Genomic DNA, 57,111 nt, shown 5'->3' with positions numbered 1-57,111 from the left:
TTCCTGACAGATCATCGCCAGCAGGTTGGTGAAGCCTTCCAGCTCATCCAGCCGATAGTGATTGCGCAGGAAACGGACACCGCTTGCCGGACGCTGCCAACGCTGCTCGTCGCACACCGATTCGAGCACGCTGACCGGCACCTTGAGGATGAATTTCTCGCAGTCTTCCGAGTACGTCAGATCAACCGGATCATCCGGGTTGATCAACAGCAACTCGCCAGGCACCAGATGCTGTTCGCGCTTGTGCCCGCGCCACAGGCAATTGCCTTGCAAGAGCACTTGCAGGTGGTAAACGGTCTCCAGCGCCACTGAGGTCACGCGCACGCTGCCGCCATAGCTGATGCGGGCCAGATCGAGATCGGCGAGTTTGCGATGGTTGAGGCTGGCTTGCGGGTGGGTGGTTCTGGACAGGCCGATGAAGTGCTGGCCGACGTGCTGATTGACGTAGTCGGAGACGGCATAAGGGTCAGCGTGACGGAACACGCTGCTGCGATCGCTCAGCAGATGGCTGTCCATGGGGCATTGCTCGTTGTTGTCGTTATTTTGGGATCACGGGGTTTCAGGCATCACGAGCCACAGTACGCCGGAGTGTCGGGGTGGGCAATTGGACGAAGGTTTGGGTGCTCGATAATCGAACGCTTTTTGCGGACTACAGAGTGGTTTGAACAACGCCTACACTTGCCGAAGAAATGCCCTACAGACCAAAAAAACCAAACGAAGAAAATTCCTACTTATGACAGCCTTCAAAAACAAAAAAAGCCCGTTTCAGTCGAAACTGAAACGGGCTTTTCCCACCTCAACGGCCGTTACTTCAGGTCGTCAAAGTGGTCTCGCAGGAACTCGTAAAAGCGAAAGGCTTTAAACAATCTCCATACAAGGCTCAGCGTACGCAGCAAAAGCTTCATACGTTTTGGCCTCCAGGGCTGGGGGCCAAACCTCCAGCAAGCTTACCGGACCATGCGTGCCTTCAGCATGCATGTCAAAGCAGCTAATGAGGCGGCCGGTTGAAAGCCCTCCGAAGTATCATTCCGGCACGGGTGCAAACCGTGTCAGAGGGAATGAAATCGTTGAATTGCCAGCCAAATCTCGTCACTGCTTAGACATGTGAGCGTCGGCATCATAACCCCCAATCGAACTATACATGACCAGGTAATCAATCGGCTTTGTAAAACGTTATTTCTGTCAGCATTGCTCTTTCAACATTGGATAACGTAAGCATCCATCTGAAACAGAATATTAATGTTGCGAGGGGACGCAAAGACTCATACCATGAGCACATGTCAAAGCAGCTAGTGAAGCAACAAACCTCAGCCGCAAACCGAGGTTAAAAAAACCACCCCGCTAAGGTGGTTTTTTTTCGTCTGCCTTTTCACTGCACCCGACGACGAATAACAAATCACAACGCCCGCGCCCACGTCTGACTCACCAGATCCTTGCCAAAGCTGTGAATTGCTTCTTCCTCCACCAACTCAAACCCGGCCTGCTGATAAATCTTGCGTGCAGCGGTCAGGTTGCTGGTCGTCCACAAGGTCATGTTCTTGTAGCCAATCTGCCGGGCAAAGCGCAGGCACTCCTCGACCAGACGGCTGCCAATGCCCAAGCCCCGCGCGCTGGCGTCGACGTAGAGCATGCGCAGTTTGGCGGTTGTTTCATCCTGACGGACGATGAACACGGAGCCGATGACCTTGCCGTCCTTTTCCGCAATCCAGCAGCGCTCGCTCGTCGGGTCGTAATCACGCAGGTACTTGGCGACCACCTCGGCCACCAGCGCCTCGAACTCCGAATTCCAACCGTATTCACGGGAATACAGGGCCGCTTGTTGTTGCATCACCGTGCCCATGTCGCCGGGCTGCGGATCGCGTAATACGTAGGTTGCGTCTTTGTTGCCTTGCAGCAGTGTCTGGATCAACGTCATGGCGCCGATCAGTTGCTTCTGCTGCGGTTCAGGCAATCGCTCGAGCATGGCGACGATCTGTTCGCGGGAGGCCTTTTCCAGCGGGATCAGGATTTCACGGCCCAGGTCAGTAAGGTGTAATTGCGCAGCGCGAGCATCCGTGGGTGACGGCACTTTCTGGATCAGGCCGCGCTTCTCGAAACCGCTGATGATGCGGCTCATATAACCGGCGTCGAGGCCGAGCATCTGGCGCAGATCCGCGCTGGTCAGATCACCGCGCGAGGCCAGCTCATACAAAATGCGTAGCTCGGTCAGCGAGTAGTCGCTTTGCAGCAGATGCTCCTGCAGTACGCCGATCTGATGGGTGTAGAAGCGATTGAAGCCGCGCACGACGTCGGCTTGCTCGAGGAGATGGCTGCTGGACATGGCAAACACTCAGATAATTGCTTAAGGCAACTATATATTTGCCTAAAGCAACCATGTCAACAGAAAGCTATTTGCATTTGGCCAAGACCACCTGACAGGTGTTCGGCGTGCCCCCGGAGCGCCCGGCATAACGGATGCAGTTGTTCATCGATTTCTGCCGGGCCATGTTCAGACTGGAGCCCCACGCCAGACCGCCCTCGCCGACCGACGGCAAGGCTTTGGCGTAACAGGCGTCCCCAACGCCGGAGGGCGGATAGTGTTTGCGGCTTGAGCAGCCTGCCGTCAGCGCCAGGCTGAGGGCGATCAAGGTGAGTAAAACCCCACGCGAGCATCGGTTCATCATCGCATTCCACCTGTCGCCAAAGGGGCCGTGACCTACAGAGTCTAGCCCCCTCACCTGCACAAATCTTCTAAACGTCGACGAGCATTGCGCGGTATTTTATAGGGCCGCACCTTTCAATGGCGAACTCTGGAGCCTTCGTGGATAAACGCAACTGGATCGAGCTGTCCCAGGATGTCGACACCGGGATTGAATCGATTCGCGCTCACTTTGAGGGCCATGCCTACGATCCGCACTGGCATGACAGCTTCCTCGTCGGCGTTACCGAGCAAGGTGTGCAGCAGTTCAATTGCCGCCGCGTGCGCCATCGCAGTACGCCGGGCAACGTGTTCCTGCTGGAGCCGGGGGAAATCCACGATGGGCAAGCGCCGACCGAGGAAGGTTTTACCTATTCGATGCTCTACCTCGATCCGCATTGGCTTGAGCGTGAAATGCACGCGCTGTTCGAAGACGCACCGTCCGACAGCCAGCCCGGTTTTGCCGACACGCTGAGCCAGGATCCGCGTCTGGCCACAGCGATCAGTCAAGCCTTCCATGCGCTGCATGACGGTGATCTGCGCATCGTCCGGCAGACCGCCGTCGATGGCTTGCTGAGCTCGCTCACGCGCCATCTCGACTGGCGCAAGCGCCAGGCTTTCGATCCGCGCCTGCCGTTGGTGGCGCAACTGGCGCGGGATTATCTGCACGCGCACACCTATGAAGATATCGGTCTCGATGATCTCGCGCGGGTCTGCGGAGTGGACCGTTTTCGTCTCAGCCGCGCCTTCAAGTCGGCTTTTGGCCTGGCGCCGCACGCTTATCTGATCCAGTTGCGCCTGGCCAAGGCGCGCCAGTTGCTGGCCCGGGGTGAAACGCCGGCGCAGGTCGCCAGCGTGCTCGGTTTTGCTGATCAGAGTCACCTTGGGCGCTGGTTCCGCCGGGCCTACCAACTCACTCCCGCCGACTACCGCAAGCGCTGCTCAAACCTTCCAGACTGACGCACGTCAACTGGCGATCATGGATGCCTGTTTTCATTTTCAGGGAATCCGGATCATGGCGTCATTACTGCCCTTTCTGCTGTTTGCGTTCGTTGCCTCGATCACGCCGGGGCCGACCAATATTCTGGTGTTGAGCCACAGTTCGCGCCAAGGCCTGCTCGCCACGTTGCCGATCATTTTTGGCGCCTGCGCGGCGGCGGCACTGATTGTATTGGTGGTCGGCCTCGGTGCCGGCGAAACCTTGCTGCGCTACCCGCGCGTGCAGCAAGCCATGGCCTGGGGCGGTGTGCTCTGGTTGAGCTGGCTGGCGTGGCAGATCTTCCGCAGCACGCCGCCATCGCTGGACCCGACGGGTACGCAGGAAGAAGGTTTCAGCGTGCTGGGCGCCGCCATGCTGCAACTGGTCAACCCCAAGGTGTGGATGATGGCCGTGGCGGTGGTCAGCTTGTTTGTCGGCGGTGGTGACAAGACCCTGCGACTGCTGGTTTTGTCGTTTGCATTTCTGCTGGTGTCGTTGCCGTGCATGACGTTCTGGGCATTGCTGGGAGTGGGCAGTGCGCGATTGATGGGCTCGCCAAAGGCGTTCAAGCGGATGAACGCGGCACTGGCGTTGTTGTTGCTGCTCTCGGCATGGCTAACTGTCCTGGCTTAACGCCCTCGTAGGAGCTGCCCAAGGCTGCGATCTTTTGATTTTGTTTTTTAAGATCAAGATCAAAAGATCGCAGCCTTCGGCAGCTCCTACATAGCGCTTCAATACCATTTCATCAGAGTGAGGTCGCCTGCCGGTACTCGCGCGGAGTAAACCCGGTCGAGGCCTTGAACTGCCGAGTGAAGGCGCTGTGATCGGTGTAGCCGCATTGCAACGCCACATCGGTAATCGGCAGGTCGGTGTGCAGCAAGCGGTGCGCATGTTCGAGGCGCACTTTCTGGATCATCTGCCGTGGCGTCAGGTGGAACACCCGTTTGCAGTAACGCTCCAGTTGCGCCACGGAAATACCGGCGATACGGGTTAACTCACCCAACGTGACGCGGCGATTGAAATTCGCGCGGATGTGCTCATCGACTGCCGCCAGCCGCTCGAATGCCGGATGCGTTTCACTGGCCGATTGCAGGTCCACGGAAATCCCCGCCAGGCCAATGATTACGCCGTCACGGTTGTACAGCGGCTGCTTATGCGTCAGGCACCAGCCCGGTTCGCGACTGCCATACAGGTGCAGCTCCAGTTGATCCTCCAGTACAAAGCCCTCCTCCAGCACCTTGCGGTCCTGCTCGGTGTAGCCCGGCCCGAGTTGCGCCGGGAACACCTGCGCGCTGGTCTTGCCCAGTAACGGACGCAAATCCTTCAAGCCACAGCGCTGCACCAGCGCGCGATTCGCGAGCACGTAACGGGCCTGCACATCCTTGATGAAAATCGCCGCGTTGGGGATCACATCGAGCATCGGCAACAACAGCGCCGCACCGGCCAACAACTCCTCCAGCGTCTGCGGACGATGCCCATCAATGCCTTGAGCCAGGATCGAGAACGCCTGCTGCATCAAACAACACCCTCGTAACGTGGATGGACGAAGCGCCCGCCATGCGGCCTTCGTGTGCAGATTGCAGCATCGCTCAAGACCTGTCGAGGGCCACGTTTCGCCAGTGCGATTGTGCTGATTTCGTCATCGAAGCCGCCGCAAAACATCAATCGCCACACCATCGATGAGTTCAAAGTCTGGCCGTCCCAGTGACACAACTGCCTATCCAATAACTCACAAGAAGGCGATGCCATGTCAGGCCAAGGCAAGTTCAAAAAACAGCTTTCACTGATCGACCTCACATTTATCGGGCTGGGGGCGATCTTCGGTTCCGGCTGGTTGTTCGCGGCCAGTCATGTGTCCGCCATCGCCGGGCCGGCGGGGATTTTTTCCTGGCTGCTGGGCGGCTTTGCGGTGTTGTTGCTGGGCATCGTTTACTGCGAGCTGGGTGCGGCATTACCGCGTGCCGGCGGCGTTGTGCGTTACCCGGTTTACTCCCACGGGCCGCTGCTGGGCTACCTGATGGGCTTCATTACCCTGATTGCGTTTTCCAGCCTGGTGGCGATCGAAGTGGTTGCCTCGCGCCAATACGCGGCGGCATGGTTTCCCGAGCTGACCAAGGCTGGTTCTGGCGATCCGACGATTCTCGGCTGGCTGGTGCAGTTCGGCCTTCTGTGCGTATTTTTCCTGCTCAACTACCGCAGCGTGAAAACCTTCGCCAAGGCCAACAATCTGGTCAGCGTGTTCAAGTTCATCGTGCCGCTGCTGGTGATTGGCGTGCTGTTCACCTTCTTCAAACCGGCGAATTTCCAAGTACAAGGTTTCGCCCCTTTCGGCTTGTCCGGTATCGAAATGGCGGTGTCGGCGGGCGGTGTGATTTTCGCTTACCTAGGGCTGACGCCGATCATCTCGGTGGCCAGTGAAGTGAAGAATCCACAGCGCACCATTCCCATCGCACTGATCCTCTCGGTGCTGCTGTCGACGCTGATTTATGTACTGCTGCAAATGGCCTTTCTCGGCAGCATTCCGACCGAAATGCTCGCCAATGGCTGGGCCGGTATCAGCAAGGAATTTTCCCTGCCGTACCGCGACATCGCGCTGGCGCTGGGCGTGGGCTGGCTGGCGTATCTGGTGGTCGCCGACGCAGTGATCTCGCCGAGCGGCTGCGGCAACATCTACATGAATGCCACCCCGCGAGTGATTTACGGTTGGGCGCAGACCGGGACTTTCTTCAAAGTCTTCACCCACATCGATGAAAAGTCCGGGATTCCGCGTCCGGCGCTGTGGCTGACCTTCGCCCTGTCGGTGTTCTGGACCCTGCCGTTTCCGTCGTGGGAAGCGCTGATCAATGTGGTTTCCGCTGCGCTGGTGCTGAGCTACGCCGTAGCCCCTGTGTCCGTGGCCGCGCTGCGCCGCAATGCGCCGGACATGCCGCGCCCGTTCCGGGTCAAGTGCATGGGTCTGCTCGGGCCGGTGTCGTTCATCATCGCCGCGCTGATCGTCTACTGGTCGGGCTGGAACACCGTGTCGTGGCTGCTCGGCCTGCAAATCCTGATGTTCGTTGTGTATCTGCTGTGCGGTCGTTTTGTGCCGACCGCTCACCTGAATCTGGCCAGCCAAGTGCGTTCCTCGGCGTGGTTGATCGCCTTCTACGCGGTGACCATCGTGCTGTCGAAACTCGGCACGTTTGGCGGCCTCGGCATCCTCGCCCACCCGTTCGACACCATTGTCGTCGCTGCTTGCGCCACCGGCATTTATTACTGGGGCGCCGCGACCGGTGTGCCGGCGCATCTGCTGCGTCTGGAAGAGGACGATGAGGAAAGCGAAGTCACCGCCCCCGCCTCGACGGTGGCTGCGCGCCCTGCTGGCGCCTACTGAAATCACCTAAAGGAATCTATCCATGAAAGAACTACACGTCATTGATTCCCACACCGGCGGTGAACCCACGCGTCTGGTGATGACAGGCTTCCCCGATCTGCCCGGCAACAGCATGGTGGAAAAACGCGATGCGCTGCGCACTGAGCATGATCAATGGCGCCGCGCCTGCCTGCTGGAGCCCCGTGGCAATGATGTATTGGTCGGCGCGTTGTATTGCGCGCCGGTCTCGCCGGACGCCACGTGCGGGGTGATTTTCTTCAACAACGCCGGTTATCTGGGCATGTGCGGCCACGGAACGATTGGCCTGATCAACTCGTTGCAGTACCTGGGGAAAATCGAACCGGGCATCCACAAGATCGAAACGCCCGTCGGCCCGGTCAGCGCTACGTTGCATGACGACGGAACCGTCACCTTGGGCAACGTCCCCGCGTATCGACATCGCAAACAGGTGCCGGTGGATGTGCCGGGTTACGGCCGCGTATTCGGCGATATCGCTTACGGCGGCAACTGGTTTTTCCTTGTCTCCGAGCACGGCCAGACGCTGACCATGGACAACGTCGAACACCTCACCGCTTACACCTGGGCAATGCTCAAGGCCCTTGAAGACCAGGGCATCTATGGCGAAGACGGTGCCGTCATCGATCACGTCGAACTGTTCGCCGATGACGATCAGGCCGACAGCCGCAACTTCGTCATGTGTCCCGGCAAAGCCTACGACCGCTCGCCGTGCGGCACTGGCACCAGCGCCAAACTCGCCTGTCTGGCCGCCGACGACAAGCTGCAACCCGGTGCAACCTGGGTTCAGGCGAGCATCACCGGCAGCCAGTTCGAAGGCCGCTTCGAATGGGACGGCGAGCGAATCCGCCCGTTCATCACCGGCCGCGCTTACATGACCGCCGACAGCACCTTGCTGATCGACGAAGCAGACCCGTTCGCGTGGGGCATCTGAGCCTCCGCGCAGACTTTTCACCGCAATTTGAATGATGTGCCAAGGAGTTAAAACAATGAGCGACAACATCTTCACCGGTTGCATGCCGGCCCTGATGACCCCGTGCACCGCCCAACGCAAACCGGACTTCGATGCCTTGGTGGCCAAAGGACGCGAGCTGATCGATATCGGCATGAGCGCCGTAGTTTATTGCGGTTCGATGGGCGACTGGCCGTTGCTCACCGAGGCTGAACGGCAGGAAGGCGTGGCGCGTCTGGTCGCTGCCGGGATTCCAACCATCGTCGGCACCGGCGCAGTGAACTCACGAGAAGCGGTTTCCCATGCAGCGCACGCGGCAAGAGTCGGCGCGCAGGGTTTGATGGTGATTCCGCGCGTACTGTCCCGTGGTGCTTCGGCGACTGCGCAAAAAGCCCACTTCGCCGCGATTCTGCAAGCCGCACCGAACCTGCCAGCAGTGATCTACAACAGCCCTTACTACGGCTTCGCCACCCGCGCCGACCTGTTCTTCGAACTGCGTCGCGAGTACCCGAACCTGATCGGCTTCAAGGAATTCGGCGGTGGTGCCGACCTGCGTTACGCCGCCGAAAACATCACTTCCAAAGATGAAGACGTGACGCTGATGGTCGGCGTCGATACACAAGTGGTGCACGGTTTCGTCAACTGCAACGCCACCGGCGCGATCACCGGTATCGGCAACGCACTGCCCCGCGAAGTGCTGCAATTGGTGGCGCTGAGCAAGAAGGCCGCACAAGGAGATGCCAAGGCCCGTCGTCAGGCGCGGGAGCTGGAATCGGCACTGGCGGTGTTGTCGTCGTTCGATGAAGGCTGCGATCTGGTGCTGTATTACAAACACCTGATGGTGCTCAACGGCGACAAGGAATACACCCTGCACTTCAACGAAACGGATGCATTGAGCGACTCGCAACGGCGTTATGCCGAGAAGCAGTACTCGCTGTTCCGTCACTGGTACGAGAACTGGTCGGCGGAACAGAACTTCGCCTGATCAACGCCTCCTCACCTGCCGCGATGCGTTGTGCTACGCGGCAGGCATTTCCCTTTTTATCAGGAAGACACCATGACTCTGACGGGCCACATGCTGATCGGGCAGCACTCGGTTGCGGGTAATCGCGAGGCTATTCGCGGGATCAATCCGGCCACGAATGAAGCGCTGGAACCGGCGTATGCCGGAGGATCGACGGAGCATGTCGAACAGGCCTGTGCGCTGGCCTGGGCAGCGTTCGATGTTTATCGCGAAACTACCCTGAATGTCCGCGCCGAATTTATTGAAAGCATTGCCAAGGAAATCGAAGCCCTCGGCGATGAACTGATTGACCGTGCCCATGCCGAAAGCGGTCTGCCGCGTGCACGGTTACTGGGCGAACGCGGGCGTACGTGCCAACAATTAAGAATGTTAGCCCGCACCGTCCGCGGCGGTGAATGGCTGGATGTACGCGTCGACAGCGCGCAGCCGCAACGCCAACCGCTGCCGCGTGCCGATCTGCGTCAACGGCAGATTGCACTGGGGCCGGTCGCGGTATTTGGTGCGAGCAATTTTCCGCTGGCGTTTTCAGTCGCGGGCGGTGACACCGCATCGGCACTCGCCGCCGGTTGTCCGGTGATCGTCAAGGCGCACAGTGCCCATCCCGGCACCAGCGAACTGGTCGGCCGCGCGGTAGCTCGGGCGGTAAAAGCCTGTGGTTTGCCGGACGGCGTGTTCTCCTTGCTGTACGGCTCTGGCCGTGAAGTGGGCATTGCGCTGGTCACGAATCCACGGATCAAAGCGGTGGGCTTCACCGGTTCGCGCAACGGCGGTCTGGCGTTGATTCAAGCGGCGCAAGCCAGGCCCGAACCGATTCCGGTGTATGCGGAAATGAGTTCGATCAATCCGGTGCTGCTGTTCCCAGCGGCGCTGGACAATCGCACGCAGGCGTTGGCTGAAGGGTTTGTGGCGTCGCTGACGTTGGGCGCGGGCCAGTTCTGCACCAACCCGGGCTTGGTGATTGCCTTGAAAGGACCGGCGCTGGACAAGTTTGTCGCCGCCACCGCCGTAGTCATTCAACGCAGTCCGGCGCAGACGATGCTGACACCGGGCATCTTCAGTGCTTACGAGTCTGCCGTGAATGTACTGGCCGAGAATGCCAGCGCGAACATCGCCGGTGTTGGTCAGATCGGCAACGGCCCGAATCAATGTCAGGCCCATGTATTCGTGACCGAGGCCGCTGACTTTCTCGCCGATCACCGCCTGCAAGCCGAAGCATTCGGGGCGGCGGCGCTGATCGTGCAATGCAGCAGTGAGGCTGAAATCCGCGAGGTCACCGAACATCTGGAAGGCCAGTTGACCGCCACGTTGCATCTGGATGACCAAGACCTGCAACAGGCGCGTGCATTGCTGCCGACGCTCGAGCGCAGGGCCGGTCGCTTGCTAGTCAATGGCTGGCCCACCGGGGTCGAGGTGTGTGACGCAATGGTTCACGGCGGGCCGTTCCCGGCCACGTCAGACTCGCGCACGACATCCGTCGGCACAGCGGCGATCCTGCGCTTCCTGCGCCCGGTCTGCTATCAGGACTTCCCGGACAACTTGCTGCCTGACGCATTGAAACATGACAATCCGCTGCAATTACGCCGTCTGCTCGATGGGCAAAGGGAAGCGCAGCACCATGACCAATAACGTCTCTCACGACATCGCTGTAGTCGGCGCCGGCATCATCGGTGTCGCCTGCGCACTGCGTCTGGCGCGCCAAGGGTTACGCGTGGTGGTCATCGATCAGCAGCCACCCGGCCACGGCGCCTCGTTCGGTAACGCCGGGCATTTGGCGACCGAGCAGGTGTTTCCGATTGCCGACGCGTCCATCCTCAAGCGCCTGCCGGCCATGCTAATGGATCCGATGGGACCACTGAGGCTGGACTGGAAATACCTGCCGCGCGCCCTGCCATGGTTCACCCGCCTGCTGCTGAACCTGCGCCCGGCGCCTTTTCAGAACACCGTGGCAGGCTTGCGTGCCCTGAATGAAAGCAGTCTGCAGGCTTGGCAGCGCTTGCTCGCCGACATCCAGCGGCCAGACTTGCTGAAGATCGATGGCTCGTTGCTGGTGTTCGAACGCCCCGAATCGCGTCAGGCAATCCAGACATTACAGGCCCGAATGCATCAGCAGCAGGTGCCGGTCGATTACTGGCAGGCCGCTGCCATACGCGACACGGCGCCGCAACTCAGCGAACAGATTCAGGGCGGCCTGTTCTTCCCGCGCACCGGGCATTTCATCGATCCGTATCGCGTGGTGTGTGAACTGGTCGAAGCGGCCAAGGCCAGTGGCGTGAGTTTTGTCCAGCAAGAGGTTCAGGGCGGCTATGTGCAGGAGCACGGTGTTTCGCTGATCACTGGATCGGGTGGTTTGACTGCCAGCCGGGTGCTGATCGCCTGCGGTGCGCACTCAGCGAGCCTCACCGCCGCCCTCACCGGCAAAAAAGTACCGCTGGACACCGAGCGCGGATACCACCTGATGCTGCCGCAGGAACACGATCGACTGCCCTTCCCCGTCACCTCGCTGGAACGCAAGTTCATCATGACGCCGATGTCCGAAGGCTTGCGCCTGGCCGGCACGGTCGAGTTCGCTGGGCTGGAAAAGCCAGCGAGCATGGAACGCGCGTGGCAGTTGCATCGGTTGAGTCAGGGTCTGTTTCGCAAGGATCTGAGTGCTGACGCAGCGACGCCGTGGATGGGTTTTCGCCCATCGTTGCCGGATTCGTTGCCGGTGATTGATCAGGTGTGTGAGGGCAAGGTGTTGCTTGCTTTTGGGCATCAGCATCTGGGGCTGACGCAGGCGGCGGTGACGGCGGAGATGGTGGTGCGGATGACGGACGCAGATGCAATCCGGGCAACGCCTTTGCCAAGTGGCGCGCCCTATCAACTGGCACGTTTCTGACGGCCACAGAACAGCAAGATCGACCGTGAGCGTGCTTAGCGGCGCTGCCACCGTTTTATCTGCACATCACGAGCGCCTGATAGGAATAGGCAAGGCTGCAAGACAAACCGGCATAGGTTACCGCTTGGGTGGTGGTTACCATGACGTCACACCAGAGTCATTGGAGACCGTCATGAAACCAAGCAAAACCCTGTTCATCACCGGCGTCAGCAGCGGTTTCGGCCATGCGCTGGCCAAAGAAGCCATTGCCAACGGCCACCGCGTGATCGGTACTGTGCGTAATGAAACCGACCTGAAAAACTTCCAGGCACTGTCCCCGGAGAACGCTTACGGCGTGCTGCTAGACGTCACTGACTTTGAGCGGATCGACAGCGTCATTGCGCAAGTCGAAGCCACGCATGGCCCGGTCGATGTGCTGGTCAACAATGCCGGTTACGGTCACGAAGGCATTTTTGAAGAATCGCCGCTGGAGGACATGCGCCGACAGTTCGACGTCAATGTGTTCGGCGCGGTCGCCATGACCAAGGCCTTCCTGCCCTACTTCCGCCAGCGTCGCGCCGGCCACATCCTCAACATCACCTCCATGGGCGGCACCATCACGATGCCCGGCATCGCCTATTACTGCGGCAGCAAATTTGCGCTTGAAGGGATCTCCGATACCCTGAGCAAAGAGCTGCGTCCCTTCAATGTCTTCGTCACGGCGGTGGCGCCTGGCTCGTTTCGCACCGACTGGGCCGGCCGTTCGATGCAACGCACCGCGCGCAGCATTGCCGACTACGACGCCAGTTTCGACCCGATCCGCCAGGCCCGGGAAGCAAAAAGCGGCAAACAGCTCGGCGACCCGCAAAAAGCTGCGCAAGCGATGCTGCAGATCATCGATTGTCCCGAGCCTCCCGCCCATTTGTTACTTGGCAGTGATGCGTTGGGGCTGGTGCGTGACCGACTGCAACGGGCGCTCGACGAGATTGATCAATGGCAAGCGCTGAGTTGCTCCACCGATCACTGAGAGAGAAAACAATGACGCCGGCCGATGGCAGCACCGCGCGCATGGTGCAACTGATGGAAGTCCTCGCGCCGGTCGAGGGCTACAACCTCAGCGCGCTCGATGACGTGCGCTTCCTGCGCTCGAACCGCCCACTGACCCGCACTCCGGTGTTGTACGACCCCGGCATTGTCATCCTCTGCCAGGGTCGCAAGCGCGGTTATCTGGGTGAGGACACCTACGTCTATGACGCGCAGCATTATCTGGTGGTGTCCGTGCCCATCCCCTTCACCATGGAGACCGACGCCACGGCAGCCGAGCCGATGCTCGCGATTTACATGAAACTGGACTTTCAGTTGGCCAGCGAGTTGATGTTGCAAGTCGATGAGGTGCATGGCGTCAGCGATGCTGAGCCCAAAGGCATGTACGCCTCGCCGATGGACGATGCGCTGCGCACCACGACCTTGCGTTTTCTCGAGGCAATGAGCGTCGCCGGTGAAGCGCAAATTCTCGGGCCGGCGCTGGTGCGTGAGATCTATTACCGCATTCTCACGGGCGAGCAAGGTGGATCAATGCGTGCCGCGCTGCATCGTCGCGGGCATTTCGGCAAGGTGAGCCGGGCGATCCGCAAGATTCACAGCTGTTATCAGCAGCGCCTCGACGTCGAGCAGCTGGCCCACGAAGCGAGCATGAGCGTGCCGAGTTTTCACCTGCACTTTCGCAACGTGACCGATACCTCGCCGATGCAATACCTGAAGTCGACACGCCTGCATCAGGCGCGGCTGCTGATGCTGCGCCAGGCCATGAGTGCATCGGCGGCCGCGTTTGACGTCGGTTATGAAAGCGCCTCGCAATTCAGTCGCGAGTTCAAACGGTTTTTCGGCCGGACGCCGCAGGCGGAGATTGAATGGATGAAGGCGACGTACTCATTGCCGCCGCCGACAACGCCTTCCGAATTCGTATCGTCTCACTAGTCCGGTCATTTCGCGGGATGAAGCGCCGCGCCGTGGTGCATTGCCAGATGCCCGGTCTTGTCACTTTTGACTTCGTACTGCGGCTCGTCCTTGGAAGCAGGCCGATGGCGGCCCATGAACTCGACATCCCGGGTGTGCACCTTGACCACCTTGCCGCGAATCTCGCCGGCTTCGCTGTTCCAGTGAACCGCGTCGCCGACCTTGAATGACGTGCACATGGCCTGTCCCCCACACTTATTCAATCCGGTCATTGCGACTCAGGATGCTCGCTCGACACCGAGTTGTTGGCCGCCACATCCGTCATGTCTTCATCGACCGGCGACTCTTCATCGGCGGGCAACGGAACCTCGGGCGGGTTGCGTTTCGGATCATGCCCCGTCTCATTGTCCGTCGTCCGTGTCACGTCTTGCTGTGACCGGTTGCCCGGTGCATTTTCATCGATGTCCATGCTTGCTTCTCCGTTCTTGTACGCGGGATATCCGCGCTTAAACGTGAGAGACAACGGCACAGCGCAAGTGCCGGGCAGTGGACGAACGGTGCTCCAACGAAAAAAGCCTGCCGTTCAGGGCAGGCTTTCGCTTGGCGACTAAAAATAATCGTGCCGGGCCGGCCGCGCTCTAATCGTAAAACGCCTCAACCAACACCCGGCTGCCGACAAAGAAACTGTCCGCCACCAAGCGCAACGGCTGCACATCCAGGTCACTGGCCTTGTCGCCGATCAACTGTTGAAAATGTCTGTACACCGCTGCGTACTCACCCTCCTCCGACACCGCCTGGCGCACACCGTCAATGCTCAATAGCGCACCACCGTTATCCAGGCGCAACACGCCTTCAGCGCAACGCACCTCGATACTCCACAGCTCATCATGGCCATGGTCGAAGTCGAACTCCGCACGCACATCGAGTTGATGCGCATCAGCCATTTTGATCGACGCAGCAATTGGCGACTGGCAGTTGCTCGGTACGCGCAGCTCAGCGGATTCGACAAACAGCGGCAGCGCCAGCAGATGGGTGACGATCGACAAGGCATTGATGCCCGGATCGAATACGCCGAGGCCGCCGGGTTGCCAGATCCAGGTCTGCCCGGGGTGCCATTTGCGCACGTCTTCTTTCCAGTCGATCTGCACGCTTTGCAAAGTGCGCGAGGCGAGCCAGTCGCGAGCGGCTTCGATACCGGGCGCGTAGCGTGAATGCCAGGCAAACAACGCGCTGACGCCCTGCTGTGCGGCCTGATCGACCAAGGCCAGCGCTTCGCCCAACGTGGCACACGGGGGCTTCTCAACCAACACGTGTTTGCCGGCGGCCAGCGCTTGCTGCACCAGCGCAAAACGACCTTGCGGTGGCGTGCAGAAGGCAATCGCGTCAACCGGCGGGCCGTTTTCCAGCAGCTCGCTCAGCGAACGGAAATTTTCGACACCGGGGCAAGGCTGGCCCTGGGTGGCGACGGAGACCAACTGGAAAGCGGGATTGGCGAGGATTGCCGGCACATGTTGATCCTGGGCGATCTTGCCGTAGCCCACCAGACCGAGACGGATTGGTTGCATCAATGACTCCTGTTTTGATTTTGTTGTCGTCAGTGAACCGGGAGATTACCTGCAAACGCCACGAGCGTCTGTCCGCGCAATGTCACAACAACGCACAGGATCAGGCAAGGATTGCACAGGAATGCACTAGTGCCCGCAGCGCCGGAAAAGAAACAATGCCTTACGACAAACCGATCGAGGATGTTCCCATGCTTGTACAAGCCTACGGCGCCCACGCGGGCGACAAACCCCTTGAGCCGATGCAGATCAACCGCCGCGCGCCGGCCGCCCATGATGTGCAGATCGACATTGCGTTCTGTGGCATCTGCCATTCCGATCTGCACCAGGTGCGCGCCGAATGGGCCGGCACGCAATTCCCTTGCGTACCGGGGCATGAAATTGTCGGTCGCGTGTCGGCCGTTGGCGCCCATGTTTCGGACTACAAAATCGGTGATCTGGTCGGCGTCGGTTGCATCGTCGACAGCTGCAAACATTGCGATGACTGCGAAAGCGGGCTGGAAAACTACTGCGACGGCATGATCGGCACCTACAACTTCCCGACTCCGGATGCACCGGGCTGGACGCTGGGCGGCTATTCGCAAAACATCGTCGTGCATGAACGCTACGTGCTGCGCATCCGCCATCCCGAAGCGCAACTGGCCGCCGTCGCGCCGCTGCTGTGTGCCGGCATCACCACCTACTCGCCGCTACGTCACTGGAACGCCGGTCCAGGGAAGAAAGTCGGCGTGGTCGGCATCGGTGGCCTTGGCCACATGGGCATCAAACTGGCCCACGCCTTGGGCGCCCACGTGGTGGCGTTCACCACCTCTGAATCCAAACGCGAAGCGGCCAAAGCGCTGGGCGCCGATGAAGTGGTGGTGTCGCGCAACGCCGAAGAAATGGCCGCCCACGCCAAGAGTTTCGACCTGATCCTCAACACCGTCGCGGCGCCGCACGATCTCGATGCATTCCTCGTGCTGCTCAAGCGCGATGGTGCCTTGACCCTGGTCGGTGCGCCGGCCACCTCGCATCCTTCGCCGAACGTGTTCAACCTGATCATGAAGCGCCGCACGATTGCCGGCTCGATGATCGGCGGCATCCCTGAGACTCAGGAGATGCTGGATTTCTGCGCCGAGCACGGCATCGTTTCCGACATCGAACTGATCCGCGCCGACCAGATCAACGACGCCTACGAGCGCATGCTCAAGGGTGACGTGAAGTATCGTTTCGTGATCGACAACGCGACGTTGACTGGCTAAGTCTCAGCGCCCATTGGCCGTTCAGCGCGGTCAATGGGCCATTGAATTCCGTCGCCGGGATTTGACAGGCCCGGCGATGCTCGCCAGAGTCGCACCCCTTTGCCTGCCATCAAGGGGTTGCCGTTGAACGAACAGACATTGTCCATACGCCTCGAGCGGGTGGCTGCCCACGTGCCGGCCGGTGCACGACTGGCGGATATCGGTTCGGACCACGGTTATCTGCCGGTGGCGCTAATGCGCCGTGGTCTGATCAGCGCGGCCGTAGCTGGCGAGGTTGCGGCGACGCCGTTCCACGCGGCTGAACGCACCGTGCGCGAGAATGATCTGCAGCAGTGCATCAGCGTGCGCCGGGCCGATGGCCTGGCTGCCATCGAGGCTGACGACGGCATCACCGCCATCACGATCTGCGGCATGGGCGGCGAGACGATCCGCGACATCCTCGACAGCGGCAAAGCCCGTTTGAGCGGCAAAGAACGCCTGATCCTGCAACCCAATGGCGGCGAACAACCGCTGCGCCAATGGCTGATGGATAACGGCTACCGCATCCTCAGCGAAGAGCTGCTGCGGGAAAACCGCTTCGATTACGAAATCATCGTCGCCGAACGTGCTGAACCGGTGAGCTATACCGACCAGGAGCTGTACTTCGGCCCCTTGCAGATGCAGACCCGCAGCCCCGAGTTTCTGCGCAAATGGCAGCACAAACTTCACCATAAGCAGAAGACGCTCAGCCAGCTCGCCCATGCGCAACAAAGCCTGCCAGAGCAAAAGCTGCAAGACCTCAAACAACAGACACGCTGGATTACCGAGCTGCTGGCCTGAGCGCCAGCGTTTCTCACTGAGACAGCGCGTGCACAGGATGACTGCTCGCGCGCCCTCATTTGATACACCGCATCACAAATGATGTACCTCAAACCCCATTTATCAACTCCCACCCTCCTCTTAAAGTTCTCTCCAACAGCCGCCCATCACTCCGACGGGCCAGCGACTGGAGAGTCCTCAAATGCCTTTTATCAGCGTACGTATCACCCGTGACGGCGTGACCCGGGAACAGAAAGCCCAGGTCATCAAGGAAATCACCGAAACGATGCAGCGGGTTCTGCACAAGGACCCAAAGCTCACCCACATCGTGATCGAGGAAGTCGACACCGATAACTGGGGTTACGCCGGCATCACCACCACCGAATATCGCCAACAGTTGGCGGACTCGCAGTCATGAGCCGGGCAGTGAAAATCGATTTCGTCTCGGATGTCGTTTGCCCCTGGTGCGCATTGGGCGCGACCGCTCTGGAGCAAGCGATCAAGAATCTGGCGGGCGAAGTCGACGTGGAACTGACCTACAAACCGTTCGAACTGAACCCCGACATGCCCGCCGAAGGTGAGCACGCCATCGAGCACATGATGCGCAAATACGGGCGCAGCGCTGAGCAAGTGGCGGATCGCAACGCGATGATCATCGAACGCGGCGAGCAGATCGGTTTTCACTTCGACCTGGAAAAGCGCAGCCACTTCCACAACACCTTCGACGCCCATCGATTGCTGTTCTGGGCCGCCACACAAGGACGTCAGCGTGAGTTGAAGCAAGCCTTGCTCAAGGCCTACTTCACTGACGGCATGAACCCGAATGACCACGCCACGCTGGTCACTCTGGCGGGTGAAGTCGGACTCGATGACCAGCGTGCGCAGGAAGTTCTCGCGCACGCAGAGTTCAGCCAACAGGTGCGCGAACTCGAAAGGTTTTACCAGCAGCGCGGCATCGATTCGGTTCCGGCCATGGTCCTTGATGACAAACAGTTCATCCCCGGTTCCCAGTCCGTCGCTTATTACGAGCAAGCGTTACGTCAAGCCGCGCAGATTGCGCCTCACGCCTGACACCCGAACTTCGTTTTTTCAAACCATTCAGATTGCATGAGGAAACATCATGAACACGTCCAAAAAAGTTGTAGTGATCACCGGCGCCTCGCAAGGCATTGGCGCAGGCCTGGTCAAGGGTTTCCGTGAACGCGGCTATCAGGTTGTCGCGACCTCGCGCTCGATCAAACCGTCCACTGACCCGGATATTCTCGCCGTCGCCGGCGACATCGCTGACCCGCAGACCGCCGAACGGGTGATTCGCGAAGCCGTTGCTCGTTTCGGGCGCATCGACACGCTGGTCAACAACGCCGGGATTTTCGTCGCCAAACCCTTCACCGAATACAGCAAAGAAGACTACGCACAGGTCGTGGCGACCAACATGAGCGGCTTCTTCCACATCTCGCAATTGGCGATTGCCGAAATGGAGAAAAACGCCAGCGGCCATATCGTCAGCGTCACCACCAGTCTGGTCGATCATGCGATTGATGGCGTGCCGTCGGTGCTCGCTTCGCTGACCAAGGGTGGCATCAACGCGGCAACCAAGTCGCTGGCCATCGAGTACGCCAAACGCGGTATTCGGGTCAACGCGGTGTCGCCGGGCATCATCAAAACGCCGATGCACGGCGAAGAGACGCACGCCGCCCTTGGCAGCCTGCACCCGGTGGGTCATATGGGCGAGATCGATGACATCGTGCAAGCGATCCTCTACCTGGACGGCGCGAACTTCGTGACCGGCGAAATCCTCCATGTCGATGGTGGTCAAAGCGCTGGCCATTGATACCTCACCACAGCACTGCCGGTGTGTACCGGCGGTGCCGCTTCATGAGATAAGCCTGAGAATGAACCGTCAGTTGATCCTCGGTGTACTCACATGAAGCGCCACTTTGAAGACTTGCAGTTAGGCAGCATCGAACTCTTTTGCCTCGCCGCTGAAGCCGGCAGTTTCACCGCCGCCGCGCAGCTCGCGGGTGTCACGCCGGCCGCGGTGAGCCGGTCGATTCTTCGCCTCGAAAAAAGATTGGGTTCACGCTTGTTTGCCCGAACCACCCGCAGCATTCGCTTGACCGAGGCCGGTAGAAACTTTTTCGTCCAGTGCAGCCAGGCCCTGACCCAACTGGTCGAGGCGCAACAAGAAGTCATGGGCGCACAGTCGTCACCGTCCGGTCAGTTGCGCATCAGCCTGCCCACCACTTACGGGCATCACCGTATCCTGCCGCTGCTCCCCAAATTCCGCGCGCTCTATCCCGACGTCACCGTCGACATCCACTTGGGCAACCGCAATATCGACTTCGTCGGCGAAGGCTACGACCTGGCGATCCGCGTCCGCGCCCAACCGGATTCGACCATGGTCGCGCGGCTGCTGGAGGATGCAAAACTGGTGGTGGTCGCCTCCCCCGAGTACCTGAAAAAGGCTGGAACACCGCAGACACTTGAGGATCTGGTGCAACACGAATGCATTCAGTTCGAACTGCCCAGCAGCGGGCGGCGGATTTCCTGGCTGTTCCAGGAAAACGGCCACGATCGTGAAGTGTTTTCCGACGGCGGTTACTCCTGCTCCGATGACGTGCTCGGCGGTGTCACCCTGGCCAAATACGGTGCCGGGATCTTCCAGACCTACAAGTTCATTGTCGAAAAAGAGCTGGCCGATGGCAGCTTGGTCGAGGTTCTCCAGCCGTACGCCGGGCGCTCGCGACCTTACACCTTGCTCTACCCGCACGGCCGCTATGTGCCGCAACGGGTCAGGGCGTTTGTCGATTTTCTGTTGCAGTTTCGTGATGAGTGGGCGCAGGTGTAACGCTGAACAAGTAGTAAATCGGTTGAAAGGCGTTTCGCAGCCAACCCGAAATGTTCGTGCTGAAAGCCGGGGCCTGCTGGAAAACTTACAGAGCCGGCGCCATGCTATGCTTTGAGAGAGAAAACGAGGGGTTCAAATGACTAGTCCAGTCAAGGGCGACGTTGCGAGCGAAGTTCGCAAACTCGCCCAAAAGCATAAGGTTACCGCTGAGCGTGACAGCATGAGCTGCATGGCTGTGACCATTACTCGTCTGGCAGGCGATGCTGTCGAGCTGGATGGGATTGAGCAATTGCTCGTCAATCTCAAACGTAAAGGTGTTCTCAACAAAGCAGAAATCATGGCCCTTCAAGGACGCTACCTCCAAGAGAAAAGGCGTTGCAAGAGGCAGCTTAGCGCATGACTTTTGACCCCTTCGGCGATTTCGAGACTGAAGGCTATCTTCAAAACTCGCTCAAACTGAAAGACCCTCTTGAAGTCAAAGAGTCCGAGCATCTCTCCTTCGAAGCCAGTATCGAAGATGCCCTTGCCTATCTCGCCAAGCAAAAACCCATCGGCTACAAAGCGGTCCTCAAGACCCACGAAATCCTGTTCTCCGGTTTTTATCCGTGGGCAGGAAAAGACAGAAATGAACTGGTCCCCCACCTCGCAGTATTCAAAGGGTCGAAAGATGATCCGCATCACACGATATTCGAACGTCCTGACCTGATCAAAAGATCCGTGGAATACGCCTTTGAACTCGCAGCAAACAAAAAACGTTTTCGTCAGCGCCCCGGCGAAGTAATGGGCCAGTTGGCGTCCGCCCACCCGTTTCTGGATGGCAATGGCCGCACAATCCTGCTCATCTACATGGAGTTGTGCTATCGGACCCGGTTCGCCATTGACTGGTCAAAAACCAACAAAGACGACTACCTGCGAGCACTCGCCGACGAAATTCGAGAGCCTTTCGCAGGCCATCTGGATGGTTATCTGGTCCCCTTCGTCATCGATATTTCCAGCCGCGATGAATGGCCGGCAATGATTGGCGGAATAAAGGGTCTGGATGGACTGGACAAGGAAGGGATCATCTATAAGAGCCTGGATGATCCCGAGGTTCAGCGACTTTATAAAGCGTATCGAGCAACGCCTCTTGAGTGATCCGCGCTCCCCGTGGATTCGCTGTTGAATTCCGGGGTCTGACTTCGCGATGAACAAAAAGCCTGCTTTTCAGGGCAGGCTTTTCGTCCGCAGCACGCAGGCTTACTTCTGCTGAGCGGTCAGCGCCGAGTAGCTGTTCATCAGATTGCGGTAGTTGGGGATTCGCTGCGACAGCAAGTTACCCAGCCCTTCAATGTCGTTGCGCCAGTCGCCGTGCAGCTCACACGCCACCGAGAACCAGTTCATCATCTGTGCACCAGCCTGAGTCATACGGCTCCACGCAGCCTGTTGCACGGTGGTGTTGAAGGTACCGGACGCATCAGTCACCACAAAAACATCAAACCCTTCCGCCAGCGCCGACAAGGTCGGGAACGCTACGCAGACATCCGTGACCACACCGGCAATGATGATCTGCTTGCGACCGGTGGCCTTGATTGCCTTCACAAAATCTTCGTTGTCCCAGGCGTTGATCTGACCAGGACGAGCGATGTACGGCGCATCCGGGAACATCTCTTTCAGTTCCGGTACCAGCGGGCCGTTCGGGCCTTGTTCGAAACTGGTGGTGAGGATGGTCGGCAGTTCGAAGAACTTGGCCAGATCGGCCAGAGCGAGCACGTTGTTCTTGAACTCGTTTGGCGAGAAGTCCTGGACCAGGGAAATCAGGCCGGTCTGGTGATCAACCAGCAGCACGATGGCGTCGTCTTTGTTGAGGCGGTTGTAGGTTGGAGTGGTCATGGTCTGCTTCCCTTTTGAGTTTTTGAATTTGTTGTTGCGTTCAAGTTGGGTACAGATTACTGACGCACAGGGACGGGATAAATCGGCTGAAAAGCGTTTCACCGTCCACTCAGACAAGACAATTGTCGGCTTAGCGTGGAGGCTTAAACCGAAGCGGGGAATTCAGAGGTTCACCTACCCGCTTGATCAACCCGCGCCGTGCTGTCGCGCTTGGTCAATGTGAATGGCAATACCACATGCCGTTGCGGCAACGGCTGTTTCTCGATCAGCGCAATCAGCATTTCCACGGCTTTCTCGCCGAACATTTCGGCGGGCTGGGCAATGGTCGTCAGCGGTGGATCGCAGTACGCGGCCATTGGAATATCGTCAAATCCGGCGAGAGAAATATCCTCCGGCACGCGCAGCCCCTGCTCTTTGATTCGCTTGAGCGCGCCGATGGCCATTTCGTCATTTTCACAAAACAGCGCGCTCGGTCGGCTGTCGAGCGCGAGCAGTTTGCCGGCACCCGAGTAGCCCGCATCCAGGGTGAAGTCGCCGTGACAGATGAGCGTGTCGTCCAGCGCGAGACCTGCATCGCGCAGGGCCGCTTCATACCCCGCAAGACGATCACGCGTGAGCGGGCTGCCTTTGGGTCCTTTGATCAGTCCGATGCGCTGATGCCCCATCGCGATCAGGTACTCGGTCATGGCTTTGGCCGCCGCAACGTTATCCAGACTGATCGTTGGATGCCGTCCATGCCGGATGACTTCGCAGGCATTGACGATCGGGGCCAGTGCTGGCTCGGCGGCAGATTCTTCGAAGGGATCATAGGCGCGCAACTGAATGACGCCATCGGCTTGATGGGCGTGTACCAGATCAGCGAACTGGCGCTCAAGTGATGCCTGGCCCTGGGTGTCGCACAACAGCAACCGGTAACCGGCGGCCTGCGCGGCTTTTTGTGCGCCGCTGATCACTCTGGCGAAAAAGGTGTTGGCAATGGTCGGGACCAGAATCACCAGGTTTCCCGTTCTACGCGAGCGAAACTGCACCGCCATCAAATTCGGTCGATAGCCGGTTTGCTGGACGGCGGCCATGACCCGCTCGCGGGTATCGGGCAGCACCCGCTCGGGGGACTTCAATGTTCTCGACACCGTTGCCACCGAGACACCCGCCAGCCGTGCCACTTCGCGGATATTGGACAAGACTGCCTCGCTCTTTCAATCAAATCGGCCGTCGAGCTTACCGCACAGCGTCACGCGCCGAAACGTTGGCATTCGTCAGACACGGTTTGACACCCGCTGATTTCAGGCCTAGATTTCGCCGACGATGTAACCGGTTACATCATCAATGTTCCGCATGAATCCACTGAGACAATTGCCATGATTGCTGCAGGTCGAAAAATAAGAATGGGCTTCGTCGGCGGCGGTGAAGGTGCCTTCATTGCCCAGGCACACCGGCAAGCCGCCGGCCTCGATGGACGCTTCGAACTGGTCTGCGGTGCGTTCAGCCGCGACGCCCACAACAATCAACGCAGTGGTGCGGCGCTCGGGCTGCCTGCGCAACGCTGCTATGACGCCTGGCAAGACATGCTGGCCGCCGAACACGCACTGCCGGCCGATCAGCGCATGGAACTGCTGGTGATCGTCACGCCCAATCACCTGCACGCCCCTATCGCCAGCGCAGCACTGAGTGCGGGTTTCCATGTGTTCAGTGAAAAGCCTGCTGCGCTCAATCTGGCGCAAGTGCAGGACCTGGCCCGCGTGGTCAACAACAGCCAGCGGATCTACGCCCTGGCACATACCTACCTGGGTTATGCGATGGTCTGGCAGGCACGCGAGATGGTCGCCAGCGGTGAAATCGGGCGGCTGCGCAAAGTCCTCGTCGAATACCCGCAAGGCTGGCTCAGCAGCGATGTGGCTGGCGAAGGCAACAAACAGGCGGGCTGGCGCGACAATCCTGAACAGTCCGGTATTGGTGGCTGCATCGGTGACATCGGCACGCACGCGTTTTCCCTCGCGGAGTTTGTCGCCGGTCAACCCATCCAGTTCATCAGCGCGATGCTCGGGTCACATTTGAGCAGTCGCCAACTGGATGACGACGCCTCGATGCTGTTCAAAATGGCCGACGGCGCCAGCGGCGTATTGATCGCCAGCCAAGTGTGCGCCGGCGAAGAGAACCCGCTGAAGATTCGTCTGTATGGCGACGAGGGCGGGCTGGAATGGCGTCAGGAAGAGCCCGCCAGTCTGATCCATCGACCCTTGAATGAGCCGATGCGCGTGCTGCGCTCGGGCCTTGGTCAACCTTGGCTGTGCGCAAACGCCACGCGGCGCATGCGCTTGCCCGCCGGACACCCGGAAGGCTACCTCGAGGCCATGGCCAATCTCTACGGTGACCTCGCGCAGGCCATTTTCGACGGTGCGGGCGGTCCTGACGCGCCGGGCGTTCCCGGCATAGCTACCGGGCTGCGCGGCATGGCCTTCATCGAGACCGCCATCGCCAATCATTGTGGCGAAGCCAAATGGACTGCAATACCTGACCTTGCCAATGGAGCAACCGCCAATGAACGCTAATCAACAACGCCCGAGCGGGATGCGCGGCCCAGGCATTTTTCTCGCCCAATTCATCGCCGACGAAGCACCTTTCGATACCTTGGCCAACATCGCGCAATGGGCCGCTTCTCAAGGCTACAAAGCCATTCAGTTGCCAACCCTCGGCACGCGCTTCATCGACCTTGAACGCGCCGCCGACAGTCAGGATTACTGCGACGAACTCATCGCCGTATGCGCCAAGGCCGGCGTGGTGATCAGCGAGCTGTCGACACACCTGCAAGGCCAGTTGGTCGCGGTGCATCCGGCGTTCGACGCACTTTTCGACGACTTTGCCCCGGCAGCGCTGCGTGGCAATCCGCAAGCACGCACCGAATGGGCGATCAACCAGTTGAAACTGGCGGCGCGCGCCAGTCAGCGCTTGGGGTTGACCGCCCACGCGACCTTTTCCGGCGCCCTGCTCTGGCCGTACGTCTACCCGTGGCCGCAACGCCCTGCCGGCCTGGTGGAACAGGGCTTTGCCGAATTGGCGAAACGCTGGTTGCCGATCCTCGAATGCTTCGATGAGGCCGGTGTCGACCTCTGCTACGAGATCCACCCCGGCGAAGACCTGCACGATGGCGCCTCTTTCGAACAATTCCTTGAAGCGGTGAATCATCATCCGCGCGCGGCGATTCTGTATGACCCGAGCCATCTGTTGCTGCAGCAAATGGACTACCTGGGCTTCATCGATCGCTACCACGCGCGCATCCGCATGTTCCACGTCAAGGACGCGGAGTTTCACGCCAACGCGCGATCCGGGGTCTACGGCGGCTATCAGGGCTGGGCTGATCGCCCGGGCCGGTTTCGTTCACTGGGCGATGGCCAGATCGACTTCAAGGCGATCTTCAGCAAACTGACTCAATACGACTTCAACGGCTGGGCCGTGCTGGAGTGGGAATGCTGCCTGAAAGACGCGGCACAAGGCGCTGCCGAAGGGGCGGCCTTCATCGAGCGACACATGATCACCCGAACCCGCAAGGCATTCGACGATTTCGCCAGTGTGAGTGCTGACGAGCAATCCAACCGGCGTCTGCTGGGCCTTGGCGAACCCTGATTACCACGCTGTTACCGACATAAAAATAATACGGTGATTGAAATGAACGTAATGAATGCGCGACTCAGCGTCATGATGTTTCTGCAGTTTTTTATCTGGGGCGGCTGGTTCGTCACCCTCGGCACCTTTCTCACCACGACACTGGCAGCAAGCGGCGGCCAGGTGGGAATGGCGTTCTCCACGCAGTCGTGGGGCGCGATCATTGCGCCGTTTGTCGTTGGTCTGATTGCTGATCGTTTTTTCAATGCCGAACGCATCTTGGCGGTGTTGCACCTACTGGGTGCGGTGCTGCTCTTTCAGCTTTATCGGGCAACTGATTTCAGCGCGTTTTATGCCTATGTGCTGGCCTACATGCTGGTCTACATGCCAACCCTGGCCTTGGTCAACGCCGTAGCCTTCCGACAGATCAAAGACCCGGCCCGGGAGTTTTCCCGCATCCGCGTGTGGGGCACCGTTGGCTGGATCGTCGCCGGCATCGTGATCAGTTTCGGCTTTGCCTGGGACGCTCAACAGGCGATTGCTGCGGGCGGTTTACGCAACACGTTCCTGATGTCTGCCGTGGCCTCGCTGGTGTTGGGGCTCTACAGCTTCAGCCTGCCAAACACTGCGCCGCTGAAGTCGACGGGCGATTCGCCAGGCATCAAACAGATGCTGGGGGCTGACGCGTTGGGCCTGCTCAAGGATCGCAGCTATCTGGTGTTCTTTCTTGCATCCATCCTGATCTGCATTCCTCTGGCGTTCTATTACCAGAATGCCAATCCGTTTCTGGCTGAAATCGGTGTCACCAACCCCACCGCGAAGATGGCCCTCGGTCAGGTCTCCGAAGTGCTGTTCATGCTTCTTTTACCGCTGTTCATCCAGCGTTTCGGCATCAAGATTGCCTTGCTGGTCGGGATGCTGGCCTGGGCCTTGCGCTATGTGTTGTTCGCCTACGGCAACAATGGCGACCAAGCGTTCATGCTGCTGATCGGTATTGCGCTGCATGGCGTGTGTTATGACTTTTTCTTCGTCTGTGGGCAGATCTACACCGATGCCAAAGCGCCCGAGCGCTTCCGCAGCTCTGCTCAGGGCCTGATCACCTTGGCCACTTACGGTGTGGGCATGCTGATCGGATTCTGGGTGGCGGGTCAGATCACTGACCACTTCACCGCGCAAAACGGCCACGACTGGAGAAGTATATGGCTGTTCCCGGCAGGATTTTCGGTGGTGGTTCTGCTGTGTTTCGCACTGGCGTTCAAAGGCCGAGGCGGCGAAAAGGAGGGGATGCCGTCGACCGTCTAGAAACGCCGTTCTGATAGGCGCAGCGGCAGAAAACAGAAAAAGCCTGCTTTTCAGGGCAGGCTTTTCGTTTACATCGCGCCGGCTTACTTCTGCTGAGCGGTCAGCGCCGAGTAGCTGTTCATCAGATTGCGGTAGTTGGGGATTCGCTGCGACAGCAGATTGCCCAGCCCTTCAATGTCGTTGCGCCAGTCGCGGTGCAGCTCACACGCCACCGAGAACCAGTTCATCATCTGTGCGCCAGCCTGAGTCATGCGGCTCCATGCAGCCTGCTGCACAGTGGTGTTGAAGGTGCCGGAGGCGTCAGTCACCACAAACACATCAAACCCTTCCGCCAGCGCCGACAAGGTCGGGAACGCTACGCACACATCCGTGACCACACCGGCAATGATGATCTGCTTGCGCCCGGTGGCTTTGATCGCCTTGACGAAGTCTTCGTTGTCCCACGCGTTGATCTGACCAGGACGAGCGATGTACGGCGCGTCCGGGAACATCTCTTTCAATTCCGGCACCAGTGGGCCGTTCGGGCCTTGTTCGAAACTGGTGGTGAGGATGGTCGGCAGTTCGAAGAACTTGGCCAGATCGGCCAGAGCGAGCACGTTGTTCTTGAACTCGTTTGGCGAGAAGTCCTGGACCAGGGAAATCAGGCCGGTCTGGTGATCAACCAGCAGCACGATGGCGTCGTCTTTGTTCAAGCGGTTGTAGGTTGGAGTAGTCATGGCGTGCGTCCCTTTTGAGTTTTTGAAGTTGTTGTTGCGTTCAAGTTGGGTACAGATTACTGACGCACAGGGACGGGATAAATCGGCTGAAAAGCGTTTCACCGTCAACTCAAAAGGGACAATACCGATCAACCAGCCACTTCTGCACTGTCGGCAGACATCAGCAACGACGCGGTCATCTCAGCGTGGCATACCGCAAGTATTTCATCGGCCAGCGCTGAATCAGCCGGACAGGCCCGAGACAAGATAATCGCACCAACCGCCCGCGCCAGCATGTCGATCATTTTCACTCTTCCCGCATCAGGCGCCGCATCAGGCCCTGTCGGGTACTTGTCGCCAAGCGTCTGCAGCGTGCGCTCGATGCCGTCGGCAAACGCCGTTTTCACTTCGTCAGACTGACGCGCTGCGTCGCCGCACAAGGCGGCCATGGTGCAACCGCTGCCCCGCCCGTCCCGATGTTCTTTCGACACATAGGCATCGATGAAACCCTGAACATCGAGAGTTTCGGCACCAACCAACGAGCGCGCAAGGCTGTTGGCCGAGGCTTCGGACATCAGGTCGGCCTTCGAGCCAAAGTGTTTGTAGAAACCGCCGTGGGTGAATCCGGCCGCCGCCATCAGGTCGGCGACGCCGACACCGTCAAAACCTCGCTCACGAAACAACACCGAAGCGGTCTCGACGATGTGCTCGCGGTTTGCCTGGGCCTGGGCTTTGGTGACTCTCACGTGCAATACCTCCGCTGAAAAATCATGCGCAGATGATACATAGATGTCGGCCATAATCAAAACCGTTGACAGTTTAGATTTCGATCATCATCCTAATTACAGGCATTATCGCTGCTCATCCACAGGCACGGATCCAACCCCATGACCGATCAAAATCTGTTCACGCCGTACACGCTTGGCTCCCTGACGCTGGCGAATCGAATTGTTCTCGCGCCGCTGACCCGTAATCGAGCGGGCGAAGGCTTTGTGCCCAGTGAATTCGCCGCCACCTATTACAGCCAGCGCGCCTCGGCTGGCCTGCTGATTTCTGAAGCGACGCAGATCTCCCGACAAGGCCAGGGCTATCAGGACACCCCGGGGATTTACACACAGGCGCAGATCGATGGCTGGCGCAAGGTGACCGCTGCGGTGCACGAAAAAGGCGCGAAGATCTTTCTGCAACTGTGGCATGTCGGCCGTGTTTCACATGTTGATCTTCAAGAAAACGGCGCCGCACCTGTAGCGCCCTCGGCGATACGCCCAGCGACCAAAGTGTTCGTCAACAACTGCTTTGAAGACGTTTCCGCGCCGCGAGCACTGGACATCAGCGAACTCCCGGGGATCGTCAACGATTTCCGCCAGGCAGCGGTCAACGCGATCGCCGCTGGGTTTGATGGTGTGGAAATCCACGGTGCCAACGGCTATTTGCTCGATCAATTCATCAAGGATGGCGCCAACGTGCGCACCGATGCCTACGGCGGCTCGATTGAAAATCGTGCGCGCTTGTTGCTGGAGGTGACGGCCGCGGTCGTCGCCGAGATTGGCGCAGATCGCACCGGTATTCGCCTCTCGCCGGTGTCGCCGGCCAACGGGGTGTCGAGCAGCGACCCGCAAGGGCAGTTCGATTACATCGTCGAGCAACTCGATGCGCTGGGCATCGTTTATCTGCACGTGGTCGAAGGCGCAACCGGCGGGCCGCGCGATGTCGCGCCGTTCGATTTCGGCGCTCTGCGCCAGCGTTTCAAAAACACCTACATCGCCAACAACGGCTACGACCTCGACCTCGCGAACGCGCGGATTGCCGAAGACCACGCCGACCTGATCGCCTTCGGTCGCCCGTTCATTGGCAATCCCGATCTGGTCGAGCGCCTGGCGGCCGGTGCGCCGTTGGCCGGTTTCAACCCCGCCACCCTGTATGGCGGTGGTGCAGAAGGCTACATCGACTATCCGACCTTGGCTGAATGGAGCGCTTCTGCCCAGTAAGCCGAGCTCCAGCGCATTTACTGCCTCTCCTTAATCGTTTTTTTGAAAAGAGATGACCCTATGAACGCCCACCCTACTGTTCTGATCACTGGCGCCTCGACCGGCATCGGCGCGGTTTACGCCGAACGTTTCGCCCAACGCGGGCATGCTCTGGTGCTGGTCGCCCGCGATCTTCAGCGCCTGGAAACACTCGCCGCGAAGTTGCGCAGCGAACACAGCGTTGCCATTGATGTGCTGCAGGCCGACCTGACCCAACTCAGCGATCTGCACACCGTCGAAACGCGCCTGCGCGACGATGCGCGCATTGGCATCCTCGTCAATAACGCGGGCGCCGCGCAGTCCGGCAACTTCATCGAGCAGAGCACCGATAAAGTGGCCAATCTGGTCGCCCTCAACACCACGGCACTGGTGCGGCTCGCCAGTGCCATCGCACCCCGTCTGGCGAAGGCCGGTGACGGCGCGATTATCAACATCGGCTCGGTGGTCGGTCTGGCCCCGGAGTTCGGCATGTCGGTGTACGGCGCGACCAAGGCGTTTGTGCTGTTCCTGTCTCAGGGGTTGAGTCTGGAACTATCGCCACTGGGCGTCTACGTACAAGCCGTGCTGCCGGCCGCGACGCGTACCGAGATCTGGGATCGCGCGGGCATCGACATCAACACCTTGAGCGAGATCATGGAGGTCACCGATCTGGTCGATGCGGCGCTGGTCGGTTTCGATCGGCGCGAGCCGGTGACCATTCCGCCGCTGCATGAAGGTGAGCGCTGGGATGCCTTGCAAACCGCGCGGCAGGGCCTGCTGGCACAGATTCGCCAGTCGGCAGTCGCCCAGCGCTATCTGGCGTGATTGCAGTGGAACATATGCCTTTCGTCACAGCCGCCAACCAATCGATTTTGGTTGGCGGCACGGCGTTCGCCTATCGCGACCTCGGTCCCAAATCGGCGGTACCGCTGTTTCTGCTCAATCATTGGGGCGCGGTACTCGACGACTTCGACCCGCGAATCGTCGATGGTCTGGCGCAAACCCGGCGCGTGATCGCCATTGACTATCGCGGTGTCGGCGGCTCCGGAGGCACCGCGCCCCTGACCGTCGCGCAGATGGCCGACGACGTCATCAGCCTGATCGCTGCGCTGGAATTCACCAGCGTCGATCTGCTGGGTTTTTCCCTTGGCGGATTCGTTGCTCAGGACATCGCGCTCAAAAATCCTGCCTTGGTGCGGCGCCTGATTCTGACCGGCACCGGACCTGCTGGCGGAGTCGGTATCGCCAAGGTCGGCGCGGTTTCCTGGCCACTGATGTTCAAGGGTTTGTTGACCCTGCGCGATCCCAAGTTCCACCTGTTTTTCACCACAACCACCAGCGGACGGCGGGCCGCGACAGACTTCCTGCAACGTTTGAAAGAACGCCGCAAAGATCGCGACAAGCGCCCGACACCCAGCGCTTTTCTACGGCAGTTGAGAGCCATCAAAGCATGGGGAGAACAGATGCCGCAGAACCTTGGCAGCTTGCAAATTCCGACGCTGGTGGTCAACGGTGACAACGACATCATGGTGCCCACGGTCAACTCGATTGACCTGGCGAACCGTATTCCCTACGCGCAATTGATCATTTATGAAGACGCCGGACACGGCGCGATTTTCCAGAACTACGCTGACTTTGTCAGCAAGGCGCAGGCGTTTCTCGACAGCTGAACCCATCTGCTCAGGCAACCCTGCCCTCCCCCAGAACCGTGAGAGCCGTCCCCACCATGAAAGCTTATTTTATCGATCGCTACGGCAAGCAGAACGGGCGTATTGGCGATGTCTGCGAGCCTGTACCCGGCGCCCACGACGTGCTGATTGAAGTCCATGCGGCCAGCGTCAACGTGCTCGATTCAAAGATTCGCAGCGGCGAATTCAAACTGATTCTGCCGTACTCATTCCCCTTGGTGCTGGGCAACGATTGTGCCGGTGTGGTGATTGAGGTTGGCGCAGCGGTCAAGGGTTTCAAGCCCGGCGACGCGGTGTATGCGCGCGTGCCCGATCAACGAATCGGCACGTTCGCCGAGCGAATCGCCGTCGAGCAAAACGCCGTGGCGTTGAAGCCTGCCAACCTCAATATGGAGCAAGCCGCCGGCATTCCCTTGGTTGCCCTGACAGCCTGGCAAGCGCTGGTCGACATCGCCCGTTTGCAAAAGGGGCAGAAGGTCTTGATTCACGCCGGTTCCGGCGGTGTCGGAACCATCGCCATTCAACTGGCCAAACACCTCGGCGCTGTTGTCGCGACCACCACCAGCACCGCGAATGTCGAATGGGTTAAAGCGCTGGGCGCAGACGTGGTGATTGATTACAAACAGCAGCACTTCGAGCAGGAACTGCGCGACTACGACGTGGTGCTGAACAGCCTCGGCACCGACGTGCTGGAAAACTCGCTCAAGGTACTCAAACCGGGTGGTCAGCTGATTTCCATATCAGGCCCGCCAACTGCCGAGTTCGCCAAGGCGCAGGGCCTGACCTGGCCGCTGCGGCAAGTCATGCGTTTGTTGAGCCTGAGCATTCGGCGCAAGGCGCGCAAGCGGGATGTCCGTTACAGCTTCCTATTCATGCGGGCGAGCGGTACACAACTGCAGGAAATCACCACGCTGATTGAAGCCGGCGAAATAAGGCCCGTGCTTGACCGCACCTTCGCCTTCGAGTCAGCGGGCCAAGCCCTGTCTTACGTCGAACAGGGCCGTGCGAAAGGCAAGGTAATCGTGCAGATCAAATAGTTGCCTGCCTGTAATCATCTGGCGAAAGACCCATGGATAACGTTGCCTGCGACACCGAAAAGCCCCCCGCCGACGAACTGCAAGACACGGAGAACAAACACCCACCTGAACCCGCGAACCACGAGACGCCCGACCCCAAGCAGCACAACGCGATACTGGGTGTTGCTCCGATCGTATGGCGGCCCTTGATGCTTGAGCCCTAAGTGTTCAACGGCGATTGCGGCGTATCCGGATTGAGTTGCCGGCGGCGAAACTGTCCCGGTGGCTGGCCGTGAATCTGCCGAAAGCGTCGGGAGAAATACGCCTCGTCAGCGAAGCCGCACAACCGCGCCACCTCGCCCACCGAGCGCGTGCTGTTGAGCAGGAAATTGCGCGCCGCGTGCATCCTGCGTTCGAGCACCAGTTCGGTGAAGGTCTTGCCGATCTCCTTGCGCAACCAGTGCGTCAGATAGGTCGGGGACAGGTACGTCGCCGCAGCCACCTTGATCAGATTGAGATCGGGATCGGCAATGTTCTTGCGCAAGTATTCGAACATGCGGCCCAGCGCATCCCGGCGGCTGACCTCGGCCGCATTCTCCTCGGCCAGACGCTTGAGTGGTTCGGCGTAAAGGAAACACACGCTGCCAATCAGTTGCAGCAACAAGCCCTTGAGCATCTCGCGCGTACCAAACTGACGGTTCTCGTCCAGCGTGCGCATCTGCTCGATCAAGGCACAGACCTTGGCGAAATCCTCATCCCCGAGAATGAAATCCAGATGCTCCTGAAAACGGAATGGCGATAACTCCGGCGCCAGCAGAATCGACACCTCCTCCAGGTCCATCGGGTCGCACTGCAAATGCGGCAACAGAAAGGTCTGGGAAAAATTGATCACCATGAAATTGCTGTCCGCTGGATGCGGGATTACGTGCACCCGGTGCGGCAGGATGAATGCCAGGGTATTGCGCGGAAACGGACGCTCGACGTTACCGATGTGCTGCACGGTGTCGCCACCGAGGTTGATCTGAATCTGGAAATACTCGTGCCGATGGGGACTGGTCTCGGCGCGCCGGCCCTTTTTGTCGCGAATGTAGAAGTCGGTCAATTCGCTGCGCTGCTGCATGACATAGGTGGGAATACGGCTGAGTGACGACATCTGCGCAGAATCCTCGACAGGTATTGGCAGTGAGCTGACGACCCTCATCTTGCAGACATGTACGCAATACACGCAAGCAGTCATACGACGACCTGCCTTTCCAAGGAATTTTTATCCTCGATATGGCGTTTAGCCTGTCCAAAACCGCCGGGAATGTATCAAGATTTTTTATTGTTAATAATCAACGCATTAACAGCCTTATCTAAAAATAAACTTAGGAAATAATCGGATTTATTTTTTGGACAGGTTTAGCAACGCCGCTTCCATAGAAAAAAAACGTTCTAACCCCTCGGTTGCTTTACCAACGTTGTACGACCACTGTGAGCCGACGCAGCCCAACCTCTTCCAAAAACAATCACAGGTGTGCACGTCATGATTCTGCTATTCCCCCTCGCCACCCCTCCCGACATTGTCTCGATCACGCCGACTGGAAGACGTTTCTGAACGTCTGACGCCGGCTGTTCGCACCGTTCGTTTCAGTATCGATTGGCATGCCCCGACCATCGCGGGCAAACGCCTTCGGCTGCACGAAAACATCTCGACTCTTCTAACAATAACGAGGTCTCTTCATGTCGAATTCACATGCTTCCCAAGCCACCGTGCCGCCGGTGATAGACGGTGCCCGGGACGCCGTCGTGCCGCAGCGTCTGCCCTCGCGGCGGCGCTGGTTCATGCTCTCGTTGCTGCTGATTGCGACGATCATCAACTACATCGACCGGGTCAATATCTCGATTGCCGCGCCGTTCATGGCCAAGGATCTTGGCTTGGACAAGATCGAGATGGGCCTGATTTTCTCGGCATTTGCCTGGACTTACGCCTTGGCCCTGGTGCCGGCCGGGTTCATCGCCGACCGCTTCGGTTCGCGCTTCACTTACGGCGTGTCGCTGATCAGTTGGTCGACGGTGACTGTGTGCCAGGGCTTTGCCACAGGATTTGCTTCTTTGTTCGGTTTGCGTCTGGCGGTCGGTGCCATGGAAGCACCGGCGTTTCCGGCCAACAGTCGCGCGGTGACGGTGTGGTTCCCGGCGCGGGAGCGCGGTCTGGCCAGCAGCATCTACGTCTGCGGGCAATACCTGGGGACGGCGCTGTTTACCGGTGCCCTGCTCTGGCTCGCGACCAGCTTCGACTGGCGTCACGTGTTCTACAGCACCGGCGTACTCGGCATCGTGTTCGGGGTGTTGTGGCTGTACCTGTATCGTGACCCGCTAAACTGCAAGAAAGTCAGCAAAGAAGAACTGAAGTACATCGAAGCCGGCGGCGGTCTGGTCAAAAGCAGTCAGGAACGCACCCGCTTCAACTGGCGGCAAATTGCTGAACTGTTCAGCTACCGCCAGATCTGGGCAATTTGCATCGGCAAATTCGCCAGCACCTCGGCGCTGTACTTCTTCCTGACCTGGTTCCCCACCTACCTGATCGAAGAACGCCAGCTGACCATGATCAAGGCCGGGATCTTCGCTGTTCTGCCGTTTGTAGGCGCAACGGTCGGCATCCTCCTCGCCGGCATCGTGTCGGATTTGTTGATCCGCCGTGGCTACTCGATGTCGTTCGCTCGCAAGTTGCCGCTGGTGATCGGCTCGATGCTGGGCATGTCCATCGTGCTGGTGAATTTCACCGACTCGAACACGATCTGCATCGCCGTGCTCACCATTGCGTTCTTCGCCCAAGGCATCGCCTCGTCTTCGTGGGCGGCCGTGTCGGAAGTGGCACCCAAGGAGCTGATCGGCTTGACCGGCGGGATCACCAGCCTGGCCGCCAACATCGGCGGCATCGTCACGCCGATCGTGATTGGCGCGATCGTGCATGCCACCGGTTCATTCGCCTGGGCCTTCTGGTTCATTGGCGGCGTGGCGCTGATCGGCACCCTCTCCTACTCGCTGTTGCTCGGACGCTTGTACCGCATCGAGTTGAAGGTGCGCTAAAGCCAACAGCACCGTTTTCTCCAACTGGAGGCGGCTTTCGTCCAACTTCACCAACGACTGCCGCCGTACGCTGAAGCTACCAACAGGACTCTTAACAGGATGAACATGACTGAATACGTCTTCACGCCGGATCTGCCCGTGACCTTGCCCGTTGTCGGCAGTGAACAACGTTTTCCCGTTGGCCGGGTATTTTGTGTCGGCCGCAATTACCCGTGGCCAGATGCCGTCGGCCAGTCGCGCCAGCCACCGGTGTTTTTCATGAAACCAGCCAGCAATGTCGTCGACGCCGTTGGTGAGGTGGCATTCCCTTCGCTGACCGACGATTTCGCCCACGAAATCGAACTGGTGGTGGCCATCGGTGAAGGCGGCGCGAATATTCCGGAGAACGAGGCGCTGGCTTATGTCTGGGGCTACGCCGCCGGCCTCGACCTGACCCGCCGAGATGTTCAGCGTGCCGCCAAGAGCAATGGTTTGCCGTGGGAAGGTGCCAAGGTGTTCGACGGCGCCGCGCCGATGACCGCCATCGTGCCAGTGACCCGCGCGGGCCATCCCGAAGGCGAATTATGGTTGAACGTCAACGGCGAGGAGCGTCAGCGCGACAGCCTCGACAGCCAGATCTGGTCGGTGGCTGAAGTGATCAGCCGGATCTCCCGGTCAGTGGCGCTCAGGGCCGGCGACCTGATCATGACCGGCAGCCCGGCCGGCGTCGACGGCCTGCAACCGGGCGATGTGATCAACGCCGGAATCGACGGGATCGGCCAACTGGAAATGCGTGTCGGCCCAAGAGATTGAACGCCCTGCACGCCTCAGTGATTTGAAGACAGGAGAACAACAAGATGTCCATCACTCAAGCTTTGAAAGTCGCGCTGGTCACCGGCGCCGGTAGCGGAATCGGCCGCTCTGTGGCGCTTGGCCTGTTGGCCGACGGCTACACCCTGGTGCTTGCCGGTCGCCGGCCGGAACCGTTACAGGCGCTGGTCGAACTGGCGGCAAGCGAGGGGCACGAAGCCCTCGCGGTGCCCACCGATGTGCGCGACCCGGTCAGTGTCGATGCGCTGTTCGCAACCATTGCCGAGGTCTACGGACGACTGGATGTGGTCTTCAACAATGCCGGGGTCAACGCCCCCGCCGTGCCCTTGGATGAACTGACGTTCGAACAGTGGCGCAACGTGATCGACACCAACCTCAACGGGGTTTTCCTCTGTGCTCGTGGTGCCTTCGGACTGATGCGTCGTCAACAGCCTCAGGGCGGACGCATCATCAATAACGGGTCGATTTCGGCGCACACCCCGCGCCCGTTCAGCAGCGTCTACACCGCCAGCAAACATGCAGTGCTGGGCCTGACCAAATCGCTGGCGCTGGACGGTCGCGAATTCAACATCGCCTGCAGCCAGATCGACATCGGCAACGCCCTGACCGAGATGTCGGTACGCATGACCAAAGGTGTACGTCAGGCCAACGGCAGCATCGCCGTGGAGCCAATGGTCGACGTCAAGCATGTCGCCGATGCGGTGCGCTACATCGCCGGCCTGCCGCTGTCGGCCAACGTTCTGAACATGACCGTCATGGCCACCGCCATGCCGTTTGCCGGTCGCGGTTGAACCGGCCTTTTTATTCGGTAAGAGAGGTTTACATGAAGCCAGAAGTCTTGCAGCTCAGCCCGATCCTGATTCCTGAAATCAACACGCGTCTCGATGAACTGTTTACGGTCCGCCGCTATTTCCAGCAGGCGGACAAACAGGCGTATTTACAGGAACACGGTGCGAATATTCGCGGGGTGATCACCGGTGGCCATACCGGCATCACCCAAGCCGTCATGGCGCAACTGCCGAAACTTGAAGTGGTGGCGGTCAACGGCGTAGGTACCGATGCGGTTGACCTGGCTTACGCTCGGGATCGCGGCATCCGCGTGACGGCGACCATTGGCGCGTTGACCGAAGACGTCGCCGACCTTGCCATCGGTTTGCTGATTTCCGTGTGTCGCGGGCTGTGTACCAGTGATCGCTATGTACGCTCGGGTCAATGGCCGCACAGCACCACACCGCTGGCGCCTCTGCCGCTGGCACGTCAGGTGTCCGGCATGCGTATCGGCATTGTCGGCATGGGCCGGGTTGGCCGCGCGGTGGCCAGCCGAGCGGCGGCCTTCGGCTGCCCGATCAGTTACACCGACCTGCAACCGATGAGCGACGTCAGCCACACCTTTGTCGCCGACCTCAAACAACTGGCTCGCGACAGCGATGCGCTGATTCTCGCCGCCGCTGCCGACAAGGCCGAGGCCATCATCGATGCCTCGGTGCTCCAGGCCTTGGGCAAGGACGGTTATCTGATCAATGTGGCACGGGGCAAACTGGTCAACGAGGCTGATTTGCTGGCGGCACTGAATGCCGGCGAAATCGCCGGTGCCGGGCTGGATGTGTTTGTCGATGAACCGAATGTGCCAGAAGCCTTGTTCGGCAACGAACAGGTGGTGCTGCAACCGCACCGCGCCAGCGCGACATTACAGACGCGCACGCGGATGGGTGAGATGGTGGTGGCGAGTTTGCTCGACAGCTTTGCAGGGAAAACGCCGCAAGGTTGTGTCACTGGCTAAGTGGCGCGTGCCGAAACAGCTGCCCTCACCCTAGCCCTCTCCCCCAGGAGAGGGAACCGATTGGGGGATATTGGCGATGGACGCCGACGTGCAATAGCGGCTGTGAATCCATGACCGCCAAGCATTGCGGATTGACCCGTCATCGACGCAATCCGTCAGGTCGATGCGTAGGCTCCCTCTCCCGCAGGGAAAGGGGCCGATTGGGGGATGTTGGCGATGAGCACCGACGTGCAATAGCGCCTGTGAATCCATCACCGTCAGGCATTACCGATGAATCCATAATCGACGCGATCTGTCAGGTCGATGCATAACGCAAGACACCTCGGTCGGCCCCCTCTCCCTCAGGGAGAGGGCTGGGGTGAGGGGCCGCCGTTGCAGCGTCGAACGCGGCTTACAAGGTGTAGGAAATCCCCACCTGCACCGTTCTCGGCGCTCCCGGATAGGCGTAGACATTACCGAACGCGCCCTCTTCATAATCCCGATCAAACAGATTCTTCACGTCAAGATTGAGCCGCACCTTCTCGTTGACCTTATAGAAGCCGAGCAAATCGACGACGGTGTAGCTGTCCATCGAGAACGCAGTATTGGCGGTTTGCCCAGCACGCTCGTCGACGTATTTGAGTCCGGTGCCCAGGCCCAAACCTTTAAGCGCTCCGTCCTGAAACTCGTAAACGTTGAGCAGGCTGAAGCTGTTTTGCGGAATGTTCATCAACCGTGTGCCGGAGCGGATCACATTGTCCTTGGTCACTTCGGCATCCACGTAGGCGTAGCCGCCGATGACGCGCCATTCTGGTGTCAGGTTGCCGGCGACGTTCAGATCGAAACCACGGCTGCGCACTTCCCCGGCCGCCACACTGAAGGTCGAATCCACCGGGTCGGTGGTCAGCACGTTGCGCTTTTCGATCTGATAGATCGCCGCATCGACGCTCAACTGATGATCCAGCGCCTCCCACTTGATGCCCATTTCATAAGACTTGCCTTTCTCTGGGGCGAAGCCTCCGCCCACGCGGCTCGCGCCGGTATTGGGCTTGAACGAGCGCGCGGTGTCGGCATAGACCGCCAGGGTGTCGGTCAGGTCGTAGGTCACGCCGAGGCGCGGGGTCACCGCGTTGTCGCTGGCCTGCCAGTTTTTGCCGCCCGGCACGTAGGTTTCATAGTCGTGCTCGAATCGTTCGAACCGCGCCCCGGCCAGGACCTTCAGACGCTCGGTCAACGCCACCTGGTCCTGCACGAACGCGGCATAGGTCTTGAGATTTTCCTTGTCGTGGGTCGGGGTGCGGGTCAATACCGGACGCGGCTGGCCGTAAACCGGATCGAAGATGTCGATCGGGTAGGCGCCGACCGCGCCGCTGGAGCGCTGAATGATCGACTTGTAGTCGTAATCTTCATACTCGATACCGGTCAGCAAGGTGTGCTGCAAGCCACCGGTGCTGAAATGACCGGTCAGATTGAGTTGAGTGTCCTTGTCGGTCCACTCCAGTTTGCGGTAGTTGAAGTTGCGCCCCAGGGTTCGACCGTCATCGGCAATGCCGTTGGCTTCGATCGCATTGCCCTCAAGCGAGCCGTCGAGCCACTGGAAGCCACCGCCCAGCGTCCAGTCATCATTGAGCAGATGTTCGAAGCGCAGTTGCGCCATGTTGTTGTCGTTGTGCAACTTGCCGGCGTCTTTCTCGCCGAAGAACGTGTCCCGCGAGGCCGTGCCGATCTGTTTGGCGTAACGCGTCACGCCGCGATCCAGCGGATGATTGTTGCGCATGAAATCACCCTCGAAAATCACTCGAGTGGTATCGCTGGCCTGCCAGGTCAGCACTGGCGTGATGCCGTAGCGCTCGGTCTCGACGTGATCGCGAAAGGTGTCGCCGCCCTCGCCCACCACGTTCAATCGATAGGCCAGACGCCCTTCTTCATCCAGCGGGCCGGAGGCGTCCAGCGTGCCGCGTTTCATGCCTTGATCATTCAACTGACTGCCCAACGTGACCGTGCGCTCGGCCAATGGCTGCTTGGACACAACGTTGAAGGTGCCGCCCGGATCACCACGGCCATAGAGCATCGTCGCCGGCCCGCGCAGCACTTCCAGACGCTCGATGGTGTTGGCGTCGGGCATGTTCGGGTAGCCGCGATTGATCGGGAAACCGTTGCGGTAGAACTCGCCAGTGGTGAAGCCGCGCACGGTGAATGTGGTCAGGCCCTGCCCGCCGAAATTGTTCGCGCGGCCGACGCCGCCGGCGTAATCCAGTGCGTCTTGCAGACGGGTGGCGCCGAGGTCTTCGACCGCATCCTTGGTCACTACGCTGATCGATTGCGGGGTTTCATGGATCGAACTGTCGGTGCGCGTGGCGCTGGCCGAGCGCGTCGCGCGGTAACCCTGCACCGGGCCGTCGGCTCGTTCGTAATCCGCTGTACCGACCACGTCGGTTGCGTCCAGCTCTAGCGCTGAGGATGTTGAATCGGCCTGTTCGGCCCACGAGGAAGAAGACAACGCCTGCAGCACGCAAATGGAAAGCAGAGTACGACGCATGAAATGAAAACCTTGTGAATAGGCCAGAACGAAGGGTGAAACCGCCAGAACAGCGGCGCGGATGGTATACCAGAGATCGTGTAATTGAAACTTATTCTTATTTGTCATGTTGGTCAGGATTCGTGAGCCGGACTCATGACTCCATCCTGGCAAGGCGCATTATCAGATGCGTTTCAATGGCCTAGGCTCGTAGGCGATATGGCCTGCAACGCTGGTGCTGAGGCGCCCGGCGTTGTCCGCCAGCCCGCCTGAAGAGGAACTCAGCGATGAAATTCGACACACCGGCCGGCACTAATCCGATCGATCAATTGAACGTCATCGGCCAGCCCGCCGACCGCATCGATGGCAAGTTGAAAACCACCGGGACCGCGCCCTACGCGTATGAACAACATGCCGCAGTGCCCAATCCTGCCTATGGGTATATCGTCGGCGCCGGGATCGGCAAGGGACGAATTGCCTCGATCGACTCGACGCAGGCGAGCAACAGTTCCGGGGTGATCGCGATCGTCACCTACGAGAATGCCGGGCCTTTGGCCAAGGGCGAGTTCTATGTCGCGCGCGCCTTGGCCGGCCCGCAGGTGGACCACTATCACCAGGCTGTCGCGATCGTCGTCGCGCAGACATTTGAAGAGGCCCGCAGCGCCGCCCACCTGCTGGAAATCACCTATGTCGCCGAACCCGGCGCGTTCGATCTGGCGGCCGCCAAGGATTCGGCAACCCCGCCCCCACCCGCCGGCTTCGGCCCCCCGCCGCAGACGCAGACCGGAGATTTCGAAGGTGCCTTCAGCGCCGCACCGATCCAGATCGACCAGCACTACAGCACGCCGGATCATGCGCACGCGATGATGGAACCCCACGCCACCATCGCCCAGTGGAACGGCAATTCGCTGACGTTGTGGACGTCGATCCAGCAGATCAACTGGGGCGTGCGCGATCTGGCCAAGACACTCGGCATACGCAAAGAAGATATTCGTTTGATATCGCCCTACATCGGCGGCGGTTTCGGCGGCAAAGGCACGATCCTGTGTGACGCGGTGCTGGCGGCGCTGGCGGCACGCCACGCCGGGCGTCCGGTGAAAGTCGCGCTGCCACGTCCGCTGATGTTCAACAATTTGACCCATCGCCCCGCGACGCTTCAACGCATTCGCATCGGTGCCAGCCGCGAAGGTTTGATCACTGCCATCGGCCATGAGAGTTGGTCAGGCAACCTGCCCGGGGGCCGGGCCGAAGCCGCGACGGCCTCGACACGTTTGCTCTACGCTGGCGCCAACCGCATGACCCGCTTGAATCTTGCCGTGCTGGACCTGGCTGAAGGCTCGGCCATGCGCGCGCCGGGGGAAGCACCGGGGATGATGGCGCTGGAAATTGCCATGGATGAACTGGCGGAAAAACTCGGCATCGACCCACTGCAGTTGCGCCTGCTCAACGACACCCAGGTCGACCCCGAACAGCCATCGCGCCCGTTCTCGACACGGCAACTCGTCGAGTGCTTACAAACCGGCGCCGAGCAATTCGGCTGGCACCAGCGCAACGCAAGCGCCGGGCAACGTCTGGAGAATGGCTGGCTGATCGGCATCGGTCTGGCGTCCGCCATACGTGGCGCGCCAACCACCGCATCGGCGGCCCGTGTGCGTCTTGATCGGCACGGCACAATCATTGTCGAAACCGACATGACTGATATCGGCACCGGCAGCTACACGATCATTGCGCAAACCGCCGCCGAGATGATGGGTGTGGAACTGGACCGGGTCGAAGTGCGCCTTGGCGACTCGCGCTTTCCGGAGTCGTCGGGATCGGGCGGGCAATGGGGTGCAGCGTCGTCTACCGCCGGGTTCTATGCCGCTTGCGTCAAGTTGCGCGAAGCCGCTGCCCGCGCCGTCGGACTTGATCCGCAAACGGCCGAATTTGCCCACGGCGAGGTGCACGATGGCACGCGGCATTTTCCTTTGGCTCACGCGGCGGCCGCAGGCGATCTCGTTGGCGAAGACCGCATGGAATTCGGCGATCTGGCCCAGCGCTTTGCCCAGCAGACCTTTGGCGCACATTTCGCCGAAGTCGCGGTCAACGCGGCGACCGGCGAGATTCGCCTACGTCGCCAATTGGCGGTCTGCGCAGCAGGGCGGATTCTCAATCCGAAGACCGCGCGCAGCCAGATCATCGGCGGCATGACCATGGGCGCCGGGGCCGCACTGATGGAAGAACTGCAGGTCGACAAGCGCCTTGGTTTTTTCGTCAACCATGACCTCGCCGGTTACGAAGTGCCGGTGCACGCCGATATTCCCCATCAGCAGGTGATTTTCCTCGATGAGGTCGACCCCTACGCCACGCCGCTCAAGGCCAAAGGTGTCGGCGAGTTGGGCATCAGTGGCGCCGCAGCGGCCATCGCCAATGCGATTTACAACGCCACCGGCGTGCGCGTGCGTGATTACCCGATCACGCTGGACAAACTTATCGCGCACTTGCCGGAGCAGATTTGACGCCCTGTTCAGTCAGCCCGGCGCGCGCTGGCTGAACACTTCCTTGAACACCGGCACGGCGGAAAACGCATTCGGCCATCCGGCATAGAACGCCAGTTGGGTAATCATTTCCGCCGCTTCGGTCTGGCTCAAACCGTTGTCCATCGCCCGACCCAGGTGATAGCCGACCTGGCCGGTCTGCCCGTTGGCCACCAACGAACTGACCGTGATCAGGCTGCGATCGCGAGGCGCCAGACCTGGCCGCAACCACAGATCGCGGAACAGCGCTTTGGTGGTGAACTCGACCAGCCCCGGCGCCACTGATCCCACCGCCGCATTCACGCGCTCCACGCGGTCAGCTTCGCGAGCCTGGTCCAGCGGCAGCAACGACGGCGCAACCGGTGCCAGTTGCTCAGCATCGATGTTGCGCGCGGAGAACACCTCGCCGGCGATAGGCAGAGCCGCTGACGCATTGCCCCAACCGGAATAAAACGCCAGGTGATTGAGCGTTTCGGACAGCTCAAGCGGCGTGACACCGTTGTCCAGTGCAAGGTTGAATTGCGCGGCCATCTCGGCGGTTTGCCCGCGTGCAATCAACACCGCAACCGTCACCAGACTGCGGTCACGCGGTGACAATCCCGGGCGTTCCCATACTTCGCCAAACAACATGGCATCGGTGTTATGAGCCAGTGCCGGGGACACGGCAGCCGCGGCGTCGGAGGTCATTGCAGGTGAACGTTTCATTGAGGTCGAACCTTTTTCAGTTGAAGCACAGGCTGTCAGCAACAGTGCGATGGCCGTCAACAGAAGTCGGCTGGAGTGGGTCACGCTACGAACCGGGAGTGCTGCCATCGTTAAGCTCCTGCTGACGGGATAATCAGCCGCTACGGTAAACCGACGAGGATCTTGCGACTATCTGCGCTCAGTTTCATGAAGTCATGAACACCGTTCATCAATCTGCCTCCTCCATAGAAAGCGAATGGTGCCAAAAACTGGCACTGCCCCGTTATAGAGTCGGTGTCATGTCCACTCTCGGAAGGCGAACCCAACATGTCAGCAGGTTATAAACGTATTCAGTATTCGCGCTACGGCGGCCCGGACGTGATGCGCGTCGAAGCATTCCAGTTGCCAGCACCCGGCAAGGATGAAGTGCTCGTGCAGGTCAGATTTGCAGCGATCAACCCCATTGACTGGAAGTTGCGTCAGGGCCGGATGAAGCTGATCACCGGCAGAACATTTCCGCGCGCGATGGGTATGGATTTCTCTGGCGTGGTTCTTGCGGTTGGGGCGAGTGTCAGACGCTTCCAGGTCGGCGACGCGGTTTTCGGGCTATCCCGCTTCAAAGAAAGTGGCGCATTGGGCGAAGCCGTCGTGACCAAGGAGGACTTTCTGGCGAGCAAACCGGATACTCTTTCCTTCGCCGATGCGGCGTGCCTTGGTACACCGGGCATTACCGCGTGGAACGGGCTGATCGACAAGGCCAGACTGCAAGCCGGTCAGCAGGTTTTCATCAATGGTTGCGCGGGGGCAGTCGGCGAAGCGGCGGTGCAGATCGCCCTGATGTCGGGGGCCACGGTATCGGGCAGTTGCAGCGCGTCGGACGTTGCCCGGGCACAGGCGCTGGGGGTATCGACCGTCTACGACTACCGGTTAACGGACCTGAAGAGGCTGCCGGCGCGCTTCGATGTGGTGTATGACACGGCCGCGACGATGACGGTCTCGACCGGTATCGGATTGCTGCGTCCGGGCGGCTGTTTGCTTGATCTCAATCCGGGTCCGGGTAAATTCCTGCGTGGCCTGATTGATCGGCGACTGAAACTGGTCATTGGCACACCGCGACACGAAATCCTCGAAACACTGGCCAGTGCCGCCAGTGAGGCACGCTTGAAGATTCGGCTAGGAGAAGTGGTGCCGCTGGACGGCGCCATACAACTGATCCGCGAGCTCGAACAGGGCCGCAAACTCGGCGGCAAAGGTGTCGTCGCCATGGAGCGTTAATGGCCAGAAGTCATCGTCTGTTTGAGCTGATGCAAGCGCTGCGGCGTCATCGTCGTACGGTGTCCGGCAAGGCCTTGGCGGCTGAATTGGGCGTGTCGTTGCGCACGATTCGCCGCGACATCGTCACGCTGCAAGGCATGGGGGCCGAGATCGACGGCGAGCCGGGCCTTGGGTATGTGCTCAAGCCCGGTTTTGTCCTGCCGCCGTTATCGTTCAGCGCCGAGGAAATACAGGCCTTGGTCATCGGCGCGCAATGGGTCAGCCGGCAGACCGACAGCCAACTCGCGGGCGCCGTCAACAATGCCCTGGCGAAAATCAGTGCCGTGCTGCCCGCACAGATGCGGCCGATCTTCGAAGACGAAACCTTTTACGTGGCCAAACCGCAAAAGCCCGACACAACCATCGACCTCAGCGAGATTCGTCGGGCGCTGCGCGAGCAGAACAAGCTGCGCATCGCGCTAGCGCTCGAACATGCGGAAGCCGCCGAACACATCATCTGGCCGATCATGTTGGGCTTTATCGAAGGCAAGCGCTGCATCGCGGCGTGGTGCGAAGGCGACAGCCGGTTTCGCGTGATCGATATGGCTGACCTTGCGACGGTGCAGGTGCTCGTCGAACACTACGCGCCTGACCGCCGGCGCTTGATCAAACAATGGCGTGCCGAGGATGTGCGGCCCTGCAACAGTCAGGGCGAGGCGTGTTGAGTCATGTAACCTGGCCCACAACGGCCCCACCGCTCACACCGCCAGCAGTTGTCGGGTCATCGCCATCGAGGTCTGCAGCGACTGCCCGGTACGCTGCAATTTGTTCAGCAAACTGGCGCCCAACCACAGCTGATAAAGGGTTTCCGCCAGATGCCGGGCGTCGCCTGCGGGCAGGCTGTTTTCGGCCTGGCCCTGTTCGATGCACAGAGTGATGCGCGCCACCACTTGCTCGGCGCCATCGCGCAAGGTCAGGCGCATCGACTCCGACAGGTCGGCGACTTCGGCGCTGAGTTTGACTACCAGACACTCATCGCCGTGCCCTTCGAGGGTGCAGCGGTTCTGCCAGCCCTGCCAGTAATCCATCAGCCGCTCATAGGCGCTCAGCCCCGGCAGCGTCAGGCGCCGTTCCATGTCGGCGAGGTAGCCGACGAAGTAATCCGCGAGCAACGCCTGACCGTACAACTCTTTGGATTTGAAGTAGTGATAGAACGAACCCTTGGGCACACCGGCGGTTTGCAGGATTTCGTTGAGGCCGACACTGGTGAAGCCCTTCTCGGCCATCATCCGGTGGCCGGTGTCGAGCAAGTGTTGGCGGGTGTCGTCGTAGGTCGCTTTCATCGGGCGCACATTACCAGGCAATAGACCAGTCGTATATTTCGAGGAACGGAAGTTTGCCATACCTGTCGATGAAAAACCGCAGGATAAAAAATTACTAGACGACTGGTCTAATTGGAATCTATGCTGCGCCCCGACAAACGTTTTCTGACCGGTGTGGCCGATGTGCGAATCCTTCGCTCAATCGAAGACACCTGATCGACTCAAGGTGCTCTATGAAAATCCTGATGGTTTTGACTTCCCACGATCAACTCGGCAACACCGGCAAGAAAACCGGCTTCTGGCTGGAAGAGTTCGCCGCGCCCTACTACGCCTTCAAGGATGCTGGCGTCGACGTCACCCTGGTCTCGCCGGCCGGTGGCCAGCCGCCGCTGGACCCGAAAAGCGATGAGCCCGATGCGCAGACCGCCGAGACCGATCGCTTCCGCAAAGACTCTGCCGCACAACAGGCACTGGCCAATACCGGTCGCTTGGCCGACGTCAGCGCAGATGATTTCGATGCCGTGTTTTACCCGGGCGGCCACGGCCCACTGTGGGACCTGGCCGAAGACAAGCAGTCGATCGCGTTGATCGAAGCGTTTGACCGCGCCAACAAACCCCACGGTTTTGTCTGCCATGCGCCGGGTGTGTTGCGTCACGCCCTCACCGCTGACGGCAAACCGCTGGTCCAGCATCGCCAGGTCACCGGTTTCACCAACTCCGAAGAAGAGGCCGTCGGCCTGACGGACGTCGTGCCGTTCCTGATCGAGGACGAGTTCCAGCGCCTCGGCGGCCATTATTCGAAAGTCGCTGACTGGCAGGTTCATGTGGTCGCCGATGGGCAATTGGTGACTGGCCAGAATCCTGCCAGCTCTGCCGCTGTCGCGAAAAAACTGCTGGAGATGCTGGGCTAAACCCTCGCGTCCAACCTCCTAACGCCGGGTGCGTATTGCCCGGCGTTATTTTTTCACCTGATAAATAGTCGACTGGTCTAATAAACCCAAAGACAAGGTAATCCATGAATAGCAGCCCGTTCTTCACCCCGGCCAAACTCGGCCATCACACCCTGAAAAACCGCATCGTCCTGCCGCCACTCACCCGCCAGCGCAGCACCCAACCGGGCAACGTCGCCAATGAACTGATGGCAGAGTATTACCAACAGCGCGCCGGCGCCGGTTTGCTGGTCACCGAAGGCACGCAGATCGAACCCCGAGGTCAGGGTTACGCGTGGACGCCGGGCATTCATACGCCTGAACAAATCGCCGGTTGGCGCAAAGTCACCAACGCCGTACATGCCGTGGACGGGGTGATTTTCGCGCAGTTGTGGCACGTCGGCCGTGTCTCCCACACCGCGCTGCAACCCGACGGCGCAGCGCCGGTTTCGGCCTCCGCCGTGGCTACAGATCGGGTCAGCGTGTTTATCGAAACCGCCCCCGGCGCCGGTGAACTGGTGCCACCGTCGGCACCTCGCGCGCTGAGCACCGATGAAGTTCAGGAACTGGTGCAGCTGTACATCCAGGCCGCACGCAACGCGATGGACGCCGGTTTCGACGGCATCGAATTGCACTGCGCCAATGGTTATCTGGTGAACCAGTTCATCTCTGCCCACAGCAATTTGCGCGATGATCAGTACGGCGGTTCGCTGCACAATCGTCTGCGCTTTCTCAAGGAAGTGGTCGCCGGCGTCGCCGAGTGCATCGGCAAGGAAAAAGTCGGCGTGCGCTTCGCCCCACTGTTTACCACCACTGATGAAGCGCGGACCTATTTGGGCATGGTCGAGGAAGATCCGCACACCACTTACATCGAAGCGATCAAAGTGCTGCAGGACGTGGGCATCGCCTATCTGTCGATCGCCGAAGCCGACTGGGACAACGCCCCGGCGATGCCACTCACATTTCGTCAGGCGGTACGCGACACCTTCAGCGGCGCGATCATTTATGCCGGGCGTTACACCGCAGAATCCGGCGCGCAACTGCTCGATTCCGGGCTGGCAGACTTGGTCGCATTTGGCCGCCCGTTCATGGCCAACCCCGATCTGCCTGTGCGGATTGCCAATGACTGGCCGTTGAATGCGTTGAACCCCGTGACGGTGTATGGCGGTACCGCCGAGGGCTATACCGACTACCCCGTTTATCCCGGCTAAGCCTTTCCACGCGGCGTCAAGCGCTCCCACAACAGCGGGAGCGTTTATCCGAGTCGGAGTGCAAGCTCTTGTGGGAGCGAGCCTGCTCGCGAAAGCGGCGGGTCAGTCACTCACACTGTTGAATGTGACGACGCCTTCGCGAGCAGGCTCGCTCCCTCAGGAGAGATCTGAATATCACGCAATTCACCGCACAAAAACCTATACAATGACTACAATCTGTACAACTATCTGGACTTAACGTTTAAACGTCCATCAGGCAGCCTGCTGCTCACTACGCTGAATCCGTGAAATGAACAAAACCCACCGGCTGTGCCTCGTTCTGGGTGACCAGTTATCGTTTGATCTGGCTTCATTGGCAGGTCTGGATCGCGAACAGGATCGTGTGCTGCTGGTCGAGGTCATGGAAGAAGCCAGCCATGTTGCTCATCACCCACAGAAGATCGCCCTGATCTTCAGCGCCATGCGTCACTTCGCTCAAGCACTGAAAGACCAAGGCTTCCGCGTGCATTACGTGACCCTCGACGACCCGCACAACAGCGGCTCGGTGCCCGGCGAATTAAAGCGCTGGCAGGCGCTGCTGCAAGCCAAGGAGGTGCACCTGACCGAATGCGGCGACTGGCGTCTGGAGCAATCACTGAAGGATTGTGGCTTGCCGATCCACTGGCATGCCGATAACCGCTTCCTGTGCAGCCGCGACGAATTCCGCGCGTGGGCCGCTGGCAAAAAGCAGTTGCGCATGGAGTTCTTCTACCGCGAGATGCGCCGCAAAAGTCGTCTGCTGCTCAACGGCGATGGCACGCCGGTCGGCGGCGCGTGGAACTTTGATGCCGACAATCGCAAAGCCCTGCCCAAAACCGTCAAGGCGCCCTACCCGGCGGGTTTTACCGACGATGCAATCACCCTCGATGTCCTCGCACTGGTCAAGGATCGCTTCGCCAGTCACTACGGCAGCCTCGATGATTTCAACTATCCGGTGACGCATGCCGATGCCCAGGCATTGTGGGCGTACTTTCTCGATTACGGCCTGGCCGGCTTCGGCGATTATCAGGACGCCATGGCCAGCAACGAACCGTTTCTGTTCCATGCCCGCATCAGCGCTGCACTGAACATTGGCTTGCTCGATCTGCGCCAACTCTGCGCCGATGTGGAGTCGGCGTATTGGTCCGGCAGCATCGCGCTGAATGCCGCCGAAGGCTTCATCCGCCAACTGATCGGCTGGCGCGAATATGTGCGGGGCGTTTATTGGCTGCACATGCCGGAATACGCCGAGGGCAATGCCTTCGGTAACACGCGGCGCCTGCCAGAGTTTTACTGGACCGGCGACACAAAGATGAACTGCATGCGCCAAGCCATCGGCCAAAGCCTCAAACACGCCTACGCCCATCACATTCAGCGCCTGATGGTCACCGGCAATTTCGCCCTGCTCGCCGGCATCGCGCCGAGCCAGATCTGTGAATGGTATCTGGCGATTTACATGGACGCTTTCGATTGGGTCGAGCTGCCCAACACCCTCGGCATGGTCATGCACGCCGACGGCGGTTACCTCGGTTCCAAGCCTTATTGCGCCAGCGGCCAGTACATCAACCGGATGTCCGACTACTGTCGCGACTGTGCGTACTCGGTGCGCGAAACCACGGCCGACAACGCCTGCCCGTTCAATGCCTTGTACTGGCATTTCCTGATGCGCCACGGCGACCTTCTGCGCAGCAATCAGCGCATGGGCATGATGTACAAAAACCTTGATCGCATGCCGTTGGAAAAACAGCAGGCTTTGTGGCAACGCGGGCAGAGTCTGCTCGACAGACTGGATCGCGGCGAATCGCTATGAAAACGCGTGTGCCTTTGGCCCGTGTGCAACTTAAACATGGGGCCCCGGGTCAATGGCTGACAAAGCTTGTGAGGCCGACGGTTTGAGACACGCCAATTGAACGCAAGCCAACCATCAACGCATGAAGGGTGAACATCCTGAAACAGCTTACTCGCGAGGAGCTTGAGTCTGAGGTCACGCGCCTGCGTCTGGCCGTCAAGGCGACCTGCGACGCCGTCTGGGACTGGGATCTGAAAACCAATCAGGTCATCTGGAACGACTCGCTGCAACAGGCGTATGGCTACGCGTCAGCAGCCATCGAGCCGACGTGTGACTGGCGGTTTGCGCAGATTCACACGCAGGATCGAGCGCGCGTGACAACCTCGATTCGCTCGGCCATTGACGGCTCTGGCACGACCTGGAGCGCGGAGTACCGCTTCCTCTGCCACGATGGTTCATACGCCGAAGTGCTGGATCGCGGACATTTGATCCGCAATGCCGATGGCAAAGCCGAACGCATGATCGGTGCGATGCTCGACCTGACCCGCTCGCGCAGCGCCGAGACGGCATTGCGCCAGAGTGAAGAGCGCTTCAGCACCATTCTGGAAACCATCGAAGCAGCTTTCGCCATCGTCAAAGTCAAATTCGATGCCGACGACCACCCCATCGATTACTACTTTGTCGAGGCCAACCCGGCGTTCGAACGACAGGCTGGGGTCAATCTGCGTGGCAAGTGGGTCACCGAGTTTGCGCCCAACCTCGAGAAATTCTGGTTCGAGACCTACGGCCATGTGGCCAAGACCGGCGAGCCAGCCAACTTCGAAAACTATGCCAATACCTTCGAACGTTGGTTCGATGTGCGCGCCGTGCGTGTCGGCGACCCGGCCGATCGGCAGATTGCGATCTTCTTCAGCGATGTCACCGAGCGCCGCGACGCGCAAGAGCGTTTACGCATCAGCGAAGCGGTCGCTCGGGAAAACGTCGAACGTGTCCAACTGGCCTTGGCCGCCGGCGCCATTATCGGCACCTGGCACTGGCACTTGCCCAGCGATCGTTTCAGCGTCGATGAAGCCTTCGCCCGGGTTCTCAACCTCGATCCGGCCTGGGGCCTCGACGGTCTGAGCCTGGAGCAAGTGGTGCAGACCGTTCACCCGGATGACCGGGAAGGACTCACAACCGCGATCAACGAAGTCATTGCCCGTGGAGGTGCCTATTCGCACCAATACCGAGTGCGCGGCGCGGATGGCCAATACACCTGGATTGAAGCGAACGGCCGCGTCGAGTGCGCCGAAGACGGCACGCCTTTGCGCTTTCCCGGCGTGCTCATCGATGTAGAAGAGCGGCGCAATGTCGAAGCCGAGCGCGACCGGGTCACCGCCGCGTTAAAGACGCTCAACGACACACTGGAACAACGGGTCTCGGCGCGAACCGCAGAACTGATGCAGGCCGAAGAGAAGCTGCGCCAATCGCAGAAAATGGAAGCGGTCGGGCAACTCACCGGCGGTCTGGCCCATGACTTCAACAACCTGCTGGCAGGCATTTGCGCCTCCCTTGAACTGATGGAAAAACGCATCGGCCAAGGCCGGCTGAACGACATCGACAAATACATGCTGATCGCCCAGGACGCCGCCAAACGCGCCACCGCCCTCACCCACCGTCTGCTCGCCTTCTCCCGGCGCCAGACCCTCGATCCACGGCCAACTGAAGTCAATGCACTGATTGCCGGCATGAGCGAACTGATCCAGCGCACCGTCGGCCCGAGCATTCGTCTGAAGACGGTCGTCGCTGCCGATCTGTGGCCGGCGCTGGTCGATGCCAGTCAACTGGAAAACGCCCTGCTCAACCTGTGCATCAACGCCCGCGATGCGATGCCCGATGGCGGCAGCATCACCGTCGAAACCGCCAACCGAACCCTGGATGCTGAATCAGCGCGCGTACGGGAAATGCCCGAAGGGCAATACCTGTGCTTGTCGGTCGCCGACACCGGTACCGGTATGAGTGCGGAAGTGATCGCCAAGGCCTTCGACCCTTTTTTCACCACCAAACCGCTGGGCCAGGGCACGGGCCTTGGGCTGTCGATGATCTACGGTTTCACCAAGCAATCCGGCGGGCAGGTGCGGGTGCAATCGACCGTGGGTCAAGGCACCATCATCTGCATTTACCTGCCGCGCTACCTCGGCGAAACGCAGCGCAATCAGGATGACACGCAAAGCTCAGCGACGCCTCATGCCAAGGCCGGTGAGACCATCCTGATTGTCGACGACGAACCCACCGTCCGCACGCTGCTCAAGGACGTGCTGAACGACCTCGGCTACAACCTGCTCGAAGCGGCCGACAGCGTTGAAGGTCTGGAAGTACTGCGTTCCAGCGCGCACATCGATTTGCTCATCACCGATGTCGGCTTGCCGGGCGGCATGAACGGCCGGCAAATGGCTGATGCGGGCAGGCAAATCCGGCCGAAACTGAAGACCCTGTTCATTACCGGATACGCGGAAAATTCGGTGATTGGTAACGGTCAACTCGGCCCGGGCATGCAGGTGCTGACCAAACCCTTTGCTGTCGACACGTTGGTGTCACGCGTCAGTGGCCTGCTGTCCACCGAAGTCGAGTAAGGCTTGCGCGCGAGACACCATGAAGCGGTTGCGCCCGGCCAACTTCGCTTGATACAGCGCCTGATCGGCTGACTCGATCAAACCGTGCACCGGGTCCAGGTGCGACCCGCGCGCGGCGGCGATGCCAATGCTCAGGCTCACGCGGGCCACCGGGCTTGTCGGGTGGTCAATGTTGGCTTTCTGCAAGCGCTCGATAATCAACTGCGCTACCACGGCGGCACCGTCGATGTCGGTGGCGGGCATGATCACCGCGAACTCTTCACCGCCGTAGCGCGCAACCAGGTCTGACGGTCGCCGCACACATTCATCCAGCACCCTGGCGACAGCTTGCAGACAAGCGTCGCCGGCAACGTGCCCGAGCGCATCATTGAACAGTTTGAAATAGTCGATATCGATCATCAGCAAGGCCAGCGATGAGCCGTCGCGCTGTGCCCGCCGCGCCTCTGTGGCCAGGGTCTGGTCAAAGCAGCGCCGATTCGCCAGACCGGTCAGCGCATCTTTCATGGCCAACAACTCCAACTGTCGGTTCGAGCCGAGCAACTGCTGCTGAGCGATGCGCAGTTCGCCTTCAACCTGGGTCCGGCGCCGGATGTCGAGGATCAAGAACCAGCCAATCAGACCGGTGAGCCCCAACAACCCCGCTACCACCACCGCCGACAGCAGCGCCTCGGTTCGCCACGCCGTGAGCGCTTCACGCTTGCCGATGGCGACCGTGGTGATCAGCGGCAACTTCTCGCTTTTGCGAAAGGCGTAGAGGCGTTCGACGCCATCCAGGCTGGAGGTATACGACGCGGTACCGACCGATTGATCGACCAGATACTTGGCGTAGATCGGCGACTTGGAAAAGTTGCGGCCCATGTCCTGCTCGCGGAACGGATAGCGAACCAGCAACGTGCCGTCGGTATAGGACAAACCGATGGCACCTTCCTGCCCGACGTCGAGTTTGCCGAACAGGCGCAGGAAGTTTTCCACGCCCAACGTCACGGCCACCACCCCGGCAAACTCTCCGTTTTCATCATTGAAGCGGCGGCTGACGGTGATCACCCACTCCTGATTGGAGCGGCTACGGATGGGTGGCCCGATAAAGGGTTCGCGGCTCGGGTCGTCGCGGTGATGAATGAAGTAGACCCGATCACTGCTGTTGGCCCCCGCCGGGATCGGTCGATTGGACGACATCAGCCAATGACCCTGACGGTCATAGATGGTGATCCCGCTCATTTGTGGCATCAACGGCTGCTGGCGGTTGATCAGCGCACCCAAGCGCTGGATCTGCGCGGGGCCACTGCCTTCGGTTTCCAGGCGTTCGACCAGCCCGAGCAACAGCAGCGAACTTTGCCGGACAATGCCCTCGGAATAGGTCTCGAGTGCCTGGGTCAGGTTCAACCCGTGCACGTTGACTTCCTCCAGCGCGCGATCGCGCGAGGACAGCACTTTCCAGATGGTCAGCGACGCCAGGGAGCAGCCGATGACCAGCAGCAAGAGGATGACGAGGTGGGTATCACGCTTCACGAAAGTACCTAATGGAAAGTCCGGTTTCCCGTTCCGGCCGTTACTGATTCAAGGCAATAACAGCGGTCGTATGTCCTCGACCGGCGCAAGGATACAAGTAGCGCGTCGAACGTGCAGCAACCGTATGACGGAACGTCGTTTTCAGCCCCTTGGCGTTGTTTCGCAACGACACGGCGGCGGCCTGCAACTTATATTCGTGGCCGCAGGTCATTAGGCTTGCTGAGGTTGAATCCATCCGCAGACCTCAAATATTGAAGACACTGCCGTGGCCGCTGACCTCGATCGCCGCAACAACCTGTCACTGGACAGCCTGAACTTTTTCCTCGCCGACGTGCGCGACGGTCTCGGCCCCTATCTGGCCATTTACCTGTTGGCGGTGCATCACTGGGAGCCAGCGAGCATTGGTCTGGTGATGACCATCGCCGGAGTCGCCGCGTTGATCACCCAGACACCCGCCGGCGCCTGGGTCGACAACAGCCGGTGCAAACGAGCGTTGATTGCGATCGCCGCGCTGCTGGTGACCGGCAGTTGCCTGCTGCTGCCGTTCGTGACGTCGTTCACTTGGGTGGCGTTGACGCAAACCCTGAGTGCGATGGCCGCCTCGATATTCGCCCCGGCCATTTGCGCAATTACTCTGGGCATGACCGGGCCACGGGCGTTCACCCGGCGAACCGGGCGCAACGAAACCTTCAATCATGCCGGCAATGCCTGCGCCGCCCTCCTCGCCGGTGTGTTCGCTTATCTGTTCGGCCCGGTGGCGGTGTTCTATCTGATGGCGGCCATGGCGCTGGCCAGTGTCATTGCCATCGCCTGCGTTTCGCCAGCAGCCATCGACCATGATCAGGCCCGTGGACTGGATCCGGCCAATGCTGGCCAGCGCCAGCCTTCCGGGTTATCGGTGCTGCTGGGCAACCGGTCACTGTTGCTGTTCGCCATTTGCTGTGCGCTGTTTCACCTGGCCAATGCGGCGATGTTGCCGTTGGTGAGCCAAAAACTTGCGCAAGCCAATTTGCAGATGGCCACCCCGCTGACCTCGGCCTGCATCGTCGCCGCGCAACTGGTGATGGTGCCGGCGGCATTACTGGTCGGGGCCAAAGCCGACTTGTGGGGACGCAAACCGCTGCTGCTGGCCGGTTTTCTGATCCTGCCGTTGCGCGGTGTGCTCTATACGCTGTCGGACGATGCTTACTGGCTGGTCGCGGTGCAACTGCTCGACGGTGTCGGCGCGGGTCTGTTCGGCGCCTTGTTTCCGATCATGGTCAAAGACCTCACCCAGGGCACCGGCCACTTCAACGTCAGCCTCGGCGCACTGACAACCGCCTTCGGACTCGGTGCGGCGTTGAGCAACGGACTTGCCGGGTTCGTTGTGCAGGAGGCTGGTTACAGTGCGGCGTTTCTGACTCTGGCCGGTATTGCGGCGGTGGCGGTTGTCTTGCTTGGAGTCGGGGTTCCGGAAACCCAGCGCAGTGGCCGCCAGGCTGAAAGCGGATTGGTCGAGGCCAGCACTGAATCCTCTGCGTAATCCATATCCCTTCCCTGCCCTCTCATTGCCGCCATATCGACTCTGCGCGCCGCGCCAAACGGGCGCGGCGGGTAGGCGCGGCGTTAAAAATCCAGATTCAGTGGATCAGGCAAGCAATCCAGAGGAATGCACTACGGCGCTGAGGAGCTGATCGAGAGAATGTTCGGGCACAGGCTCAGACGAATAAACCCTCAATCGCAAGGACATTCCAGTGAAAGGTTTTTGCTTGGCCTTCGGGCTGCTCTTCAGTACTTTTTCAGCCATGGGAGCCGATATGTCGAACGGCGCAGACAACTTCTACACCAGCGATAAAGTGACCGTGGAAAAGGTCACCTTCAAGAACCAGTACGGGATGAAGGTCGCAGGCAATCTGTTCAGCCTGAAGAACCTTGACCCGCAGTCAAAAAATGCCGCGATCATCGTCGGCCACCCGATGGGCGCGGTGAAAGAGCAAAGCGCCAATCTCTACGCGACCAAAATGGCCGAACAAGGCTTCGTCACGCTGTCGTTCGACTTGTCCTTCTGGGGCGAAAGCGAGGGCCTGCCACGCCAGTCGGTTGCACCGGACATTTATGCCGAAGACTTCAGCGCAGCGGTGGACTTTCTCGGCACTCGCCCACTGGTTGATCGCGAGCGTATCGGCGTGATCGGTATTTGCGGCAGTGGCAGCTTCGCCATCAGTGCCGCCAAGATCGACCCACGTTTGAAGGCGATTGCCACCGTCAGCATGTACGACATGGGTGCTGCCAACCGTAACGGCCTCAAGCATTCGCTCACGCTAGCGCAACGCCAATCCATCATTGAACAGGCGGCGCAGCAGCGTAACGCGCAGTTCTGGGGCGGCCCGGTCCGCTACACCGGCGGCACACCGCTGAAACTCACCGGCAACGCCGTGGGTGACGAGTTCTACGATTTCTACCGCACCCCGCGTGGCCAGGTCACCCCGACCGGCGCTTCGCCGCAGACCACCACCATGCCGACGCTGGTCAGCAATGTGAAGTTCATGAACTTCTACCCGTTCAATGACATCGAGAGCATCTCCCCCCGCCCGCTGCTGTTCATTGCTGGCGCTCAGGCGCACTCCCGCGAATTCAGTGAAGACGCTTACCAGCGCGCGGCCGAGCCCAA

At 59.9% G+C, this 57,111-nt stretch carries 53 protein-coding genes (2 of these 53 running past the window's edge); 37 read left to right on the top strand and 16 right to left on the bottom strand.

Features of this window, described 5'->3' with window-relative positions; genetic code table 11:
• The 3 genes from ACW9IR_RS05145 to ACW9IR_RS05135 form a co-directional block, all read right to left on the bottom strand.
• Nucleotides 1-516, bottom strand: the 5' portion of a protein-coding gene (locus tag ACW9IR_RS05145; protein ID WP_457462006.1) for an AraC family transcriptional regulator. Its footprint begins 441 nt before the window's first position; the window shows 516 of its 957 coding nt (coding positions 1-516); its start codon is at nt 514-516; the stop codon falls past the left edge of the window.
• A gap of 880 nt (nt 517-1,396) precedes the next feature.
• A complete protein-coding gene (locus ACW9IR_RS05140; protein WP_102899112.1) occupies nt 1,397-2,320 on the bottom strand; it encodes a bifunctional helix-turn-helix transcriptional regulator/GNAT family N-acetyltransferase in 924 nt (307 codons plus the stop codon).
• Nucleotides 2,321-2,387: 67 nt separating this feature from the next.
• Nucleotides 2,388-2,663, bottom strand: a complete 276-nt coding sequence (locus ACW9IR_RS05135) for a hypothetical protein (RefSeq protein WP_102899113.1) — start codon at nt 2,661-2,663, stop codon at nt 2,388-2,390.
• 137 nt (nt 2,664-2,800) lie between these two features.
• Here ACW9IR_RS05135 and ACW9IR_RS05130 point away from each other — a divergent pair, with 137 nt between their 5' ends.
• Both ACW9IR_RS05130 and ACW9IR_RS05125 read left to right on the top strand, forming a co-directional pair.
• Nucleotides 2,801-3,637, top strand: a complete 837-nt coding sequence (locus ACW9IR_RS05130) for an AraC family transcriptional regulator (RefSeq protein WP_102899114.1) — start codon at nt 2,801-2,803, stop codon at nt 3,635-3,637.
• Between the two features lie 55 nt (nt 3,638-3,692).
• A complete protein-coding gene (locus tag ACW9IR_RS05125) occupies nt 3,693-4,289 on the top strand; it encodes a LysE family translocator (protein WP_457462003.1) in 597 nt (198 codons plus the stop codon).
• 112 nt (nt 4,290-4,401) lie between these two features.
• On the opposite strand, the gene ACW9IR_RS05120 is transcribed toward ACW9IR_RS05125, so the two are convergent.
• Nucleotides 4,402-5,172, bottom strand: coding sequence for a helix-turn-helix domain-containing protein (locus ACW9IR_RS05120; RefSeq protein WP_457462001.1), 771 nt, complete (start codon nt 5,170-5,172; stop codon nt 4,402-4,404).
• Between the two features lie 231 nt (nt 5,173-5,403).
• On the opposite strand from ACW9IR_RS05120, the gene ACW9IR_RS05115 reads away from it, so the two are divergent.
• The 7 genes from ACW9IR_RS05115 to ACW9IR_RS05085 all read left to right on the top strand — a co-directional run bounded on the left by ACW9IR_RS05115 (nt 5,404) and on the right by ACW9IR_RS05085 (nt 13,854).
• Nucleotides 5,404-7,029 (top strand): APC family permease, encoded by a 1,626-nt coding sequence (locus tag ACW9IR_RS05115; RefSeq protein WP_457461999.1) that lies wholly within the window; start codon nt 5,404-5,406, stop codon nt 7,027-7,029.
• Nucleotides 7,030-7,051: 22 nt separating this feature from the next.
• The gene (locus ACW9IR_RS05110; protein WP_457461997.1) at nt 7,052-7,978 is read left to right on the top strand and encodes a 4-hydroxyproline epimerase; all 927 of its coding nucleotides are present in this window, start codon (nt 7,052-7,054) and stop codon (nt 7,976-7,978) included.
• A gap of 55 nt (nt 7,979-8,033) precedes the next feature.
• On the top strand, nt 8,034-8,981 hold the full coding sequence (locus tag ACW9IR_RS05105) for a dihydrodipicolinate synthase family protein (protein ID WP_457461995.1): 948 nt from the start codon (nt 8,034-8,036) through the stop codon (nt 8,979-8,981).
• 72 nt (nt 8,982-9,053) lie between these two features.
• Nucleotides 9,054-10,646 (top strand): aldehyde dehydrogenase (NADP(+)), encoded by a 1,593-nt coding sequence (locus ACW9IR_RS05100; RefSeq protein WP_457461993.1) that lies wholly within the window; start codon nt 9,054-9,056, stop codon nt 10,644-10,646.
• Complete coding sequence (locus ACW9IR_RS05095; protein ID WP_457461991.1) at nt 10,636-11,898, top strand: FAD-dependent oxidoreductase; 1,263 nt, start codon at nt 10,636-10,638, stop codon at nt 11,896-11,898. Before ACW9IR_RS05100 ends, ACW9IR_RS05095 begins: the two co-directional genes overlap by 11 nt.
• A 172-nt stretch (nt 11,899-12,070) precedes the next feature.
• A complete protein-coding gene (locus ACW9IR_RS05090) occupies nt 12,071-12,904 on the top strand; it encodes an oxidoreductase (RefSeq protein ID WP_457461989.1) in 834 nt (277 codons plus the stop codon).
• A gap of 11 nt (nt 12,905-12,915) precedes the next feature.
• Nucleotides 12,916-13,854 (top strand): AraC family transcriptional regulator N-terminal domain-containing protein, encoded by a 939-nt coding sequence (locus ACW9IR_RS05085; RefSeq protein ID WP_457461987.1) that lies wholly within the window; start codon nt 12,916-12,918, stop codon nt 13,852-13,854.
• A 5-nt stretch (nt 13,855-13,859) separates the two neighbouring features.
• On the opposite strand, the gene ACW9IR_RS05080 is transcribed toward ACW9IR_RS05085, so the two are convergent.
• The 3 genes from ACW9IR_RS05080 to ACW9IR_RS05070 all read right to left on the bottom strand — a co-directional run bounded on the left by ACW9IR_RS05080 (nt 13,860) and on the right by ACW9IR_RS05070 (nt 15,398).
• Nucleotides 13,860-14,072, bottom strand: coding sequence for a hypervirulence associated TUDOR domain-containing protein (locus ACW9IR_RS05080; RefSeq protein ID WP_102899125.1), 213 nt, complete (start codon nt 14,070-14,072; stop codon nt 13,860-13,862).
• A 29-nt stretch (nt 14,073-14,101) separates the two neighbouring features.
• Nucleotides 14,102-14,302, bottom strand: a complete 201-nt coding sequence (locus ACW9IR_RS05075) for a hypothetical protein (RefSeq protein WP_102899126.1) — start codon at nt 14,300-14,302, stop codon at nt 14,102-14,104.
• A 169-nt stretch (nt 14,303-14,471) separates the two neighbouring features.
• Entirely contained in the window at nt 14,472-15,398 is a 927-nt protein-coding gene (locus tag ACW9IR_RS05070) for a Gfo/Idh/MocA family protein (protein WP_457461984.1), read from the bottom strand.
• Nucleotides 15,399-15,586: 188 nt separating this feature from the next.
• On the opposite strand from ACW9IR_RS05070, the gene ACW9IR_RS05065 reads away from it, so the two are divergent.
• The 8 genes from ACW9IR_RS05065 (at nt 15,587) to ACW9IR_RS05030 (ending at nt 21,416) form a co-directional block, all read left to right on the top strand.
• Nucleotides 15,587-16,636 (top strand): NAD(P)-dependent alcohol dehydrogenase, encoded by a 1,050-nt coding sequence (locus tag ACW9IR_RS05065; protein ID WP_457461982.1) that lies wholly within the window; start codon nt 15,587-15,589, stop codon nt 16,634-16,636.
• 123 nt (nt 16,637-16,759) lie between these two features.
• The gene (locus ACW9IR_RS05060) at nt 16,760-17,455 is read left to right on the top strand and encodes a tRNA (adenine(22)-N(1))-methyltransferase (RefSeq protein WP_457461980.1); all 696 of its coding nucleotides are present in this window, start codon (nt 16,760-16,762) and stop codon (nt 17,453-17,455) included.
• Between the two features lie 181 nt (nt 17,456-17,636).
• On the top strand, nt 17,637-17,852 hold the full coding sequence (locus tag ACW9IR_RS05055) for a tautomerase family protein (RefSeq protein WP_016987787.1): 216 nt from the start codon (nt 17,637-17,639) through the stop codon (nt 17,850-17,852).
• A complete protein-coding gene (locus ACW9IR_RS05050; RefSeq protein ID WP_457461978.1) occupies nt 17,849-18,505 on the top strand; it encodes a DsbA family oxidoreductase in 657 nt (218 codons plus the stop codon). Before ACW9IR_RS05055 ends, ACW9IR_RS05050 begins: the two co-directional genes overlap by 4 nt.
• Before the next feature lie 49 nt (nt 18,506-18,554).
• Nucleotides 18,555-19,265 (top strand): SDR family NAD(P)-dependent oxidoreductase, encoded by a 711-nt coding sequence (locus tag ACW9IR_RS05045; RefSeq protein WP_108225372.1) that lies wholly within the window; start codon nt 18,555-18,557, stop codon nt 19,263-19,265.
• A 93-nt stretch (nt 19,266-19,358) separates the two neighbouring features.
• Nucleotides 19,359-20,282, top strand: coding sequence for a LysR family transcriptional regulator (locus ACW9IR_RS05040; RefSeq protein ID WP_102899131.1), 924 nt, complete (start codon nt 19,359-19,361; stop codon nt 20,280-20,282).
• 136 nt (nt 20,283-20,418) lie between these two features.
• A complete protein-coding gene (locus ACW9IR_RS05035) occupies nt 20,419-20,682 on the top strand; it encodes a hypothetical protein (RefSeq protein ID WP_102899132.1) in 264 nt (87 codons plus the stop codon).
• Nucleotides 20,679-21,416, top strand: coding sequence for a Fic family protein (locus tag ACW9IR_RS05030; protein ID WP_102899133.1), 738 nt, complete (start codon nt 20,679-20,681; stop codon nt 21,414-21,416). The genes ACW9IR_RS05035 and ACW9IR_RS05030 overlap by 4 nt, the downstream gene beginning before the upstream one ends.
• A gap of 102 nt (nt 21,417-21,518) precedes the next feature.
• On the opposite strand, the gene ycaC (ACW9IR_RS05025) is transcribed toward ACW9IR_RS05030, so the two are convergent.
• A complete protein-coding gene (gene ycaC / locus ACW9IR_RS05025; RefSeq protein WP_457461974.1) occupies nt 21,519-22,151 on the bottom strand; it encodes an isochorismate family cysteine hydrolase YcaC in 633 nt (210 codons plus the stop codon).
• A gap of 170 nt (nt 22,152-22,321) precedes the next feature.
• On the bottom strand, nt 22,322-23,332 hold the full coding sequence (locus ACW9IR_RS05020; RefSeq protein ID WP_457461972.1) for a LacI family DNA-binding transcriptional regulator: 1,011 nt from the start codon (nt 23,330-23,332) through the stop codon (nt 22,322-22,324).
• Between the two features lie 177 nt (nt 23,333-23,509).
• Between ACW9IR_RS05020 and ACW9IR_RS05015 the strand changes: the two genes are divergently transcribed.
• The 3 genes from ACW9IR_RS05015 to ACW9IR_RS05005 are packed head-to-tail and all read left to right on the top strand — an operon-like array spanning nt 23,510 to nt 27,053.
• The gene (locus tag ACW9IR_RS05015) at nt 23,510-24,700 is read left to right on the top strand and encodes a Gfo/Idh/MocA family protein (RefSeq protein ID WP_457461971.1); all 1,191 of its coding nucleotides are present in this window, start codon (nt 23,510-23,512) and stop codon (nt 24,698-24,700) included.
• Nucleotides 24,690-25,772 carry a sugar phosphate isomerase/epimerase family protein gene (locus ACW9IR_RS05010; protein ID WP_457461969.1) on the top strand — a complete coding sequence of 361 codons (1,083 nt, stop codon included), beginning with the start codon at nt 24,690-24,692 and terminating at the stop codon, nt 25,770-25,772. The genes ACW9IR_RS05015 and ACW9IR_RS05010 overlap by 11 nt, the downstream gene beginning before the upstream one ends.
• Nucleotides 25,773-25,814: 42 nt before the next feature.
• On the top strand, nt 25,815-27,053 hold the full coding sequence (locus ACW9IR_RS05005; protein WP_457461967.1) for a nucleoside permease: 1,239 nt from the start codon (nt 25,815-25,817) through the stop codon (nt 27,051-27,053).
• Nucleotides 27,054-27,136: 83 nt separating this feature from the next.
• Here the strand turns inward: ACW9IR_RS05005 and ycaC (ACW9IR_RS05000) are convergent, their stop codons facing one another.
• Nucleotides 27,137-27,769 carry an isochorismate family cysteine hydrolase YcaC gene (ycaC, locus tag ACW9IR_RS05000; protein ID WP_007916011.1) on the bottom strand — a complete coding sequence of 211 codons (633 nt, stop codon included), beginning with the start codon at nt 27,767-27,769 and terminating at the stop codon, nt 27,137-27,139.
• A gap of 128 nt (nt 27,770-27,897) precedes the next feature.
• The gene (locus tag ACW9IR_RS04995; RefSeq protein ID WP_457462016.1) at nt 27,898-28,494 is read right to left on the bottom strand and encodes a TetR family transcriptional regulator; all 597 of its coding nucleotides are present in this window, start codon (nt 28,492-28,494) and stop codon (nt 27,898-27,900) included.
• Nucleotides 28,495-28,635: 141 nt separating this feature from the next.
• Between ACW9IR_RS04995 and ACW9IR_RS04990 the strand changes: the two genes are divergently transcribed.
• The 4 genes from ACW9IR_RS04990 to ACW9IR_RS04975 are packed head-to-tail and all read left to right on the top strand — an operon-like array spanning nt 28,636 to nt 32,479.
• Nucleotides 28,636-29,736, top strand: coding sequence for an alkene reductase (locus ACW9IR_RS04990; RefSeq protein ID WP_457461965.1), 1,101 nt, complete (start codon nt 28,636-28,638; stop codon nt 29,734-29,736).
• 60 nt (nt 29,737-29,796) lie between these two features.
• A complete protein-coding gene (locus tag ACW9IR_RS04985) occupies nt 29,797-30,579 on the top strand; it encodes an SDR family NAD(P)-dependent oxidoreductase (RefSeq protein WP_457461963.1) in 783 nt (260 codons plus the stop codon).
• A 14-nt stretch (nt 30,580-30,593) separates the two neighbouring features.
• Nucleotides 30,594-31,424: an alpha/beta fold hydrolase gene (locus tag ACW9IR_RS04980; protein WP_102899140.1), complete on the top strand. Its 831-nt coding sequence runs from the start codon at nt 30,594-30,596 to the stop codon at nt 31,422-31,424.
• A gap of 56 nt (nt 31,425-31,480) precedes the next feature.
• Nucleotides 31,481-32,479, top strand: coding sequence for an NADP-dependent oxidoreductase (locus ACW9IR_RS04975; RefSeq protein ID WP_457461961.1), 999 nt, complete (start codon nt 31,481-31,483; stop codon nt 32,477-32,479).
• A gap of 199 nt (nt 32,480-32,678) precedes the next feature.
• On the opposite strand, the gene ACW9IR_RS04970 is transcribed toward ACW9IR_RS04975, so the two are convergent.
• Nucleotides 32,679-33,611: a helix-turn-helix transcriptional regulator gene (locus ACW9IR_RS04970; protein WP_095111883.1), complete on the bottom strand. Its 933-nt coding sequence runs from the start codon at nt 33,609-33,611 to the stop codon at nt 32,679-32,681.
• A gap of 569 nt (nt 33,612-34,180) precedes the next feature.
• On the opposite strand from ACW9IR_RS04970, the gene ACW9IR_RS04965 reads away from it, so the two are divergent.
• The 4 genes from ACW9IR_RS04965 (at nt 34,181) to ACW9IR_RS04950 (ending at nt 38,120) form a co-directional block, all read left to right on the top strand.
• A complete protein-coding gene (locus ACW9IR_RS04965; RefSeq protein ID WP_102899142.1) occupies nt 34,181-35,530 on the top strand; it encodes an MFS transporter in 1,350 nt (449 codons plus the stop codon).
• 99 nt (nt 35,531-35,629) lie between these two features.
• Nucleotides 35,630-36,322: a fumarylacetoacetate hydrolase family protein gene (locus tag ACW9IR_RS04960; RefSeq protein WP_457461958.1), complete on the top strand. Its 693-nt coding sequence runs from the start codon at nt 35,630-35,632 to the stop codon at nt 36,320-36,322.
• Nucleotides 36,323-36,372: 50 nt separating this feature from the next.
• Nucleotides 36,373-37,131, top strand: coding sequence for an SDR family oxidoreductase (locus ACW9IR_RS04955; RefSeq protein WP_457462014.1), 759 nt, complete (start codon nt 36,373-36,375; stop codon nt 37,129-37,131).
• A 32-nt stretch (nt 37,132-37,163) separates the two neighbouring features.
• Nucleotides 37,164-38,120 (top strand): 2-hydroxyacid dehydrogenase, encoded by a 957-nt coding sequence (locus ACW9IR_RS04950; protein WP_102899144.1) that lies wholly within the window; start codon nt 37,164-37,166, stop codon nt 38,118-38,120.
• A gap of 391 nt (nt 38,121-38,511) precedes the next feature.
• Here ACW9IR_RS04950 and ACW9IR_RS04945 read toward each other — a convergent pair whose 3' ends face one another.
• Entirely contained in the window at nt 38,512-40,638 is a 2,127-nt protein-coding gene (locus ACW9IR_RS04945) for a TonB-dependent siderophore receptor (protein ID WP_457461956.1), read from the bottom strand.
• A gap of 266 nt (nt 40,639-40,904) precedes the next feature.
• On the opposite strand from ACW9IR_RS04945, the gene paoC reads away from it, so the two are divergent.
• Nucleotides 40,905-43,115, top strand: coding sequence for an aldehyde oxidoreductase molybdenum-binding subunit PaoC (gene paoC, locus ACW9IR_RS04940; protein ID WP_457461954.1), 2,211 nt, complete (start codon nt 40,905-40,907; stop codon nt 43,113-43,115).
• 12 nt (nt 43,116-43,127) lie between these two features.
• Here paoC and ACW9IR_RS04935 read toward each other — a convergent pair whose 3' ends face one another.
• A complete protein-coding gene (locus ACW9IR_RS04935; protein WP_258014070.1) occupies nt 43,128-43,838 on the bottom strand; it encodes a carboxymuconolactone decarboxylase family protein in 711 nt (236 codons plus the stop codon).
• 306 nt (nt 43,839-44,144) lie between these two features.
• On the opposite strand from ACW9IR_RS04935, the gene ACW9IR_RS04930 reads away from it, so the two are divergent.
• Together ACW9IR_RS04930 and ACW9IR_RS04925 are read left to right on the top strand one after the other, a co-directional pair.
• A complete protein-coding gene (locus ACW9IR_RS04930; RefSeq protein ID WP_457461952.1) occupies nt 44,145-45,092 on the top strand; it encodes an NAD(P)-dependent alcohol dehydrogenase in 948 nt (315 codons plus the stop codon).
• Nucleotides 45,092-45,796, top strand: a complete 705-nt coding sequence (locus tag ACW9IR_RS04925) for a helix-turn-helix transcriptional regulator (RefSeq protein ID WP_457461950.1) — start codon at nt 45,092-45,094, stop codon at nt 45,794-45,796. Before ACW9IR_RS04930 ends, ACW9IR_RS04925 begins: the two co-directional genes overlap by 1 nt.
• Before the next feature lie 33 nt (nt 45,797-45,829).
• On the opposite strand, the gene ACW9IR_RS04920 is transcribed toward ACW9IR_RS04925, so the two are convergent.
• A complete protein-coding gene (locus ACW9IR_RS04920) occupies nt 45,830-46,414 on the bottom strand; it encodes a TetR/AcrR family transcriptional regulator (protein ID WP_102899149.1) in 585 nt (194 codons plus the stop codon).
• 212 nt (nt 46,415-46,626) lie between these two features.
• Here ACW9IR_RS04920 and ACW9IR_RS04915 point away from each other — a divergent pair, with 212 nt between their 5' ends.
• The 4 genes from ACW9IR_RS04915 (at nt 46,627) to ACW9IR_RS04900 (ending at nt 52,952) form a co-directional block, all read left to right on the top strand.
• Entirely contained in the window at nt 46,627-47,304 is a 678-nt protein-coding gene (locus ACW9IR_RS04915) for a type 1 glutamine amidotransferase domain-containing protein (protein ID WP_457461947.1), read from the top strand.
• 104 nt (nt 47,305-47,408) lie between these two features.
• A complete protein-coding gene (locus ACW9IR_RS04910) occupies nt 47,409-48,533 on the top strand; it encodes an alkene reductase (protein ID WP_457461945.1) in 1,125 nt (374 codons plus the stop codon).
• A gap of 289 nt (nt 48,534-48,822) precedes the next feature.
• On the top strand, nt 48,823-50,361 hold the full coding sequence (locus tag ACW9IR_RS04905) for a cryptochrome/photolyase family protein (protein ID WP_457461943.1): 1,539 nt from the start codon (nt 48,823-48,825) through the stop codon (nt 50,359-50,361).
• Between the two features lie 128 nt (nt 50,362-50,489).
• A complete protein-coding gene (locus ACW9IR_RS04900) occupies nt 50,490-52,952 on the top strand; it encodes a PAS domain-containing protein (RefSeq protein WP_457461941.1) in 2,463 nt (820 codons plus the stop codon).
• On the opposite strand, the gene ACW9IR_RS04895 is transcribed toward ACW9IR_RS04900, so the two are convergent.
• Nucleotides 52,914-54,461, bottom strand: a complete 1,548-nt coding sequence (locus ACW9IR_RS04895; RefSeq protein WP_457461939.1) for a sensor domain-containing diguanylate cyclase — start codon at nt 54,459-54,461, stop codon at nt 52,914-52,916. The two genes, ACW9IR_RS04900 and ACW9IR_RS04895, sit on opposite strands and share 39 nt — an antisense overlap.
• Before the next feature lie 265 nt (nt 54,462-54,726).
• On the opposite strand from ACW9IR_RS04895, the gene ACW9IR_RS04890 reads away from it, so the two are divergent.
• Nucleotides 54,727-55,983, top strand: a complete 1,257-nt coding sequence (locus ACW9IR_RS04890; protein WP_457461937.1) for an MFS transporter — start codon at nt 54,727-54,729, stop codon at nt 55,981-55,983.
• Between the two features lie 211 nt (nt 55,984-56,194).
• On the top strand, nt 56,195-57,111 hold the 5' portion of the coding sequence (locus ACW9IR_RS04885) for an alpha/beta hydrolase (RefSeq protein ID WP_102899157.1). Its footprint extends 106 nt past the window's final position; the window shows 917 of its 1,023 coding nt (coding positions 1-917); its start codon is at nt 56,195-56,197; its stop codon lies beyond the right edge, outside the window.

The sequence above is a fragment of the Pseudomonas sp. SDT291_1_S447 genome (genome assembly GCF_054070155.1).
This window is presented reverse-complemented; position numbering and strand designations above follow the sequence as displayed.

Coding starts and splice junctions, on each gene's coding strand:
- ACW9IR_RS05030 (WP_102899133.1), top strand. CDS start 20,679: ATGACTTTTGACCCCTTCGGCGATTTCGAGACTGAAGGCTATCTTCAA.
- ACW9IR_RS05050 (WP_457461978.1), top strand. CDS start 17,849: ATGAGCCGGGCAGTGAAAATCGATTTCGTCTCGGATGTCGTTTGCCCC.
- ACW9IR_RS05110 (WP_457461997.1), top strand. CDS start 7,052: ATGAAAGAACTACACGTCATTGATTCCCACACCGGCGGTGAACCCACG.
- ycaC (WP_007916011.1), bottom strand. CDS start 27,769: ATGACTACTCCAACCTACAACCGCTTGAACAAAGACGACGCCATCGTG.
- ACW9IR_RS05055 (WP_016987787.1), top strand. CDS start 17,637: ATGCCTTTTATCAGCGTACGTATCACCCGTGACGGCGTGACCCGGGAA.
- ACW9IR_RS04965 (WP_102899142.1), top strand. CDS start 34,181: ATGTCGAATTCACATGCTTCCCAAGCCACCGTGCCGCCGGTGATAGAC.
- ACW9IR_RS05035 (WP_102899132.1), top strand. CDS start 20,419: ATGACTAGTCCAGTCAAGGGCGACGTTGCGAGCGAAGTTCGCAAACTC.
- ACW9IR_RS05095 (WP_457461991.1), top strand. CDS start 10,636: ATGACCAATAACGTCTCTCACGACATCGCTGTAGTCGGCGCCGGCATC.
- ACW9IR_RS05090 (WP_457461989.1), top strand. CDS start 12,071: ATGAAACCAAGCAAAACCCTGTTCATCACCGGCGTCAGCAGCGGTTTC.
- ycaC (WP_457461974.1), bottom strand. CDS start 22,151: ATGACCACTCCAACCTACAACCGCCTCAACAAAGACGACGCCATCGTG.
- ACW9IR_RS05115 (WP_457461999.1), top strand. CDS start 5,404: ATGTCAGGCCAAGGCAAGTTCAAAAAACAGCTTTCACTGATCGACCTC.
- ACW9IR_RS04950 (WP_102899144.1), top strand. CDS start 37,164: ATGAAGCCAGAAGTCTTGCAGCTCAGCCCGATCCTGATTCCTGAAATC.
- ACW9IR_RS05085 (WP_457461987.1), top strand. CDS start 12,916: ATGACGCCGGCCGATGGCAGCACCGCGCGCATGGTGCAACTGATGGAA.
- ACW9IR_RS04920 (WP_102899149.1), bottom strand. CDS start 46,414: ATGAAAGCGACCTACGACGACACCCGCCAACACTTGCTCGACACCGGC.
- ACW9IR_RS05135 (WP_102899113.1), bottom strand. CDS start 2,663: ATGATGAACCGATGCTCGCGTGGGGTTTTACTCACCTTGATCGCCCTC.
- ACW9IR_RS04960 (WP_457461958.1), top strand. CDS start 35,630: ATGAACATGACTGAATACGTCTTCACGCCGGATCTGCCCGTGACCTTG.
- ACW9IR_RS05010 (WP_457461969.1), top strand. CDS start 24,690: ATGAACGCTAATCAACAACGCCCGAGCGGGATGCGCGGCCCAGGCATT.
- ACW9IR_RS05120 (WP_457462001.1), bottom strand. CDS start 5,172: ATGCAGCAGGCGTTCTCGATCCTGGCTCAAGGCATTGATGGGCATCGT.
- ACW9IR_RS05040 (WP_102899131.1), top strand. CDS start 19,359: ATGAAGCGCCACTTTGAAGACTTGCAGTTAGGCAGCATCGAACTCTTT.
- paoC (WP_457461954.1), top strand. CDS start 40,905: ATGAAATTCGACACACCGGCCGGCACTAATCCGATCGATCAATTGAAC.
- ACW9IR_RS04975 (WP_457461961.1), top strand. CDS start 31,481: ATGAAAGCTTATTTTATCGATCGCTACGGCAAGCAGAACGGGCGTATT.
- ACW9IR_RS05100 (WP_457461993.1), top strand. CDS start 9,054: ATGACTCTGACGGGCCACATGCTGATCGGGCAGCACTCGGTTGCGGGT.
- ACW9IR_RS05140 (WP_102899112.1), bottom strand. CDS start 2,320: ATGTCCAGCAGCCATCTCCTCGAGCAAGCCGACGTCGTGCGCGGCTTC.
- ACW9IR_RS04925 (WP_457461950.1), top strand. CDS start 45,092: ATGGCCAGAAGTCATCGTCTGTTTGAGCTGATGCAAGCGCTGCGGCGT.
- ACW9IR_RS04915 (WP_457461947.1), top strand. CDS start 46,627: ATGAAAATCCTGATGGTTTTGACTTCCCACGATCAACTCGGCAACACC.
- ACW9IR_RS05075 (WP_102899126.1), bottom strand. CDS start 14,302: ATGGACATCGATGAAAATGCACCGGGCAACCGGTCACAGCAAGACGTG.
- ACW9IR_RS05065 (WP_457461982.1), top strand. CDS start 15,587: ATGCTTGTACAAGCCTACGGCGCCCACGCGGGCGACAAACCCCTTGAG.
- ACW9IR_RS04945 (WP_457461956.1), bottom strand. CDS start 40,638: ATGCGTCGTACTCTGCTTTCCATTTGCGTGCTGCAGGCGTTGTCTTCT.
- ACW9IR_RS04985 (WP_457461963.1), top strand. CDS start 29,797: ATGAACGCCCACCCTACTGTTCTGATCACTGGCGCCTCGACCGGCATC.
- ACW9IR_RS04910 (WP_457461945.1), top strand. CDS start 47,409: ATGAATAGCAGCCCGTTCTTCACCCCGGCCAAACTCGGCCATCACACC.
- ACW9IR_RS05105 (WP_457461995.1), top strand. CDS start 8,034: ATGAGCGACAACATCTTCACCGGTTGCATGCCGGCCCTGATGACCCCG.
- ACW9IR_RS04990 (WP_457461965.1), top strand. CDS start 28,636: ATGACCGATCAAAATCTGTTCACGCCGTACACGCTTGGCTCCCTGACG.
- ACW9IR_RS05070 (WP_457461984.1), bottom strand. CDS start 15,398: ATGCAACCAATCCGTCTCGGTCTGGTGGGCTACGGCAAGATCGCCCAG.
- ACW9IR_RS04930 (WP_457461952.1), top strand. CDS start 44,145: ATGTCAGCAGGTTATAAACGTATTCAGTATTCGCGCTACGGCGGCCCG.
- ACW9IR_RS04905 (WP_457461943.1), top strand. CDS start 48,823: ATGAACAAAACCCACCGGCTGTGCCTCGTTCTGGGTGACCAGTTATCG.
- ACW9IR_RS05045 (WP_108225372.1), top strand. CDS start 18,555: ATGAACACGTCCAAAAAAGTTGTAGTGATCACCGGCGCCTCGCAAGGC.
- ACW9IR_RS05125 (WP_457462003.1), top strand. CDS start 3,693: ATGGCGTCATTACTGCCCTTTCTGCTGTTTGCGTTCGTTGCCTCGATC.
- ACW9IR_RS05080 (WP_102899125.1), bottom strand. CDS start 14,072: ATGTGCACGTCATTCAAGGTCGGCGACGCGGTTCACTGGAACAGCGAA.
- ACW9IR_RS05005 (WP_457461967.1), top strand. CDS start 25,815: ATGAACGTAATGAATGCGCGACTCAGCGTCATGATGTTTCTGCAGTTT.
- ACW9IR_RS04980 (WP_102899140.1), top strand. CDS start 30,594: ATGCCTTTCGTCACAGCCGCCAACCAATCGATTTTGGTTGGCGGCACG.
- ACW9IR_RS05015 (WP_457461971.1), top strand. CDS start 23,510: ATGATTGCTGCAGGTCGAAAAATAAGAATGGGCTTCGTCGGCGGCGGT.
- ACW9IR_RS04935 (WP_258014070.1), bottom strand. CDS start 43,838: ATGAAACGTTCACCTGCAATGACCTCCGACGCCGCGGCTGCCGTGTCC.
- ACW9IR_RS04970 (WP_095111883.1), bottom strand. CDS start 33,611: ATGTCGTCACTCAGCCGTATTCCCACCTATGTCATGCAGCAGCGCAGC.